The following is a 56,463-nucleotide window of genomic DNA, read 5'->3' as shown; positions in this document are numbered from 1 at the left end:
TGTTCGACATGTCGGTGAATTACCAGTTCTGAGCAGGGCCGGGCAGCAGGTCGCCGACGAGGCGTGCGGCAGTTGCCGTCACATTTGATATGATTCCGACCTGTACAAATGTACAGTGATCAATCCCCGTGACGCCTGCATCGCCGACGCCTCCGGCGTTTTACTACCTGACCAATTTCGAACGCGCGCTGGCCTGGCTCGGCGCGCGTTACGACGACCTGTTCGACGAACACGAGCACGCGTTCGTGCGTCAGTTCGCGACGCTGCCGCAGGCGTCGCGCGCGCTGCTCGTGCGGATGCTGATGCGCAACGGGTCCGACTTCCGCGCCAGCAAGCTCGTCTACGACGAAATCGGCTGCGCGCTCGATGCGGTCGCGCCGCTCGTCGCACTCGGCTGGGTCGATCCGGCACCTGCGCTGACGCTCGACGAACTATTCGCGCTGTCGACCAAGGCCGATCTGCTGCGCATCTTCCCGGCACTCGCCGCGCATGCGGGCGAGCGCAAGCCCGACTGGCTCGAACGGCTGCGGCCCGCGCACGACGTCGCGCAACCGCTCGACGCGTGGTGCGCGCAGGCCGGCGACCGCGTGTTGCGCGTGACCGTCGGCGCACTGTGCGACCGGCTGCGCCTGATGTTCTTCGGCAATCTGCATCAGGACTGGAGCGAGTTCGTGCTTGCCGATCTCGGCGTATTCCAGTACGAAAGCGTGCCGATCGCGCCGTCGTCGCGTGCGTTCCAGCAGCGCGGCGACGTCGATGCGTATCTCGCGCTGCAGATGTTTCGCGAGGCGCTCGACGCGTGGCCCGACGATCTGCCGTTCGATGACCTGGTGCGCGCCATCGACGCGGTCGGCTGCGCCCAGCCGTGGCTCGCGACGCGGCGCGCGAAGCTGCTGTTCGCGCTCGGGCAGACGTGCGAGCGCCGGGCCGACTGGGACGGCGCGCTCGACGCGTATGCGCGCAGCGCATGGCCCGGCAGCCGCCATCGCCGTATCCGCGTGCTCGAACGCTGCGGGCGGGACGACGATGCACTCGCGCTGGCGCTCGATGCGCGCGGCGGCTTCGAGAGCGACGAGGAGCGCCAGCGTGTCGAGCGCATGCTGCCGCGCCTGCAGCGCCGGCTCGGCCAGCGCGTCGAACGCGCGGCCGCGGCGGCGGACGTGCCGCGCGAGACGCTCGTAATTGCGCGCCCCGACGCGTTCGTCAGCGTCGAATTCGCGGTACGCGACCATCTTGCGCAGCCGGCTTCGCCGGTCCATTACGTCGAAAACACGCTGATCAATTCGCTGTTCGGGCTGTTGTGCTGGGAACCCGTGTTCGCCGCGGTGCCCGGTGCGTTCTTCCACCCGTTCCAGCGCGGCCCGGCCGATCTGCATGCACCCGATTTCGCCGCGCGCCGTGCGGACGCGTTTGCCGCGTGCTTCGCGCAACTCGATTCGGGCGCCTATCGCGACACGATCCGCCGGCATTTCGCGACGAAGGCGGGGCTGCAATCGCCGTTCGTGTTCTGGGGCGTGCTGACCGACGCGTTGCTCGACGAGGCGCTCGCGTGCCTGCCGCCCGAGCACCTGCGGCTGTGGTTCACGCGCCTGCTCGCGGATATCCGCAGCAACCGCTCGGGGTTGCCCGATCTCGTCCGTTTCTGGCCCGGCGAGCGCCGCTACGAGCTGATCGAGGTGAAAGGCCCCGGCGACCGTCTGCAGGACAACCAGACGCGCTGGCTCGCGTACTGCGTCGCGCACGGCATTCCGGTGCGCGTGATCGATGTCGAGTGGGCCGGTGAGGGCGTCGCGCACGCCGAAGCGGCGGGACTGTCCGCATGAGCTATGTCGTCGCGGTGCGGGCGATGTGCGAGTTCACCGCGCGACGCGGCGATCTCGACCTGCGCTTCACGCCCGCGCCGACCGCGCTCGAAGGCATCGCCGGCCACGGTGCGGTCACGTCGAACCGCGGCGCGCGCTACGAAACCGAAATCGCGCTGACGGGCACCTGGGGTACGCTCACCGTGCGCGGCCGCGCGGACGGCTACGACCCGGTGGCAAACCGTCTCGAGGAAATCAAGACCTATCGCGGCAGCCTCGACGCAATGCCGGCCAATTACCGTGCGCTGCACTGGGCGCAAGCGAAGGTCTACGCGCACCTGATGTGCGACGCGCGCGGCTTCCAGGAAATCGACGTCGCGCTGGTCTATTTCGACATCGTGTCCGAACGCGAGACGGTGCTGACGCAAACGCTGGGGGCGGCCGAACTCGCGACGTTCTTCGCCGAACAGTGCGCGTGTTTCGTCGGCTGGGCCGAGCGCGAGACGGCGCATCGCGCTGCACGCGATGCGGCGCTGCGCGCGCTGGCGTTTCCGCACGGCCAGTTCCGCAGCGGCCAGCGCGAGCTGGCGGTGGCCGTCTATCGCGCGGCACGCGACGAGCGTTGCCTGATGGCGCAGGCGCCGACCGGCATCGGCAAGACACTCGGCACCGTGTTTCCGCTGCTGAAGGCCTGCGGCGAGGGCGAGCTCGATCACGTGTACTTCCTGACCGCGAAAACGCCCGGACGCGCGCTCGCGCTCGAGGCGGCGACGACGCTCGGCGCCGGCACGCCGGCGCTCCCGCTGCGCGTGCTGGAACTCGTCGCGCGCGACAAGGCGTGCGAGCATCCGGACAGCGCATGCCACGGCGAATCGTGTCCGCTCGCGAAAGGTTTTTACGACCGGCTGCCGGCCGCGCGCGATGCGGCAATCGAGGCGGGGCTGCTCGATCGCGAGACCGTGCGCGCGGCCGCGCTCGCGCACGACGTCTGCCCGTACTACCTGTCGCAAGAGCTTGCGCGCTGGTCCGACGTGGTGATCGGCGACTACAACTACTACTACGACGGCAGCGCGATGCTGCATACGCTCGCGCAGCAGAACCAGTGGCGTGTCGGCGTGCTCGTCGACGAAGCGCACAACCTGCTCGATCGCGCGAGGAAGATGTACAGCGCGTCGCTCGATCCGTTCGCATTCGCGGCGGCCCGCGAGGTCGCGCCCGCGGCGCTGCGCAAGGCGTTCGACCGGCTCGCCCGCGCCTGGGGCTCGGTCAGTCGCGCGCAGGCCGAGCGCTATGCCGCGTATCCGGAGATTCCGGGCCCGATCGTGTCGGCCGTGCAGAATCTCGTCGCGGCAATCGGCGAACACCTGGCCGACGCGCCGCGCGCGAACGGCGATGCGCTGCTGCGGTTTCATTTCGAGGCGATCCAGTTCGGCGTGCTGGCCGAAGCGTTCGACAGCGCATCGATCTTCGACGCGACGCTGCACGGCGAACCGATGCCGCGCCAGCCGGCGCTGGACGGCGTGATGTCGGCCGGCCGCCGGCGCCGCGTCCAGTCGACGCTGTGCGTGCGCAACGTGATTCCGGCCGGCTTTCTCGCGCCGCGCTACGAAGCCGCGTGCGCGACCGTGCTGTTCTCGGGCACGCTGAGCCCGTTTCATTTCTATCGCGACACGCTCGGGTTGCCCGGCGACACGGGCTGGCTCGACGTCGACGGGCCGTTCCGCGCCGAACAACTGACGGTGCGTGTCGCGAGCCACGTGTCGACGCGCTGGCGCGACCGCGACCGTTCGCTCGAACCGATCGCCGACCTGATCGCCGCGCAATACGCGACGCGGCCCGGCAACTACCTCGGCTTCCTGAGCAGCTTCGACTACCTGGGGCGCGTGGTCGCGCTGATGCAGACGCGGCATCCGGACGTGCCCGTCTGGGCGCAGGCGCCCGGCATGGCGGAAAGCGAGCGAGACGCCTTTCTCGCACGCTTCGATGCAGGCGGGCGCGGCGTCGGCTTCGCGGTGCTGGGCGGGGCGTTCTCGGAAGGCGTGGACCTCGTTGGCGAGCGGCTGATCGGCGCGTTCATCGCAACGCTCGGGCTGCCGCAGGTCAACGACGTCAACGAGCAGATGCGGCGCGCGATGGACGCGCGCTTCGGCAACGGCTACGACTACATGTACCTGTATCCGGGCTTGCAGAAGGTCGTGCAGGCGGCCGGGCGCGTGATCCGCACCGAGCACGACGAAGGCGTCGTGCACCTGATCGACGACCGTTACCGCCGGCGCGAAGTGCGCGATCTGCTGCCGCGGTGGTGGCGGATCGGGTGACGGTGACGCTGCGCAGCCCGTTCCGGCGCGCGGCTTCGTCGTCTCCGCGCATCGCTACAGCACGTTGAGCATCGCGAGCGCGGCTTCCTGCAGGTGCGGCAGGACGCGCCGCACGGCCGCGTCGGTCGTCTCCGCGCCGATCGGCATGTTCGTGCTCAGCGCGGCGACCACTTCACCGTGACGGTTCTTCAACGGCACCGCGAGCCCGCGCACGCCGACCTGCAGTTGCTGTTCGATCGCCGCGAAACCGGCGTCGCGTGCCTGGTCGATCTGTTCGAGCAGACGCGCCTTGTTGGTGATCGTGTGCGGCGTGAAGGGCGGCAGTTCGGTGTCGTCGAGCCACGCGCGCACGGCTTCGCGATCGGGATGATGGGCGAGCAGCACGACGCCGGGCGACGTCAGCGGCGCCGGCACGCGCGCGCCGAGCACGAAGCCGGTCGTCATCACCCGCGACACGCCGTTGCGCGCGATGAACACGAGTTCCCAGCCGTCGAGCACGCTCACGTACGCCGACTCGTTGAGCGACGCGCTCAGTTGCTGCAGATAGGGCTGGACCGTGCGCGGCAAGCGGGCCGAATCGAAGTACGACCAGCCGACCCGCAGCACGCGCGGCGTGAGGCCGTACAGCTTGCCGTCGGTGTACACGTAGCCGAGTGATTCGAGCGTCAGCAGGTAGCGCCGCGCGGCCGTGCGCGTGAGGCCGGTGCGCGCGGCGGCCTGGGTGGGCGTCATGCGCGCATGCTGGCTGTCGAACGCCTCGAGGATCGCCAGGCCTTTTTCGAGGCCGGCAATCCAGTCGCGTCGGTCGAGTTCGGGCTTTTTCATCGTCGGGAGCGGGTGCCTGGATGCGCGGTAATCGCGCGTGAGTGGGCGATTATCGCGCAGATCGGATCTGCCGCGACGCTCGATCATGGCTCGTGTCATTCGATGGTGGACGCGTGCCCCGAGCCCGGAACATGACCGTCGACGACAATCGGCAATACGCCGAACTACCGGGCCAGTCGGACGCGCGCAACCTATGCGGAAGACATGCCGAAGGCCTTGCTGCTGATCCGCAGCATCGCAGACACGAATACGCTGGCGACCCCGCGCTAGAATCGGCGCCTCGACTGGAACAGAACAATGAAAATTCGCGAATCCGTGTTGGCCGTGCTCGTCGCGGCCGTGCCGCTGCTTGCCGCGGCGAATCCTTCGTCCGGAACACCCGTCCCGAAGCCGACCGTCGACGTCCGTGCGTGGCCGCGCATGACGTCACCGACATTCGGCTGCTACGTCGAAACGACCTTCGGCTACCGTGACAAGCGCTTCAATTGTGCGCTGAAGAAGTACAGGAACACCGGCGACGCGTGCAAGAACACGAAGGCCTACTACGAGGGCCCGGCGTTCCCCGACCGGCTCGCGGCCAGCGTGCATCCGCTCGCGACGAAGGTCGAGCTCGACTGGGAGCAAGGCAGGCTGCAGATGGTCACCGTCACGCTCAAGGGGACGTGGAACGAAGCGGACGTGCGCAAGGCGTTCGGGCTGCCGCGCGCGGAAGGGAGCAAGCTGACCGAAGCGGAGTTGAGGGCGGAGCCGGGCAATCTGATGGACACGAGTGTCCAGTATCCGTCGTCACCGCTCGACGAAAGCCTCGCGAAGCGCTCGAGCAACCCCGCGCGCGGCACGACGGCCGTGATGCTCTACGGGTTCGACCACATGGGCGGCGGCGATGTCGATTGCAGGGGCGGCGAGTAATGCCGGAAGGCGCGGCCGGCGCAGGCGCCGGCCGGGTGTGGACGGTGGTACGGCTGTTCGCAGCGGGTGCGCCGTACCGTCACGGCTTTACTCGCTGCTCGTCCACTCGACGTTCGCACCGACCGAGCGCAGGTTCTCGACGAAGTGCGGGTGCGCGCGGCGGATCGGCAGCGCGTTCATGATTTCCGAGCGGCCTTCGATGCTCGCGGCCACCATCAGCAGCGCGATCGCGACGCGGATGATGTACGGGCTCTCGACGCGCGCCGGCGTCAGTTGCAGCCCGCCGAACGTGATCAGCCGGTGTGGATCGGACAGCAGCACGTGCGCGCCGAACTTCGACAGTTCGCCGGACCAGCCGAGCGCGCCGTCGTACACCTTGTTCCAGAACATCGCGCTGCCTTCCGCGCGCACGCCGAGCGCGATGAAGATCGGCAGCAGGTCGACCGGCAGGTACGGCCACGGCGCGGCTTCGACCTTGGTGAGGATGTTCTGCGTGAACGGCCGGCGCACGCGCAGCGGGCCGTCGCGTTCCGCGCGCGACCAGCCGTCGCGGTGCGTGACGTTGACGCCGAACTTCGCGAACGTGCGGTCGATCAGCGGGAAATGTTCGGGCGACGAATTGCGCACCGTGATGTCGCCGCCGGTGATCGCACCCAGCGCGAGGAACGTCGCGATCTCGTGGAAATCCTCCGCAAAGCGGAACTCGCCGCCGCCGAGCTTGTGGCCGCCCGTCACGCACAGCCGCGACGTGCCGATGCCCTCGATTGCAACGCCGATCATCGCGAGGAACTGGCAGAACTCCTGCACGTGCGGTTCGGACGCGGCGTTCATCAGCGTCGACGTGCCGTTCGCGGTCGTCGCGCACAGTGCGAAGTTCTCGGTGGTCGTCACCGACGCATAGTCGAGCCAGTGGTCGTTGGCCGTCAGCGGGCCGTCGGTGCGGACGATCAGCGAATCGGGCGTGCGTTCGATGTGCGCGCCGAAGCGCTCGAACACCTCGACGTGCGGATCGATTTCGCGCACGCCGAGCGTGCAGCCCTTCACGTCGTTCTCGAGCCGCGCGACGCCGAAGCGCGCGAGCAGCGGCGGGATCAGCATGATCGACGAACGCATCGCTTCCGGCAGCCGGTGGACGGCCGGGTCGAATTTCGTGTTGCGATGGTGGAGTTCGAGCAGGCCGGTCGTGAAATCGACCGACACGTCGCTGCCGAGCGTGCGGAAGATGTCGAGGATCTTGCGCACGTCGGTGATGTCCGGCACGCCGACGAGGCGCAGCGGCTGATCGGTCAATAGGGTGGCGCACAGAATCGGCAGGACGGCATTCTTGTTCGCGGACGGCTTGATGTCCCCGCGCAGCGGAGTGCCGCCGTGGACGATGAGATTCGACATGATATGGGGGCGTATCGGTGACTGACGTAGGCCCATATGATGCCATTGGTCGGCGGGCGGCGTGGAATGTTCAGAGGGGAAAAGGGGGAATCGGCGCGTGTAACTGACAGTGTTTGACGTCGTGCGCTCGAACCCGACGCAGTGGCGCCGTTGCAGGTCATCGTCGAGCAGCGCGGGATGGCCGGCCGCGCATCGGGCCGGCCATCGGGTCAGGGGATTACTGCGCCGCCCGCATCCGCGCGGCGACCGCCAGCGAGATCAGGCAGCCCACCGCGAGATAACCGGCGACGAGGTGCCACGAGCCGCCGGCCACGCTGACGAGGGCGACCGCGATGAACGGCGTGAACCCGCCGCCGACCACGCTCGCGAACTGGTAGCCGACGCCCGCGCCGCTATAGCGGTACTCGGCGCCGAACAGCTCGGTGAACAGCGGCTGCTGGACGCTCACGACCATGTCGTGCGCGGCGTTCGCGAGCAGGATCGAGAAGACCACGATCCACGCGACCGACCGCGCTTCCAGCGCGACGAAGAACGGGACCGCGGACGCCAGGCCGATCAGCGCGCCGATCAGGTAGATGCGGCGCAGGCCGTAGCGGTCGGCCAGCCACGCGAAACACGGGATCGTCACGCAGCTCACCGCGCCCACCAGCAGGCCGATGTTCAGGAACAGGTCGCGCGACATGCCGAGGTTCGTCGTCGAATAGCTGAGCGCGAACGCGGTGACGATATACATCGTGAACAGTTCGGCGAGACGCAGCGCGATGATCAGCAGGAACGCCTTCGGATGGCGCGTGAGCGCTTCCAGCACCGGCAGGCGCAGCTTGCGGTTGCCGTGTTCGACCTTCTCGACGAACTCTTGCGACTCGTCCATGTTCTTGCGCACCCACAGCCCGATCAGCACGAGCACGATGCTGAACACGAACGGCAGGCGCCAGCCCCACGACTTGAATGCGGCCTCGCCGAGCGTGTGGCTCAGGATCGACACGATGCCCGTGGCCAGCACGAGGCCGACGCCGTAGCCGACCTGCACGCCGCTGCTGTAGAACGCCTTCTTCTGCTTCGGCGCGCTTTCGACGGCCATCAGCGCCGCGCCGCCCCATTCGCCGCCGACCGCGAAACCCTGGATCGCGCGCATCAGCACCAGCAGCACGGGCGCCCACCAGCCGATCGTCGAGAACGCCGGCAGCAGGCCGATCGCGACCGTCGACAGCCCCATCAGCATCACGGTCAGCACCAGCATCCGCTTGCGGCCGAGCCGGTCGCCGTAGTGGCCGAACACGATGCCGCCGAGCGGCCGGAACAGGAAGCCGACGCCGAAGGTGGCAAACGCCGCGAGGGTGCCCATCGTCGGGCTGACTTTCGGGAAGAACTCGGAATTGAATACCAGCGCGGCGACGATCCCGTACAGCAGGAAGTCGTACCAGTCGACGACGGCGCCGACGAAGCTGCCGATCGCGGCCTTGCGGGCCTGGCTGCGTATGCGGACACTGGCGGCGTCGAGGGTGTCGAAGGCTGGGGTCATGGCGATGTCTCCTGGCACGGCGCATCGTGGAATCGTGGCGGGGCCGCGTCCGATGCTGCATTGAAGTCGATGAGTGAACGGAGAATAGGGCGCGCGCCGCATGGCGGCAATTGGCCGATCGGGTAAAGTGCGCGATTATCGTTCAAATCCGTGCGATTATCGAACGCTTTCCGGGTTTGCACTAGGCGGCGTGACGATATCCCGTTTGGCCAGGGTGTGCCGCCGTGAACGAACTGGTTAAAATCGGCAGCATTGAAAACTCGCCCGTTCGGGGTGGATGCGCGGTCGCCACCCCGGCTGCGCATGCCGCACGCGACGGGCGCCATCCCCATCGACCGCATGCCCCCGGAGACTGGAATGCCCGGCAATTCCCACCCCCTGTCCAGCGATACGCCGCCCGTTGCCGATCCGGCTGCCAATCCGCTCGGGATGGCCGGCCTCGAATTCGTCGAATTCGCGGCGCCCGTGCCGGAAGCGCTCGCGCAGCGCTTCGAGCAGTTCGGGTTCAAGGCGATCGCGCGGCACGTCAGCAAGAACGTCACGCTGTACCGGCAAGGGCAGATGCACTTCCTGATCAACGCCGAGCCCGATTCGTTCGCCGCGCGCTACGCGGAGGAATACGGGATGGGCGTCTGCGCGATCGGGCTGCGCGTGGCCAGCGCCCGGCGCGCGTTCGAGCGGGCGATCGAGCTCGGCGCATGGGCGTTCGAGGGCGAGAAGGTTGGCGTCGGCGAGCTGAAGATCCCGGCGATCCAGGGCATCGGCGATTCGCACCTCTATTTCGTCGACCGCTGGCGCGGGCGCGACGGCCAGCGCGGCGGCGTCGGCGATATTTCGATCTTCGACATCGATTTCCGGCCGATCGACATCGCAACCGCGCATACCGATCTCGACTGCGTGGGCGTCGGGCTGCAGCAGGTCGATCATTTCACGCAGACCGTCGGCGCGGGGCGCATGCAGGAGTGGCTGGATTTCTACCACGACCTGTTGCATTTTCGCGAGATCCACGAAATCGACGCGCACTGGCATGTGTCCGAGGAATCGCGCGTGATGGTGTCGCCGTGCGGCGCGGTGCGGATTCCGGTCTATGAGGAAGGCACGCGGCGCACCCAGCTGATGCATGCGTATCTGCCCGACCATCCGGGCGAGGGCGTGCAGCACGTCGCGCTGTCCACCGACGACATCCTGTCCTGCGTCGATGCGCTGCGCGCGAACGGCGTCGAATTCATCGAACCGCCGGCCCGCTATTACGACGACATCGACGCACGGCTGCCGGGGCACGGTGTCGATCTGGATGCGCTGCGCCGGCGCGCGGTGCTGGTCGACGGCGAGATCGGCAGCGATGGCGTGCCGCGCCTGTTCTTCCAGACCTTCGTCAAGCGCCGGCCCGGCGAGATCTTCTTCGAAATCGTGCAGCGCAAGGGGCACCACGGATTCGGCGAAGGGAATCTCGCGGCGCTCGCCCGCGCACGCGACGCCGGCTGACCGGCCGAGGCGCCCGCAACGGACATCGGTCGCTACCCGTCACGCGTGACACGTCAAGCGTCACGCGCCGGCGGCCGGCACGCGGTTCGGCGCGGGGTCGTTCGGCTCGCGCAGCACGCATGCGGTGCCGCCCGGCGTGTACATCGACACGACACAGCGGTTGCACGACGTGCAGCCCGACTGCGCGAGCCGGCCGTCGCGCAGCCCGTTGACGAAATCGGGCTCGAACACGAGCGCGCGTGCGAGCGCCACCGCGTCGAACCCTTCGCGCATCGCCAGCTCGACGTTCCCGCGTGAACGTACGCCGCCAAGGTAAGCGAGCGGCATCCTGACGGCCGCGCGCACCTTCTTCGAGTGCTCGAGGAAATACATCTCCCGAAACACGCCCATCTTCGGCTCGGTGAGCTTCTGCAGCGCCATTGCCGTGCGCACGATCGCGTTGTCGGCATTCGCGCGCGCGTCGCCGGGCAACGGACTGCCGAACAGCTGCCACACCGATTCGACGTTCATCCCGCCGCTGAGCACGAGCAGATGCGCGCCTTCGGCTTCGAGCCGCCGCGCGGTTTCGCAAGCGTCGTCGGCGGTTCCGCCGCCGCGCACGCCTTCGGTCACACCGATCTTGCAGACGACGGCGAGGTCGCGGCCCACCGCATCGAGCACACGGCGCAGCACCTCGACCGGGAACGCGGCACGCCGCGCCGCGTCGCCGCCATACGCATCGCGGCGGCGGTTGTACAGCGGCGACAGGAACTGGCTGAGCAGATAGCCGTGCCCCATGTGGATCTCTACCGCATCGAAGCCGGCGTCGCGCGCATGGCGTGCGGCCTGCGCGAATTCGTCGGCAACGGTCGACATCTGGTCGCGCGTCATCGCCTGCTTCAGGAAGCGACCGCTCATCACGCCGACCTTGTTGAAGCCGCCCGACGCGCTCAATGGCCGTCGGGTCGACAGCGACGGCAGGAACGTGAAGCAGCCGCTGTGCGTGATCTGTGCGGATGCGGCGGCGCCGTGGCGATGGACGGCGTCGGTCAGCGCACGGAACTGGCGGACCGTCGGCACGTCGAGCCGTGCCTGGTCGACGAACGTGCGACCGTCGTCGCTGACCGCGCAGTACGCGACGGTCGTCAGCGCGGCGCCGCCTTCGGCGATGCGTTCGTGAAAGCGGACGAGCGCGCGCGACGGCACGCCGTTCGGCGTCATGCCCTCGTTGGTGGCGGACTTGATCAGGCGGTTGCGCAGCGTCAGCGGGCCGATCTGCAGCGGGCTGAACGCGGGGAGAAGGTCGGTCGGTTCCATGTCGGGCGGACGTCGGGAATGGGCTCGACGATCATTGTGCGCACCCCGCACCGGCGCGCATCGTCCAGGTGGATGGCCCGATCCTGCCGAATGAAGCATGAGAAGGCCGGCCGTGGCGTTCGGGCATCGGCAACGCTGCCGGTTTGCACGAATGCATCGATCAATGGCATCGTGACGAAGCGGCACGCCGCACACGACAAGCACAACCGGAGAACCGCATGAGCAGCCAGTCACGGCCGAAGCAGACGCGCATGCCGAAACCCGCCGGGCGTCAGGCGATCCTGACCGAGCAGCGCCGCCGGAAGATGGCGCGTTCACCTCACGCGTACGTGCGCGGCAACACGGCGCGGTTCTACGAATGGCTCGTCGAAACCAACGGCAGCGCGCTGCCGCGCGGGCCGTCGATCTGGATCTGCGGCGACTGCCATACCGGCAACCTCGGCCCGGTCGCGAACAGCGAAGGGAAGGTCGACGTTCAGATCCGCGATCTCGACCAGACGGTCGTCGGCAACCCCGTTCACGACCTGATCCGCCTCGGGCTTTCGCTTGCGACGGCCGCGCGCGGGTCCGCACTGGCTGGCCTGACGATCGTGCACATGATGGAGGCGATGACGGCTGGTTATGCGTCGGCGTTCGGCAGCCGCAACGCGAAGCTGCCCGAACGACCGGAACCGGTGCACCTCGTGATGAAGCAGGCCATGCGCCGCTCGTGGCGGCAACTCGCTGTCGAACGGATCGAAGGGCTCGCGCCGACGATTCCGCTTCGCCGCCGCTTCTGGCCGCTGAGTGCGAAGGAATCCCGCGCGATCGGCAAGCTGTTCGGCGACGAGGCGATTGCGACGCTCGCCACGAGCCTCAAGGGCCGCAACGACGCGGGCAAGGTCGACGTGCTCGACGCGGCGTACTGGGTGAAGGGCTGCAGCTCGCTTGGACGGCTGCGCTACGCGGTGCTGCTCGACATCGACGGCGACGTCAGTGACGGCGACGACCTGTGCCTGATGGACATCAAGGAGGGCGTGACGGCCGCCGCGCCGCGCGACGAAACGGCCACGATGCCGCGCGACAACGCCGAGCGCGTCGTGGAAGGCGCACGGCATCTGTCGCCGGCCCTCGGCGAGCGGATGCGGGCCGCGCGCCTGCTCGATCGCGCGGTCGTGATCCGCGAACTGCTGCCACAGGATCTGAAGCTCGATATCGATCTGCTCGCCGAGGATGATGCGCGTGAAGTCGCGCGCTATCTGGGTGCGGTGGTCGGCGCCGCCCACGCGCGCCAGATGGACAAGCCGACACGCATGGCGTGGCGCACCGAACTCTGCCGCAACCGCGCGAAGACGATCGATGCGCCGATGTGGCTGTGGAACAGCATCGTCCAGCTCGTGAGCAGCCATGAAGCGGGGTATCTGGAGCATTGCCGGCGCTTCGCCGCAGGGGAGTAGCGTGTCGCCGCGAGTGACGGCCGAGGCTACTCGGCCGTGCGCAGCTTGCGGGCCTGCCGTCGCATGCCATCGAAGATCGCATCCGCCACGTCCGCCGGAAACTCCGCCGGGATCTGCGCTGCGGCCTCGGCGATCGCCGGTTCCGTGCGCGCGACGACGGCTGCCATCGCGGCGTGCACGTCATCTTCGGTCAGGCCGACACGCCGGCCCTGCGCGATCCAGTGGCGTGGCTGGATCTCGCCGATCACGTAGTGCCGGTTCTTCCCGCACACGGCCATCGCGAGGCGCGCGCGGCGCGGCGGAAGCTGGTTGCGGCGCGTGCCGATGATCGGATGCGCGGACAGCACGTCGTACAGCGGCGTGCTGCGGTAGGTGTTGCCGGGCAAATGCGCGATGCTGAAGTTCTTCGCGTGGCCGTCGATCGCCGCCAGCACCCAGAACACGAGCTGCGTGACGAAGAAATTCATCCGGTCGCGCGCAGCGTCGGCCGAATTCGCGAGGATGCCCATGATCGTCTCGATGCCGGGGCCGCCGTCGGATTCGTATTTCGCGCCTGCGGGCGTGCCGGTTGCCTGGCACATGTCCTCCTGCGGCAACCGCAGGATCCACGTGCGGTCGCGCGACGGACGCCGGTCGAAGCGCTCGACGATCAGCGCTTTCTGGTCGTCGAACCGGCCGATCTCGCACGGTGCGACCGGCAGGCCGTACGCGGCGACGAGCGTCGAGCACAGCCATTCGTTTTCGACGGACGTCCGCATGTCGGCCTGCATGTTCCCGACGCGCCCGAGCGGCAGCTTGAAGATGTGCGTCGTCGGCGTGCTGCCCGAGGGCCGGAGCCAGCGGTTTCCCTGACGCAGCAACGCGGTCTTTTCCTGCGCGCCGGCAATCGACAGGCGCAGGTCGCCTTCCAGCTCCGGGCGGCCGGGCAGTGGCGTGGCGGTCGCGTGGCGCAGCACGTCGGCGACGGCCGCGTCGTCGAGCGTCATGCCGTCGATCGCCTCGAGATCGACGGGCGTCTCGCCGGGCGGCAGCATCTGGATCGCGCCGACGCAATCGCGGCCGATCGACGCGAGCAGTTCGAACGGCGCCGTCGAGCGGAGCCGGTAACGCTGCGCGATGCGACGGCGGATCGGCTCGCTGTCCGGCAGCAGGTTGTCGAAGTAATCGGCGACGATCGCGCCCTGGTGCGGCTGGTTGCCGGGCGTGAAGGGCAGCGACAGCGACAGCGGCCGCCCCTGTGGATCGTCGAGCCATTCAGGCAGGTAGACGAGGCGCTCGACGCCGCGCCGGACTTCCCAGTAGCCGACCGGAATGCCGTTCATCCACAGGTCGAGCCGGTCGTGGCGGGCACGCGTGGCCATCGTCACCAGTCCTCCCGCTTGGAAACCCGGGGCTTGCCGGGTGCTGCGTCAGTGGGCCGCTTGCGCTTGGCGCCGGTTGCGGGTTTGGCTGGATTCGTGGCGGGCGTGGTGCCGGGGGCCGTTTCCTGCTTGCGTTTGCTCGAGGCCGGTTTCCGAACCGCCGGCGTAGCATCGGGCACAGGCACGGGATCGGCCGATGCCGCCGCCACGTCCTGCTTGCCCAGTGCGAGCGTCATGTGAACGCCGAGCGCGTTCAGCACTTTGAAGAGCCGCTCGATGCTGACCGCCGACGGGTTGGCCTCGATCTGCGCGTAGGATTGTTGCGTGACGCCCAGACGGGCAGCCAATTGCGCCTGCGTGAGGCCCGCGGCTTTCCGGAAGCCGACGAGTATCGGACGCAGTTGGGTCAGGGTCTGGACAGGAAAGGCCATCGGGCGCTCCGCAGGATGACAAGCGATCGTTTGTCATCGGAAAATACAGCCTATGGCATGTATTGTCAAAATACAAATCATAGGCTGTATTCAATAAAAACAAACGATAGCCTGTCAAATGAAGGCCCCGCCGATCCCGCGTCAACCCCTCACGCCGCCCGCAGCGGATTCGCGTGCACACTCCGCGCGCTTTCCGGATCGTCGTCGCCGAGCGGGATGAACGCCATGATCTCGAGGTCGTGCCCCGACAGCGCCGGCAGACGGAACGGGCTCGACAGCACGTTCAGCCGCCGCACGCCGAGCTCGCGCAGGATCTGCGAGCCGATCCCCGTCACGCGTCCGTCGCGGCGCGCATGGCCGGCCGGCACCCGCATCGCGTCGCCGCGCACGTCGCAGTCGAGCAGCACGGCTACCCCGCAGCCGGCCGCGTCGATGCGTTGCAGCGCGGCGTGCAGCGGCCACGAATGCGCGGACGGCTCCGCATCGAGCAGGTCGAGCAGCGAATGGCATTCGTGCACGCGCGTCAGCACCGGTGTCGACGGATCGGGCTCGCCGCGCACGAGCGCGAGATGCGGCGCGCCGTGCACCGTGTCGCGATATTCGATCGCGCGGAATCGTCCCCAGGGCGTATGCAGCGGCCGCTCGCCGACGCGTTCGACGAGCGATTCGTGTTCGCGTCGGTAATGGATCAGGTCGGCGATCGTGCCGATCTTCAGCCCGTGATGCGCGGCGAACGTCTGCAGCTCGGGCAGCCGCGCCATCGTGCCGTCGTCGTTCATCACCTCGCAGATCACCGAGGCCGGCGTGAGCCCCGCGAGCGCCGCGAGATCGCAGCCGGCCTCGGTGTGTCCCGCACGCACGAGCACGCCGCCGGGGCGTGCGGCGATCGGGAACACGTGGCCGGGCTGCACGAGGTCGTCCGGGCGGGCGCCGGCCCGCACCGCCGCACGGATCGTGTGTGCGCGATCGGCCGCCGAAATGCCGGTCGTCACGCCTTCGGCAGCCTCGATGCTGACGGTGAACGCGGTGCCGAACGGCGTGCCGTTGTGATCGGCCATCGGCGGCAGCTTCAACTGCTCGCAGCGCTCGGCGGTCAGCGTGACGCAGATCAGCCCGCGCCCGAAACGCGCCATGAAATTGATCGCGTCGGGCGTCACGTGATCGGCCGCGATCAAGAGATCGCCTTCGTTCTCGCGATCCTCTTCGTCGACGAGCAGGACCATTCGGCCCGCCCGCAGTTCGTCGACGATCTCCAGCGTGCCGGCCAGCGTCATGAGGCCTCCGTCAAATCGAACGCGCGGCGCAGCGCGCCGGCGCCGAAGGTCAGCACGCGGTCGGCTGCATCGATCGCGCCGAGCATGCTCGCGAAACCGTGAAGCTGGCCCGGCCAGCGCACGAGCGTCACCGGGGTGCCGGCCTGTGCGAGACGCAGCGCATACGCTTCGCCCTCGTCGCGCAGCGGATCGAATTCGGCGCTGATGATCGTCGCCGGCGCCACGCCTGCGACGTCCGGCGCGGCGAGCGGGCTCGCGAGCGGCGACGCGCGATCGGCGCCTTCGTCGAAATAGTGCCGCTTGAACCAGCGCATCCAGTCCGCCGTCAGAAAATAGCCGTTGCCGAGCGTTTCGTACGACGGATGCTCGGTCGCGCAATCGGCGACCGGATACAGCAGCAACTGGTGCGCGATCGCGATACCCGAGCCGCGCAACTGCAGCGAGGCGACCGCCGCGAGATTGCCGCCGGCGCTGTCGCCGGCCACGGCGATCGCACCGGCGCGCGCGCCGAGATCGCGCGCACTGGCGGCGGCCCAGCGCACCGCGTCGCATGCGTCGTGCGCGGCCGCCGGGAAGCGCGCTTCGGGTGCAAGCCGGTAGTCGACCGACAGCACGAGCGTGCGCGCCCGGGCCGCGAGGCTGCGGCACAGGTTCGCATGCGTATCGATCCCGCACGACACGAAGCCGCCGCCGTGGAAGAACACGGTCAGCGGCAACGGCCCGTCGGCGGCGGGCCGATACAGCCGTGCGGACAACTGACGGCCCGACAGGGGAATCTGCCAGTCCTCTTCGGCGGCGACGGCATCGCCCGGGGCGAACGCGCCACCGGCGGCAAGGTTCGCGCGATACGCGGGAACGGTGAGCTGCGCGAAATCGATCGCGGGTGCCTGGGCAAACGCGGCGAGCAGCGCCTGCGCCTGTGGGTCGAGCGGCATGGGGACTCCTGTCTGAATCGGATGCGTTTTGAATCAGGTAAACCCGTGTCGCGGTTTTCCCTGAGTCCGCGCCGGACGCTTGCCGGCAAGGCCTGACGCGCATTCCAGCGCAGCGGGCAGGGCGCCACATCATCCGATCGGACGATGGTTCGTTCGCACGGATGGCCAATTCTCACCATTCAGTGAATCTCCCGATGACGCCGGAATTTAGACGCGTCTTAATCATGGCGGCGCGGTTGGGTCGCGCCGGAAACATGTCGTATGGAGGATGGAGCGTGCTGATGGAGACGAGATGGGCTCCGCAAGAGAGCCAGGCAACCAGTGACGAGGCCGACATCGGCGTCGCGGATTTCAGCGAACTGATGGCGCGCATCTACCAGGGGCCGCTGGAGACGCCGCCGTGGGCCGGCGCGCTCGAACTGGTCCGCCGCTGGCTGCAGGCGAACTACGTGACGCTGATCCTGCGCGCGGCCGCGAGCGACCGCCGCGCGCCGCTGTCCGTGCACGCGTCGGAATTCGGCCCGGTGGTGCCGGGCGACGGCGAGGCGTCGTACAACAACTACTACTATTCGCTCGACCCGTTCGTCGGCCTGCCGGCCGATCGCGTGGTCACGGTCGACGACGTGTTCGGCGACACGGGCTGGCTGTCGAGCGAGTTGTACAAGCAGTTCCTGAAGCCGCAGGACGTGCGTTATATCCTCGGCGCCGACCTGCGCACGGCGTCGGGCGTCGAGTGCCGCTTCCGCGTGTGCCGCAACCATGCGTCGAAGCAGTTCTCCACGCGCGACAAGGCGATCTGCGCGCTGCTGCTGCCGCATCTGAAACGCGCGGTGGAATTGCATTCGCGGCTCGACACCGCCGAGGTCGAACGCTCGATCTATGCGAATGCGATCAACCGGATGCAGATCGGCACGATCACGCTCGACGAGAACGGCACGATCATCGACCTGAACAGCGTGGCCGACGAGATCCTCAAGCAGAACAACGGTCTGACGATTGCGCGCGGCACGATCGAGGCGACCGATGCGCAGGAGAACCGCACGCTGAAACGGCTGATCCGCCATGCGGTGATGGGGCATCACGGCACGGCCGCGGCGACCGTCGAGGCGATGCCGATCACACGCAGCTTCGACAAGCCGCGCCTCGGGCTGCTGGTGCGCACGGTGCTGCTGTCCGACTGGTCGGAGGACAACAAGCGGCGGCCGGCCGTCACGCTGTTCCTGCGCGATCCCGACCGCAAGCCGCAGGGCGCGCAGGAGATCATCCGCAAGCTGTTCGACCTGACACCCGCCGAGACGTCGCTCGCGCTGCTGCTGACGAACGGCCTGACGCTCGAGGAGGCAGCGGAGGAATCGGGGATCAGCAAGAACACGGCGCGCACGCACCTGCGCGCGATCTTCTCGAAGACGGGCGTCACGCGCCAGGCGACGCTCGTGCGGATTCTGCTCGGGAGTGTCGTGCCGCTCGGGTAAGCGACCATCAAGGTCGATCCATCGGAACCGGCCGCATTCGTCTGGGGATACATCGACATCGGTCAACGCGTCGCGTATAGCACGAATTCGTCTGTCGATAGCGTGGGTCGGACCCGAACGCTACCGGTCGACGGTGGCAGATCGGTGACAGCGGTGCAATCGCGGGAACGGCCACGTGCAACGGTGTTGCCGTGAGTCAGGCGTGTCGCCTTCAACGCGCCGATCTGCTCGCCGGCGCTGCCCGACCGGATCGGGCAGGGAACCGGTTGCCGGTACGCGGCTTACTTGTCGTACCAGGTGTGGATTTTCGATGCACCCTGTTGCTGCAGGTATTGCTGAAGCTCCTGCTCGTTGCGGACCGATGTGGTCTGGTTGATTTGACGGTCGGTGATGTCGAGACGGTCGCCGACCCGTTTCGCGGACACCAGGTGACCGATGCCCGAATCGCGTTGCATGCCGAGCGCGAACTGGTGACCTTCGGGGAATTGCGCGAGCCCCTTGACGAGATCGTCGGCGGTGCCCTGGCGATGCTCGACGTTGCCGTTGTTGATGTGCTTGAACGCGGCGGTCACCGTATCGGGCTGCATGCCGTGCGCGCTGATGTCTTTCACGTCCTGCTCCGACAGCCCGAGCTTCTGCACCACGGTGGGTTCGGACCAGCCGGTGAGGGACGCGATGGTGTGCAGGCCGCAATCGTTCTGCGTGCCGGCGTGAAACGGCGTCGTGCCGTTGTCCGCGCCCATCGTGGCACCCGTTGCACCTGCGCCGCGCTTCGGGCGCGCCATCGACGACAAGTCGGATAGCTTTCCCAACGATGCTGCAGGCGCCCGCGGCTTTCCTGCGGAAGGCTCGATCGGGCTGTCCTGCGTGTGTTCGGAAACGGCACCGCTGCGGGCAGACGAAATTTTCATGGTGGAAGTGCTCCAGGGAGAATCGGGAGGACGCTGGCGGCCCCGGTCAGGCAACGGTGTTCCGGGGAAGATGCGACGGTCGCCGGACATGTCGAACCGAGTGTAGTGGATGCGTCATGCCTGAAACCGTGACGCATTCGGATCCCCGAACGTCTTTTCGCATTCACCGCGTAACGCGCAACGCGCAGCGCCGCTGTCGGCATCCGTACGCGGACGAGCCTGAACGGCCTTCGCGAAAGTGGCACTCGCTTCGTATCGCTGCCGGATCCGCGCCCGCACTATGCGAACGTAGCGCGCAATACGATCCTGCCGCGAGATCCCCATGTTCCGAAAGATCAGCAATGCCGTGCTCGAGCGGCGGCAGCCCGACCCCTCGACGACGTCCGGCGAACGCAAGGCGCCGGAAACCGTCAAGCAGAAGGCTTCTCCGGTCGCGACGCCGCCACCGCAGCTTGCCGGGCTGGATACGCGCTCGGCCCGGAAGTCGGTGGAGAAGCCGCGGGAATCGCCGTCCGACTGGGGCGCGGAAACGCTGAGGGCGCTGGATGGCGTCGCGCGGCCCGGTGCGCTGCCGGGCAGCGAGCGCGCGACGGGCTTCACCGTCAGGAAATCGCCGTCGCTACGCTCGAACACGTCGCTCGCTTCGCTGAAATCGAAAAGCCGGCCCGTATCGATCACGGACAAGACGAGCGACGTCGAACCGTCCGAGCCCCGGCATGTGCCGGCCGTCGTCGCGGCCACGCTGCACGAGACGGAGACCGGGACGACGCCGGTCGCGAAGGCCGCCAAGACGGCCGAGACCGCCGATCCGCCCGCAACGGGCGACCATGTGGCGCGTCTCGGTCGCGTATTCGACACGTATTTCGGCGAAGCCGCCGACGTCGACACGCCGGCCGTTACGCCGCCGTCCGTCAAACCGCCTTCCGGCAAGGACAAGCACACGCCGGTGGTCGCCGATGTGCCGCAGGCAGCGCGCAACGCACAACTCGACGCGACTCGCGCGTCCAACGAGCGCTTCGAGCGGTCGCTGGCCGGTCAGGACATGCAGCCGATCCGCAACAGCGGCCGCGACAACAACTGCTCGATTTACGCGCTCGTGCAGTGCGCGAGGCCGGACCTCGACGGTCCGGCGCTGGACCAGGCGGTGAGCGAGATCCGCGCCGGCTTCGACGCGCAGCACCCGGACGAGAGGGGCAGGATGCTGCTGCTGGACACCAACGAGGGCGGACACGGCGCGGCACTCGTCTCGCTCGTGAACGAGAAGTTCGGGGTCGACATGCAGGTCGGTGTCGTGCAGGCGGGGGTCGACGACACGCATCCGGTCACGACGCTCGGCCAGTTTCACGGCAGCCAGCATCGCGCGGGACAGGTGCCGACGCACCGTGTCGTCGTCTGGGACCAGCACGGGCACTTCGAGGCGATTACCAGCACACCGGACAAGGCAGCCGGCAGCAGGATCGACGCGACGAAACCGGAGCCGGCGTCGCTGACCCCGACCGTCACGACCCCGCCGCCGGCCGACCTGGCCACGGGCAAGCGCGCCGACGACCCACCCAAAAAGACGGACGGAACGACGAACACCGGGAAGAAGGAAGCCGCGCCGCGCCCGCATGGCGAAGCACTGGGCCGGCTCGTGCCGAACGCCTCCGTCGGCGCGAAGGCGCTACGCAGATTCGGGCGATGGATCAAGGTCGACAACGAGAACGCGCTTCCCCAACTGCTGAACAAGACGAAACCGGAAGGCGGGATCGTGCAGGGGCTGACGAAGGCGCATCTGACCGCCTCGCCGGCGTCCGCGCTGGCCCTGGCGCACGAAGGCGTGAATACGGTCTACGCGGCGCAGGAGCTGGGCTCGTCCGCGCTGCGCAAGAGCCGCTACCAGAAGCAGCTGGGTAACTGGCCGGCTTCCGGCGACGACCCGAAGGTCGCGACGGGCGGCCATGAGGTGCCGTTGTCGGAAGTCGCGGGAAAGACCGACTTCCAGTCCCGCTACGATCTCAAGGTGGCGATCCTGAATCAGCCCGACGGCCCCCAGCGGGAGAAGATGCTCGACGTGCTGACCGGGCGCTACATCGCCGAGGTCCAGGGCAAGAACCGCGTGGTCCGGTCGGCGATCAAGACGACCATGTCGGCCGTGGGGATCGGGGCCGGCGTCGGCCTCGCGGTCGGCACGCATGGCGCCGCGCCGGCGGCGATCGCAGGCGGCGCGATCCTGTCGGGGCGCGACCTGCTCGACAACCGCAAGGCCGCCCACTCGCTCAAGCAGCACTACCGCGACAAGAAGATGGCGGCCATCGCCGATGGCGCGATGCGCAACCGGCTGGAGAAACAGTTCGACGGCGAGCCGGGCGCGACGGAAAAGGGCGATTGGGACGGCATTCGCAACACCGTCAACCAGCAGCGCATCGGGCGCTTCCTGCCGCTCAAGTTCGACCTGTTCGACGAGAACAAGTCGACCGACAACAAGAAGCAGGAGGTCGACCTCGTGAAGAAGCATGCGGCCGCGCGCGTGGTCGGGATGCTGGAGGAAAGCCACGGCCGCCAGTCGCTGGCGCCCGCCTATCTGCAGGCGAGCGGCGGCGTGCGTCACAAGGAGTTGAAGGCGTTCTATCGCAAGGCGGTCGACGACGACCGGCGAGCCGACGGCGGCAGCGACATCGCATCGGCATTGCAACTGATGCGCGATCTCGGGATGTCGAAGATGGAGGCGATCGCCCACCTGCGGACCGCGGCCGGCGGTGTCGCGCAGAAGCCGCTCGACGAGGATCAGGCCAAGCAGATGAAGGACGATCCCGATCCGATCGTCAGGCTGATGGCGCAGTCGCCAACCGACCGTCTCGAATCGGCACTCGGTTCAGCGATGGGGCGGCGCTAGGGTCGCGGCAATCGCCGGCGATCGGCGAAGAAGCCGGTAATTGCAGAGGGGGCGGTCAATTTTTCATGATTGCGATTTTGAGTCAGGTAATTATGACGCGCCGCAATCGATATTTCGCTTCGTATTTATGCGCGTCGATACGTGCCGGTTCCCGTGTCGTGTCATCCACTCACCTATATTGACCGCACGAAATGCAAGCCGGGTAAATACTTCCAATCAAAGACAGGAGTGTCCGATATGGCCGCGAATATCACGATTACCGTCAGTCCGTCGACGACCACGCCGACCGACTTCGGCAATTCAGGCGCCAATGGTGCATCGTCGGCGAATCAGCCGGTGAACCTCACGCTGGACGCCGGTTCGCTGGCCGCGCTCCTGAAGCCGCCTGCCGGCGGTAACGGTGGCGTGAACGGCCTCGGTGGCGCGGGCCAGGGGCTGCACAACGTCAAGCTGAGCTCGGACAAGGGTACCGTGCAGGTGCAGATGGACAGCCAGGGCAACCTCTACGACAAGAGCGGCAAGAGCATCGGCAAGCAGAACCCGGACGGCTCGTTCACCTTCGACAGCGGCAAGAGCCCCGAGGCCGAAATCCTGAATACCGGCTCGGCGAACGGCAAGCACCAGCCGCAAGGCCGTGAAACGATGGATGCGTCCGACGTCAGCGTGTCGGCGGGCGATCTCCGCGGTCCGAACGGCAACGGAAACGGCAGCCCGGACGCCGGTTCGACGATCCCGGTGAGCTACCCGCAAAACAACGGCGGGTACAACGCGAACGGCGGCAACAGCGTGCCCGATGGCGGCCAGAACGCCAACTTCGGCATGGGCAATGCGCCGACCGGCGGCCAGACCATCACGATCACGCTCGGTGACGGCTCGTCGCCGAATGGCGGCGTGCCGCAATCGGGCAACTCGCCGTATGCGAACGGCGGGCTCCCGGTCGGCCTGGGCGGCTCCGGACAGGCCGGCCAGGGGCTGCACAACGTGAAGCTGAGCACCGACAAGGGCACGGTGCAGGTGCAGATGGACGATCAGGGCAATATCTACGACAAGAGCGGCAAGAGCATCGGCAAGCAGAACGCGGACGGCTCGGTCACGTTCGACAGCGGCAAGAGCACCGCAGCCGAGATCCTGAACACTGGCTCGACGAACGGCAAGCACCAGCCGCAGGGCCGCGAAACGATCGACGCGTCCGATGTCAGCGTGTCGGCGGGCGACCTGCGCGGCAGCCAGGGCGAAGCGCAGGATGCGGCGACCGGCAAGGAAGTCGAAAAACTCAGCCAGTTGGGGCTGGGACCGGTGGATCCGCAGGGGCAGACGGTCACCGTCTGACGCAGCAGGCACGGCCGGACCGGCAGCGGCAATCCGCCGGCCCGGACACGACAGACGACGCGGCAGGCGCGACGCGCCTCGCCGCATGGCACTCGCAATTGGCATGAGACGGCTCATTCTGGATCGAAGCGAGGACGTGATGCAGTTCGTGGCGTCCTTGACGGGGGAAGCGCGTTACCCCAACTACGACGACGCGATCGGCCTCGAGAAAGATGGCCGACTCGTGGCCGGCGTCGTGTATCAGGCCTACAACGGCCCCAACGTGGCGATGCATTTCGCGGTGGCCGGCTCGCCGCACGTCATCACGCCCGGATTCGTCTGCGCGGCGTTCCGCTTCCCGTTCATCCTGTTGCGCTGCAACCGGATCAGCGGCTACGTCCGCGCCGACAACCCGGCCGCGCAGCGGCTCGACGAAAATCTCGGCTTCCGGCGCGAAGGGGTGATTCGCGAGGGGGCGTCCGACCGGACCGACTTCATCCTCTACGGCATGCTGAAACACGAGTGCCGGTTCCTCGACGGCCGCTACCTGGCGGCGATGAACCGCGACCTCGCACAACCGGAAGCGGCCGTGCCTTGAAACGGGTGAACCGATACCATCAATCGACGCGCGATGAATGGAAGGCGCACTTCATGAAAAATCAGCATAAATCGACACAATGGAATCATTGAGGATTTAATCGAATCGACATAAAAAATTGTCACCAGCGCAATCGGTCGATATTAATTTGTTTACACATTAAGCTAAACAAATCAAGGTGAAATTGGCAAGGGAAGTCTCGTTGACAATTCGTTACAGATAAGCGCAATGCGAAAGATTGTCGGATGCAGCATAATCATCGCACTGCGGTTTTCACGGGGTCCGCATAACAATTTGCGCGACACGATCAACTCATTTTTCATTGATTTGTTTATCGGTTAAGCTAAACGAATTCAAGCGAATTCAATGATGGGAATGGCATTGAAAATCAATACCAATGCTCCCCGCGTGGCTATTTTTTTGGTGACGCCATTTGCGTATAGCTGCGGCGTATTCCGCTGATTTCGCCTGACATTCTCCATTTACCGATCCGGCTCCCTTGCCCGGGGTCGTATGTAGCATTCATCGCATCCGCCTTCGACGACGCAGCCCGTCGCCGTCGCCGGAGCATCCAGTTGCCGCAGTCGGAACCATGACATCGCTCCTCGCATGAAGCCGCCCGCCGGCCGGCATGGACGACGCCTTTCCTGCCTGCTCATACAGGGAACGAGCTGATAATGAATCTTGCGGTTTTCTCCAAAGACATGACGCGGCGCGATGCAATCTGCAGCCATCTCGCCGCGAACGGCATCGCCGTCGACCGGTTCGACGACGAAACGACCTTCGCCCGCGCGCTCACGCGTCGCGAATTCGATGCGATCCTGATCAGCATGGAGCGGGGCATCGATCCGCAGCATCCCGTGCTCGTCCATCGCGCGTGCCACGGCGTCCAGCGCGCGCCGCTGATCCTGATCTGCTCGCCGGGCGACAGCATGGACGCCGTGGACCTGCTGGACTACGAGACGGACGAGATCGTGCTCGCGCCGATCAGCCTGCCGGAACTGTTGCTGCGTCTGCGCCTGACCAGTCGCCGGCTCCAGTGCACGCGCAGCAGCGTGGACCGCGAACGCTTGACGTGCGGCCCGTACCGGCTGGATCGCCATGCGTCGGCGGTCAGCGTGGCCGGCGACGTGATCCGGCTCACGTCGCGCGAGTTCGCGATCGCGTGGATGCTGTTCTCGCAGTTCGACAAGTACGTCGCCCGCGGCGAGATCGCACGGACGGTGTGGGGCAGCCCGGAGGACGTCGTCAGCCGCTCGCTCGAACAGCACATCTACAAGCTGCGCAAGAAGCTCAGCCTGAACGGCGAGCACGGCGTCTACCTGCGCACGATGTATGCGGTCGGCTACCGCATCTTCATCCAGACGAGCGAACACCGCGTCGCGCCGGTACGGCAACGTACGACGATGCCGGTGCCGGCGTATGCCGACGACATCGATGCGCCGGTCGCGCGGCACGCGGCCGGCGGGCGCTGACGCATGACACGGGCACGCGCGACGATCGATCGAGCCGGGGCACGTTGCGTGCCGTGGCTTCGCCGGATGGAAGCGCGCGCCATCCGGTTCGCCCCGGTTCGCTCCCATGTCTTCGCACATTCCATCACACCGCACGGCAACTGAGGCCGCCCGGACCGACGACGCGCGCGGGCCCGACGGCGCGACGCCGGATGCCGCGCGCGATGCGGTGCAGCTCGACGGCGATGTCGTGCTGAGCCTGCTCGCGCTGATCGGCGGTAGCGCGGAACTGAAGGACGCTGCCGGTGGCGGGCAGGGCCAGGGGCGGCCCGCGGACACGGCGCCCGCGCCGGCACGTGACGACGTACCGTGGCCGCGTACGGCGCCCGGTGCGCTTGGTGTGCCCGGCATACACGGGGGCGCGACAGGGCCGGTGGCGCCCGGCACGGGCCCGGCACTCAATGGAAGCGCGCAGGCAGGTGGCAACGCGGTATCGGGCATCGTGCCCGACGAAGGCGGCGACACAGCGCAACGGCAGGAGCGTGATTTGGCCGCGCCCGAAGGCGCGCTGCCACTTCCGTCGGCACCGCAGGGCGACCTGTCTCCTCGGTCCGGTGCAGGTAACGCCGAGGCATCCGCGGCCGATACGCAGCCGGCGCTGCACACCGCAGGTCGGGACGACGTCGGGCCGCACGCCGACGGCGCGGCCGGCGAAACGGCGCGGGTGCTGGCCGGAACGCCGGTTTTTGCCGGACCGGCAGGGCCACTCGCAACGCCACCGCGTGCCGGTGCCGGCGCCGTCGCGCAAAACGAGCCGTTCACTCCGGCACGCGGTCATGCACTGCCCGATACCGAACCGCGAGCGTCCACGCTGCCCGTCACCACCACCGCCACGACGCAAATGCCTGCGGCGCGACGCGGCGAAGCGGCACCGACGGCCCGCTCCGCCCACGACGTCATCGCCGATGCAGCCGGCACGGCCGGCCGCTACGCGAGCGCGACCATGCGCCGCGCAGGCACGCTCGCGGCCGCCACGGGGCGTTCGCTGGCCGCGCACGGCGCGGCGCTGCCGGGCGTGCGCGCGCTGGAGGCCAACCTCGTCGAACGCGGGTGGCTCGCCCGACATACGCGGCCGTCCGTGCCATCGGACGAAGCTGGCATCGGTACCGGTGCCGGCGCGGATGCGGGCGATCCGTCGTCCGTCGCGTCGGGCAACGAAGCCGCCGGCGTGGTGAACGTCGTGCGGTTCGTGGTGCAGGCACGCGAATGGCTGGACGAGCGACGCCCGCGCACGCCGGCGGGCGGCTGCCCGCATCGTCGCAGCCTGCGTTGCCGCTGGCAATGCCGCGCGGGATGCACACGGCGCGGCCCATGAGCGTGCACCGCCTCGTTCCTTTTCAACCGACCAACCGACGGGGATGACCCGCTTCGACATGAGAATCGACACGATGCAGGGCGCGGCGATCGCGCTGCTGGGCGGCATGCTGCTCGCGGGTTGCAGCACGCCCGCACCCTCCGAGGCAAACGGCACGCCGGTGTTCCCCGATCCGGGTGCGGCATGGGTGGCCGGCGGCGCCCGGGTCAGTGCGCGCGACCTGCGGCAGGTCGTGCCCGGCATCACCGAGAACCAGGTGTACCTGCTGATTCATGAACCGCATTTCAGCGAAGGCACGTACGGCGTCCGCGCGTGGAACTACGTCTTCAAGCTGCCGACCGGTCGCCCCGGCGAATACGCGACGTGTCAGTACCAGGTGCAATTCGACGCGCACCGGCTGGTCCAGGCGACGTACTGGAAAAACCCGGTGTGCGCGCAATACGTGACGCCGGGCGCGACCGCGGCGTCGATCCCGGTCGACGCGCCGTAGTGCGGCGCAGGCGGCGTGGCGGGTCGCACCGCCTGCGTCACAGTCGCGCGCGGCCGCCGGACGAATCGCGCAGCAAGTCGCGCAGCCAGGTGCCGGCATCGGGCGCCGGCGCGGCTGGACAAGCGTGGCGGGTCAACACGTAAAGCAGGCAGTCCGCTGCGTCCAGGTCGCGATTCGGCTGCAGCTCGTGGCGTTTCAGCACCGCTTCGCAGCGGAAACCCAGGCGCTCGATGCAGTGACCGGCCGGGCTGCCGGCCACGCAATGCGCATGGATCCGTTGCACGCCGCGCTGGCCGAGCAGCCAGCCGAGCAGTTCCTGCAGGGCCATCAGGCACGCGCGCCGGCGCCGTGTGCCGCCGCGCTTCGCGATCATCACCGACAGGCGAACGCCGGGCAGGTCCGGGGTGAGCTCGATCACGCCCGCGAGCTGCCCGGTGGCGCGGCACTCGCACACATAGCGGATCAGCGTCCGGTTACGCCAGCCGCGGCGGGCTTCGGCGATATACGCGTGGGTTTGCGCGAGATCGCCGTGACGCCCGATCGGCAGGTACTTCATCGTTTCGGGGTCGCTCAGCATCTGCTCGAAGAGCGCGGGCGCATCGCCGGGCACCAGCGGGCGAAGTATCAGCCATTCGGTTTCGAGGTGGGTCAATGGGGGCAGTCGCATGATGATCGCTCGTCATCGATCGGTCGGATCAGTGTTGCGCAATGGCGTGCGCCGCGGCGCGAATGCGCGAACCTGCACGCGCGTCACGGAATGTCTTCGCGTGGGTGGCGCCGGGTTCGTCGCGCCGCACGGGTAGCGCGGTGCGCCGTGACATGCTGGCGGATGCGCGGCGCCGCGTGGCAGGCAGCACCGGCCGCCGCCGTTCCCTCGATGGAGATACCGCATGCGCTTCGCACTCGCAGGATTCGATCTGTTTCATGGTGTACTCGAGACATTCGCGAGCGCCGGATGGACACCCGTATCGCTGTTCAGCTTCGTGACCGACGACCGCGTGAATTCGAATGCGGAGATCGTGTCGCATGCGACGCGGCACGGGCTGCCGCTGCAACTGTCGCGAATCGACGAAGCCGCGCTGCGCACGCTGCGCGATCTCGATTGCGACGTGCTGGTGGTGGCCGGGTATGGCTGGCGGATTCCGGACTGGACGCCGTACGTGCGGCGCGCGATCAACTTCCATCCTTCGCTGCTGCCGCAGGCACGCGGCCCGTACCCGCTGATGCGCGCGATCCTGGATGGCCATCGCGAATGGGGCGTGACCTGCCACCGGATCGCACCGGAATTCGACGCCGGCGAAATACTGGCCCAGGAGCGCTTCGCGCTCGCCGCCGACGAGTGCCACGAAAGTCTGCAGCTCAAGGTGCAGATGGCCGGCTGCCGGCTCGCGCAGCAGGTCGCGTACCGCTTCGACGCGCTGTGGGCCGCGCGCGTGCCGCAGGCGGGCGGCAGCCATTGGCCGATGCCGTCGCAAACCGACCGCACCCTCGATTTCACGCAGCCGGTGGATCGCGTGATGACGCAGGTCCGGGCCAATGGGCTGCACGAATGCATCGCGCACGTCGGCGCCAGCGTGCTCTACGTGCGGCGTGCGGTCGGCTGGCACGAACGGCATGCGTGGAAACCGGGCGCGATCGCGCACGTCAGCGGCCGCCGGTATGTGATCGCGGTGCCGGACGGTTTCGTCGCATTGCTCGAATGGAGTGCGCTGAGCCTGGCCCGTCGCGCGGACATCGGGCCGTGATCCGCTGCGCGCGGCGCGTACGGGCGGCGCGATTCGGCCGGTCACGGGGTCACGCCCGCAGCCAGAAGAATTCGCCGGAAGCGATGCCTTCGAACATCTCGTCGCTCGACTCGATGATGTTCTGCCGCCAGTAGCGGCCGTGGTCGGCATAGTGAACCAGCAGGTCCGCGAGATCCGCGCCGCTGAAATCGGGATCGAAGGGCAGCCGCAGGATCAGGACGATCGAGCCCGTGTCCGCGTCGATGCCGAGTTGCGCCTGGTCCTGCGCATAGATCAGCAGGTTGGCCTCGAGCATCAACCGGAAAATGTGCAGCGTGCGGCCCGCCGTGACGGTGCCGAAGTGGAAGTTCGCGTAGATCGCCTCCTGGTCGCGCTCGACGTGCTCGAGGCGCACCTCGAACCCTTCGACCTCGACCGAACCGGTTTCCTGCACGTAGTCGACGTCGTGAAGCCCGACTACCGCGCAAAACTGGGCCACGAGTTCGAGATAGCGGGGATCGTTCATGAGCGGGACGACGCGACGAAAGCGGGAATGAGAAGAGGCCGGCGCGCCGGAGCCCGCCGGACGACCGGTCGGGCTGGCCTGTCGCGCCGGCGGTGGCGCCGCGGTGCGGCGTGCGAAGCGCGTTACTGGTTCTTCGCGATGTCCTTGAGCGAACCCGTTGCCGAATTGGTGGCGTTGGCTGCCGCCGTCGCCGCATTCAGCTGTGCGTTGTTCGATGCCTGGGCGGTGGCTGCCGCCGAGCTCGCCTGCGTGATCGCGGTCTGTGCCGCCGTGGATTGTTCAATGCTCGCGACTGCTGCACCTGCACCTGCCAATGCGCCTGCCATGGTGATTCTCCTTGTGAAGTGACGACGGTTACTGCGGATAAACCGTTCTCGAGCGGCAACGGCCGCAGCGGAACAGAACGGAAGCGGGGCGCGCTACGCCCGCCGGATCTGCTGGATCACGCGCGTGGCGGCCAGCAGGCCGCGGTAAAGCGTCGCGCGATTCCGGTTTTCGATCTCGGCGCCCGGCGTGGCGTTGTTCACGTTCTCCGCGATCTCGGCGAGCGCGCGCTGGATCCCGTCGATCGTCGGCGCCGCGTTCGGATCCCTGACGACCGCGGAAAGATTGTCGAATTGCTTGGCGTAGGGCGTAATCGGTTCGTACATGTCGGTGGTCCCGTCGAGGTCGGTGGAAAGTCAGGAGTCCGGCGCAGCCGGGCGGGGCGCAGCATGCACCTGCTCCGCGCTGCGCACGATCGTGCTGCTGTCGACGGACGGCAGCGCCGGGCCGGAGGCGACCGGCACGCCGGACGCCGGCACCGGATCAGCCGGTGCGTCCGTCATGTAGATGTGTTTGACGCCGTCCGGCGTCTGCGTGTACTGCACCGTGTCCGACGACACGATCTCCGAATACTGTCCGGTCACGGGCGCGGCGTGGCCGGGATTCTCGACCGCCTGCACGACAAGCCGCCGGATGTTCGAATCGAGGTCGGCGCGCACGCGCGTGACGGCCTTGTCGAGCGCGTCCTTGCTGTCGACCGTGCCGGTGATCGCGAACTCGCCGTTGCCGAGGTACTTGACGCGCACGCCCGCGATGCCGAGTGAATCCTCGATGCTGTGCACTGCGTTTTGCGCGACGTCGTAGCTGCGCACGACGTCCTTCGATGCGATCTTCGCGAGCGTCGAGCGGACGAGCTGATCGTCGGCGAGATTGGCGACCATGCCCGTCACGACGCTCGTGTTCCCGACCGTGCGCACCTGCAGCTCGGTCATGTGCGCGGCCGCGAGCGCGTCCTGGATGCGGGTGGTCCGGTAGTCGGCGCCGTGTCGCAGCGCGGCCTCGCTGTCGGGCGCGGTGGTCAGCAGCACGGCGGTGCCCGCGACGATGCCGATCGCGATGCACGCGACGAGTGCGCCGTAGTAGCGTCGCCGTTTGCGCCGCTCGGCATCGACCCGCGCATCGGCAGGCCGGGTCAGCAGCGTCGACAGCAGGTCGAGATCCGACGGCCACGGCACGTCGTCAGGACCCACGCACAGGATCGTCTCGCCGAACCGCATCGGCACGAAATCGACCAGGATCACCGTTTCCGGTTCGGCCGCGGTATCCGCGGGCGTGGTATCCGGCGCGTCGATACGCGTGATCGCACGCACGACGCCGGATGGATCGACGTCGAGCGTCACGTCCGGGCCGCTCCAGTCCGTCAGACGGATATCCGCATCGGCACCGCCATGAACCCGATGCTGACCCGGCGCGAGCTGCAGCGTCGCGCCCGCATGGAATCCCGTCAGTATCCGTAGCTGTTTCATGAGCGAAGCGTTCAATCGATATCAGGTCCGTATGCCGAATCGGCGGTGCCGTGCACGACGGGCGCGCATCGTCCGTCTCGCTGTGAATGTAGAGGCTAAAAACGCGCTGCCGGCCCCGGATGCGAAGACTTCGCGTGTCGAACGAAGCATCGGGCGCCGCCGCGCTACGGCATGCGCCGCAGCGCGCGCAACGTGTCGAGCGCGTCCGCGGACTGTCGCGGTGTGCGCGGGCGGTCGAACTGGCGCAGCAGCAGGCCGGCCAGCACGTTGAAGTCGCGCGCCGCTTCCGGCAGCGGCACAGCCCCCCGCTGCTGCGGCGGCTGCGTGCGCAGCATCTCGAGATCGGCCTCGGGCAGCGCGACGCCGGACTGCTGCACGCGCAGCCAGCGCGCCGACCACGCGTGCACGTGCGCGGCGACGCCGGCACCCGGCTGCGCGGCGAACTCGCGTGGCAGCGCGAGCAGTTCGCGGGCGCACGCGTCGCGCAGCGCGCGCGGATCGAGGCCGGGCGCAGGGGCAGGTGGCGATTCCGCGGCACGCGTCGACGCGGCCGGCCCGGCCGTGGGCCTGCGGCCGGTCTTGAACGTGGCCGTGGCGACGCGTTCCGTTTCGTTCGCATCGTCCTGCTCGTCGCCCTGGCTGTCGCGCCCGCCGCCGTTTCCGCCCCGGCGTTCGTGCTCGTCGCCGGATACCTCGAGTTCCGGCGGTTCGCCGGCGGTGTCGGCGCCGTCCGCCCCGTCGAGCGAACCGGCGCCACGTTTGCCGCGTGCGGTGCGGCGGCGCCGGGCGAGCCGCGCCGCCATTTTCTTCGCGCGCTGCATCTGCGCGGCATTCTGCTGTGCCTGCATGCCGCCGTGCGCGAAGCGAGTGCCGCGATACAGCGTCGCGAATTGCCCGGCCGGCTTCGTGCGCGACGGTTTCGCCGACTTCCGGTGCGCGGCCGCCGCCTGCTGGGCGAGTGCGGCGGAGTGGGGTCCGATACGTGTCATCGCGGCCTCGCGTCAGTTGGGAAACGCCGTTCGCATCATCTCGTTCGCGAAATGCAGGATCGCGGCACAGGACAGCGGGGCGGCGATCACCAGCACGATCGTCACGGCGATCAGCTTGACCGCGAACGGCAGCGCCTGGTCCTGCAGCGACGTGATCGCCTGGACGAACGACACCGCGAGCCCGACCGCGGCGGCCGCGATCACGAACGGCAACGACACCGTCAGGCACAGCAGCATGCCCTGGGTGGCGGCGTGAACCAGCGAATCGACGTCCATGGCGGCTCCGGTCATTTGTAGGTCAGCACGAGCCCATGAATCAGCGCCGACCATCCGTCCATCACGACGAACAGCAGCAGCTTGAACGGGATCGCGACGTTGGTCGGCGACACCTGGTTGAGCCCCATCGACAGCAGCACGTTCGCGATGATCAGGTCGAGCACGATGAAGGTCACGTACAGCAGGAAGCCGATCTTGAACGCGTCGGTGAGCTCGGTCAGCGTGAAGGCCGGCGCGAGCACGATCAGGTCGGTTTCCTTCAGCGACTGCGCCTCCTCCTTCGGCCACACGATCGATGCCGATCGCATGAAGAAGCGCCTCTCGCGCTCCTGCGTGTGCTTGATGAGGAACTGCCGGAACGGCTCGCGTGCCGCGTCGGCTGCCTGGATCACGGCCTGCGACGATTGCGGCGAGATCGTCTGGCTGCTCAGCGTCTTCGCCGCCATCATGCCGATGGGCGCCATCACGTACACCGACACGAGGATCGCGATGCCGTTGAGCACCATGTTCGGCGGCACCTGCTGCACGCCGAGCGCGTTGCGCAGCAGGCCCAGAACGACGACCACCTTCGCGTACGACGTCACGACCATCGCGACGAACGGCAACAGGCCGATCGCAACGACGATCAGCAGCAGGCCGGACAGGTCACCGTACTGAACCATGCTCGTGCGCCATGCGGAGAATGCGGATGCCGACGTGTTCGCCGATTCCGACCAGTTCGCCGTAGCCGATCACCTGGCCGTGCGCGACGAGCTTGAGCGTCAGGTCGGCGATCGCGGTCGGCAGCTCGATCACGTAGCCGGGCGCGAGCGACGACACCTCGTCGATCGTCAGCGCAACGGTATCGGCGACGAACTGCACCGGCAGCTCGAGTTCGCCCACTTCGACGGCTTGCTCGGCATCCGGCGCATCGAGCCCGGCGTCCGGCGTGTTCAGGACGGTGGTTTCCGTCATCACGGGTTCCTTCAACAAAGTGATCGTTCGGGTTTGCACGGCCACCGCGGCCCGGCCATGCGCGAGGCCCGCGCTGCCCCAGGTCGCGAAGGCGACGGGGTGCGGCGCGGTGTCCGCACGGGCGCCGGCGCCATGCAGCCACGCGGCGTCGAGCGACGGATCGAACACGCGCAGCAGGATGTCGCCGCCGCGCAGGCTCTGCAGCGTGTCGACCGACAGCGCCTTCACGCCGAGCACGAGGCTGCCCGGAACGCGCAGCGACGCATCAAGCCAGCCGGCGCGCGCGGTGCGCGCCAGGCACGCATCCAGCCACTCGATGCAACGGCCCGGCAACTGCACGAGCGCGTCGTGCCGCCGGTCGCGCAGCGTCAGCGACAGCGCGACGGTCACGCTGTGCGGGCGCGGCGCCGGCCACGCGCCGCGCCGGACCGCGACGACCTGCGCGCCGGTCAGGCCGAGCGTATCGAGACAGCCCAACAGCGGCCCGCACAGCACGTTCGCGACAGCGTTGCGCAGTGTCAGTTCGGGGCTCGTGCGCCGGTCGGCAGCCTGGGCCTCGGACCACGCGCAGACCGACAGTGCGGGGTAGCGTTCGAGATCGAGCAGCAGATGCGCGCTCACGGGGCCGGCCGGCGTGTCGATCCGCAGCTCCGCGACGGCCGGGTCCGCATGGTCCGGCGCGTCGGCCACGAAGCCGCAACGAAAATCGCGCACGCCGAGCGTGTCGTGCAGGAACACCGGCAGGCGCGCATCGAACAGCCGGCGCGACGCATGCGCGCTCGCCGGATCGAGCGGCGGCAGGACGAGCGGCGCGCACGGCGCGTCGCCAGGGGTGATCGAATGCCGAGTCAGTTTCATCCGTGGCCGGAAAATGCCGCCGTTGGCCCGCGCAGGCCGCCCGCCGGGCGTCGTGCTCGAGGCAATTCACGCGGGGCCGGCTACCACACCGTGAGACGGACGGTCCGCGGCTGCCCCCATGCCCGCAGCATCGTGTCGAGTTCCTGTTCGAGCGCGACGCTGTGGGCCAAGAGTAACTGTCGTGCTTCGCGATCCTGTGTTTCGAACCGAAGCTGCAGGTCGAAATGCGAAAGCGATACGTGCAGTTCGGTGGCCGCGAGGATCCGGTCGCTCAGTACGACGTGCGCTTCCCACTGCCCGCCGGCCGCGACCGCGGGATCGCCGCAGAACGCCGCGATCTCGCGCGACAGCACGCCGAGCAGCCCGAGGTGGTCGCGCTGCTCCTGCAGCGTGACCGTCGCGATCGGTGCGGCGGCGCTTGCGATGCGCGCGGCGATGGCGCGACATTCGGCCAGTTCGGCGGGCGTCGGCGCCGGGTCGGAAGCGGGCGCGTCGCGCTCGTTCGAGATCAGCGGGAACGGCTCCGCACGGCCGGAGGACGGATCGGCTTCATCGGACGGATCGTTCTGCTGGCGCGACGCGGGCGGCGCATCGGATACCGGGCGCGCCACGGTGCGGCGCGTGGCCAGCAGCGCCGCGTAGTCGAACCGGCGCGCGCCGCGCGCGGTCCGCGGGGTCGCGTCGTCCGGGGGCGGCAGCGCTCGCGCGTCGCGGCTGTCGATGCGGGGCACGGCGCGGCGTCAGACGGTGATGCGGCCGATCGGGCGCAGATCGACGTGCTCGCCCAGTTCCTGGTACGAGTACACCGCCAGCCAGTCGAGCTTCGCCTCGATCATCCGGCGCACGTAGCGGCGGATGTCCATCGACGTGACGAGTGCGACGCCGTCGGTCGGCTGCGGCCCGACGACCGCCTGGATCTTGTCGATCAGCAGGCCGATCTCGTCCGGTGCGAGCGCGAGGAAATTGCCGGTCGGCGTCTGCTTGATCGCCTGCCGGATGTGCTGCTCGATCGGCAGGTCGAGCAGCACGGCCGACAGCGTGCGCTGGCCGCGCGTCGCGCGATGCGCGATGAAGCGCGACAGGTCGCCCCGCACGTACTCGGTCAGCATCAGCATGTCCTTTTCCTTCGGCCCCCACGCGATCAGGCTTTCCATGATGGTCCGCACGTTGCGGATCGAAATCTGTTCCTCGAGCAGGCGCCGCAGCACGTCGGCGATCCGCTGCGGCGGCAGCACCTTCTGGACTTCCGCGACGAGCCCCGGGTGATCCTCGCCGAGTTGCTCCAGGATCCACTGCACCTCCTGGATGCCGAGGAACTGCGTCGCATGGTGGCGCATCAGCGCGACCGACGCGTGCGCGACGACCTGCTCGGGGCCCCACGCCGGGATCCGCGCCTGGGCCTCGCGTGCGTCGACCCAGTGGGTCGGCCGCCCGCCGGGATCGATCGGCGGCCGCGGTTCGCCCTTCGCCACCAGCGCGTCGCGCTGCTGCACGTCCTCGGCTGACAGCGGGGTGCCCGTCGCGACGCGCTCCGGCTCCGGCAGCATGACCATGCCGGCCGGCAGCTCGACCAGCAGATGCGGCACGTCGTGAATCAGGATCTCGGCGTGCATCGCGGGCAGGCCCGCATGGGTCCACATCGTGATGCCGGGAAACGGCAGCCCCAGTTCTTCCTGCAGCCGTGCACGCTCGGCGCCGAACGACTTGTCGAGCACCGGCAGCACCAGTCGCTGCATCAGGTCGGGGGCGACGCGCACGCCGATCGGGCAGGCGAACTGCGGCGCCCGCGTCATGATCGCGGGCGTATCGGCCTTCGCGCCCGAACGCTGCATCGCCTGCAATCCGTCCTGGGCCGGCCCTTGCTGCGGCTGCCGGTCGTTCAGCTTGTATGCGATGAACGCGAGGATCGCGGACAGCAGCAGGAACAGCACGACCGGAAAGCCCGGCACCAGCGCGAAGCCGAGCAGCAGCAGCGCGGCGAAATACAGCGCGCGCGAACTCGAGCCGAGCTGGCGGCCGATTTCCTCGCCGAGCGAGCGCGGCTTGTGGCTGCGCTCGTCCGCGACCCGCGTGATCATCACGCCGGCCGCGACCGACAGCAGCAGCGACGGAATCTGCGACACCATCGCATCGCCGACCGACAGCACCGAGAAGCGGTTCGCCGCTTCGCCCGCGCTCATGCCGTGATAGGCGACCCCGACCGCGATGCCCGCGACGATGTTGATGGTCGTGATCAGCAGGCCGGCGATCGCATCGCCTTTCACGAACTTCATCGCGCCGTCCATCCCGCCGTGCAACTGGCTCTCGATGGCCAGCGTCGCGCGGCGGTGGCGCGCTTCCTCGGGGCTCAGCAGGTTCGCGCGCAGGTCGGCGTCGATGCTCATCTGCTTGCCCGGCATCGCGTCGAGCGTGAAGCGCGCGCCGACCTCGGCCACGCGCTCCGAGCCTTTCGCGATCACGATGAACTGCACGGTCGTGATGATGATGAACACGACCAGCCCGACGACGAGGTTGCCGCCCACCACCAGCTTGCCGAAGCTGTCGATGATGTGGCCGGCCTCGGCGTGCAGCAGGATCGACTTGGTGGACGCAATGTTCAGCGACAGCCGGTAGAGCGTCGTGAACAGCAGCAGCGATGGAAACGCGGACAGCGACACGATGTCCGGCACGTACATCGTGACCATCAGCAGCGTGACGCTGATCGTGATGTTGATCGCGAGCAGGATGTCGATCAGCTCGGGCGGCAGCGGCAGGATCATCAGCGAGATGATCGCGGTCACCAGCAGCGCGATGCCGATTTCGCCGCCTGCCGGGAACTTGAGGGCCTTGAACATCGGAACGCTCAATGAAGGGGTGGGGTGGAGGGCGAGCCGATCGCGTCGACCCAGCGCAGGATCGCGGCGACCGTCTCGAACAGCTCTTCCGGGATCGGCTGGTTCAGCGTGACCTTGTACAGCGCGCGCGCGACGGGCGGGTTGCCGATGATCGGCACGCCCGCGTCGCGCGCCGCGCGCCGCAGCGATGCCGCGTCCGCATCCATGCCCTTCGCGATCACGACCGGCAGCGGATGTTCGTCGGGCGCATAGCGCACTGCGACCGCGAAGTGGGTCGGATTGACGACCAGCACGTTGGCCAGGCCGACGCGCGGCTTCGGCGGCGTGCTCGCCAGCTCGCGCGCGAGGCGGCGGCGCTCGCCCTTGAGTTCGGGACTGCCTTCCTGCTCCTTGTGCTCGCGCTTCACCTCGTCCTTGCTCATCTTCATCTTCTTGATGAACAGGAAGCGCTGCAGCTTGATGTCGACGGCGCCGACCAGCAGGAAGATGCCGACGGAGATCGCGCCGAGCTTCGCCAGCATGTCCCAGAACATCAGCGACAGTCCGCCGAGCGGCTGGTAGATCGAGCCGACCACAAGCGGGAACAGCCACTTGATCGACTGCCACATCACCCAGCCGAGGATGATCGCCTTGACGACCATCTTCGCGCAGTCGATCAGGCTCTTCGCGGAAAAGATCCGCTTGATGCCGCTCGCCGGATTCACCGTCTGCAGGTTCGGCGTGACCGGCTTGGCCGCGATTCGGAAGCCCGCTTGCGCGACGGAGCCGGCCGTCGACGCCAGCGCGGCGGCGAACACGCATGGCACGATCAGCTTCAGCGCGGTGGCGCCGAGCCGGAACAGGTCGGCGTGCATGCGCTCCAGCGTGCGGTCCTGCGCGACGAACGACAGCGGGATCGACACGAGCTCGTGCAGCCCGTCGCGAAAGAGCGGCACCGTCGCGACCAGCGCGATCAGCGCGCCGGCCATCGACAACGCGTCGGCGAAGTCGGTGCTGCGCGCGACTTCGCCGTCCTTGCGCGCATCCTCGAGTTTCTTGTCGGTGGGCTGTTCGGTCTTTTCGTCGCTCATGAATGGGCCCGCGGCACATCTCGGCCGGATCGGATCAAAAGTGGCGCGCATTCGCGCCGCTGCGATGACCTTAGCGCCCGCCGCACGCGGCCGGCGGGCGCGATGCGAAGCGGCGCGGCGCGTGCCGAAGCGAGCGGCCGGCCGGCGCGGCCCACCGGGCCCGCTTCGCCTCGCGCGTGCTGGCTTCGCATGCGCGCCGGCCGGCCGGGGCGGAATTGCTATGTTGGCAGACGTCGGCATGCATCCGGCGGCGAGCCGCCCGCCGCACGACCGGCCGGACCGTTTTCCTCTCATCGCAGGAGTGCATTGCCATGACCGTAGACACGCCGGAGTACCTGAACTGCAGCCCGGAATTCATTGGCGGGCTGATCGAGACCGTCTCCGTGGCGCTGCTGGACAATTTCCCGAATACGCCCGTCGACCTGTTCGACATCGAGCAGGTGATCGACGCGCTGCGGCTGCTGCGCCCGCGCGTGGTCGAGATCGATGCGCTGGACGGTCTCCTTCGCATGGCGAAGGGACAGTGGCAGGAAGCGAACCAGGTCCTGCTGCGGGTCATCGAGATGCGTCCGCAGTTCGGCTATGCAAAGGCGCTGCTGGCGTTCTCGCTGTCGTCGATGGGCGACCCGTCGTGGCGGCAGATCGCGACCGAGGCGCTCGCGGACGATCCGCACAACAAGGACACGCGCGCGCTGGTGCGGGCGCTCGAAGTGAAGGACGAGGTCGATCGCGCGATCCGCGAGCATCGTCCGGGCCAGCCGTTCGTCGCACCGGCGTCGCTCGAGGAAGCCGGCGCAAGCACCGACGCACCGCAGGACACCGTGCAGCACGCCCCCGCGCCGGCGGCCGAGATGTTCCACGGCGGCGCCTTCCTGCGCGCGTGATTCAGAGGAGGCACCGACATGTCCATCGATCCCGTCAGCCAGCTCGCACCGGCCGCCCTCGACGCAACGGCGGCGACGCCCGCGGCCGCATCCCCCGTGACGACCGAGCTGGGCGACAAGTTCACGGCGCTGATGGCCCGCGCGCCGATGGCGCCGCCCGAGCACGCGGGCAGCCATCTGTCGTCGTCGGTCTCGAAAGCGATCGAGGCGCAGGACGTGCAGTTCCGGCACACGATCGAGGATGTCGGCAAGCTGACGGCCGACCTGCCGGGCATGTCGATGACGGAGATGACCCAGCGCACGATCCAGATGATGTACGAGATGACCAGCATGCAGATGAACATGCAGGTCAAGATGAGCCTCGCGGAATCGTCGAAGTCGTCGGTGCAGACGCTGATGAAGAACCAATGAGCCCCGCGGTCCGCCGGCGTGCGGAGCGGAACGTCGCGAACGGCAGTGCCCGAAGGGCGGGTGGCAATCTCATGAAGTCGAATCGTCGCGTGGCGCGCATTGCGGTCGTCGCGCTGTGCATCGCGCTGCTCGGCGGATGCAAGAAGGAGCTGTACGGCAATCTCACCGAGCAGGACGCGAACGAGATGCTCGTCGCGCTGCTGGAGCAGGGCGTGTCCGCGAGCAAGGACAGCCCGGACGGCGGCAAGAACTGGACGCTGGACGTCGACGACGCGCAGGTCGTGCGCGCGATGGAGGTCCTGCGCTCGCGCGGGCTGCCGCACAGCAAGTTCAACGACCTCGGCGAACTGTTCAAGAAGGACGGCCTCGTGTCGACGCCGACCGAGGAGCGCGTGCGCTTCGTGTACGGCATCTCGCAGGAGCTGTCGTCGACGCTGTCGAAGATCGACGGCGTGCTCGTCGCGCGCGTGCAGATCGTGCTGCCGAACAACGACCCGCTCGCGCAGGACATCAAGCCGTCGTCCGCCGCCGTGTTCATCAAATACCGGCCGGACGCCGACATCAACACGCTGATCCCGCAGATCAAGACGCTCGTGATGCACAGCGTCGAAGGGCTGACCTACGACCACGTGAGCGTCACGACGGTCGCGGCCGATCCGGTCGAGCTGTCGAAAGCGCCGCCCCCCGTGTCGAGCCCGTGGTGGATGATCGCGCTCGGCGCCGCCGTCGCGGCCCTGCTGGCGGGCGCGGGCTTCGCCGCGTACCGGTTCGGCTTGACACGCGGCGCACCGCCGCTGCAGGGCTGGCTCGACGCTTTTGCCGGGCGCTTCCGGCCGGCCCGCAAGGAGCCGTAGGCGATGGCGGGTTTCGCAGCGCCAGCCGGGCTCGAGGCCGGCGTGCCGGCCGTGCGCGTCGCAACGGCGCTCGACCGTCATCGCGACAACGTCGATTGCGTCGCCGACTGGGTGCACCCGTCGTGGATCGCCGCATCGCTCGGCGTGCCCGAAGCGCACCTGCGCGACTGGCGGGCACTGCTCGCGGGTGCACCGACGAGCGCCGCCGTACGGTGCTCGCGCGCGCTGGTTCGCGCGCTCGGCGTGACGCCGCCGGGTTTCGTCGAATTGTCGCAGGGCGGTTTCGCCAGCATCGGTGCGGCCGTCGCGCCGCAGCCGAACGCGTGCCTGCTGGATGTCGCGCCCGCGCCGCTGACGCTGCGGATCTGGCGGATGCGTGCGCTGCTGCTGCGCCGCGGCGAGGTGCGGCGGCTGATCGACCGGCATGCGCAACGGCGGCTCGCCGACTGGACGGGGCTCGACGTGGACGTGCTGATGCACGGCCCGAACACCGACAGCGCGAACGACGCGGCACGTCTTGCCGCCGTCGCGATGCCGCCGCTCGCGTCGCTGGATGCGCAGGCGCTCGCGATCGAAGGGATGCTGCTGATGCTGCGCGACCTGAAGGGCGCGGCCGGGCTGCCGTTTCCGCTGTCGCGGCTTGCGTTGCCGCGCATGATCGACGTGCCCGCCTGGCTCAACGCGTTGCCGACGCAGCACGACGAAGCGGGTACGGCCCGGCTGTTTCGTCGTCTGCCTGAATTGCTTCGGGAGTGGGCATGGTTATTTGGCTGAACAGCAGCCGGCTGACGGCCGGCACCGGCGACGCGGGCGAGGACGGCCCGGCGGTGCGGTTCGGCGTGCACGGCGACGTGGTCCGGCGCGAGACGTTCGGCCATCTGCTGTCGATCGCGGACGCTTACGCGCAGCTGGACGCCGACCGGGCGCGGGTGCTCGAGGACGCGCAGGCCGAGGCCGCCGCGATCGTCGCGGCGGGCGAGGAACAGGCCGAGCGGCTGCTCGACGCCGCGCGCGACACGTACGAAACCGCTGAACAGCGCGGCTACCGCGAGGGTTCGAACCGCGCGCTGTCGGAATGGATGGAGCGGCTAGCCGATGCGACCGACGCGCAGAGCCGCCTGCAGGTCCGCATGCGCGAGCGGCTGGCGGACATCATCGCGTCGGCGGTCGAGAGCATCGTGCACAGCATGGATCGCGAAGCGCTGTTCGAGCGCGCGCTGTCGACCGTCGACCGGATCATCGACAATTCCACCTACCTGCGTGTCGCGGTGAATCCGCAGGATTACGAAGCGGCACGAGCCGCGTTCGACCAGCTCGCGGCGAAGTGGCGCGACCTCGGCCGGCCGATTCCGGTGTCGATCGTGGCAGACCGGCAGCTCGAGCCCGGCGCGTGCGTCTGCGAGACCGATTTCGGCTCGGTCGACGCGAGTCTCAACACGCAGTTGCGGGCGATGCGCAGCGCCGTCGCCCGCGCACTGAAGCGCTCGATCTACCTCGACGCGGCCGACGCGAACGGCGCGGCGGACGATCCCGATGATGCGGCGGCCGCCGGCACCGGCGACGAAGCGGAAAACGGCGATGCGGCGGCGGCCGAGGTGTCGCGATGAAGGACGGCTGGTTCGACCGGACGCTCGGCTTCGAGCGCCTGACCGACGAGATCGAGCGCGAGATCCTCGCGCGGCCGGGGGTGCTGCGTACCGGCAAGGTGATCGAGGTGATCGGCACGCTCGTCAAGGTTGGCGGCCTCGACGTATCGCTGGGCGAGCTGTGCGAGCTGCGCACGCCGGCCGGCGCGCTGCTGCAGCACGCGGAAGTGATCGGTTTCACGCGCGACTGCGCACTGTTGTCGCCGTTCTCGCGGCTGACGGACATCTCACGCTCGACCCAGGTGGTCGGGCTGGGCCGCTCGCTCGCCGTCAAGGTCGGCGACATGCTGCTCGGGCGCGTGATCGACAGCCTCGGCAATCCCGTCGACGGCGGCCCCGAGATCGAATCCGACACGCTGCAGCCGGTGTTCGCGTCGCCGCCCGAGCCGATGAGCCGGCGCATGATCGATACGCCGATGGCAACCGGCGTGCGCGTCGTGGACGGGATGATGACGCTCGCGGAAGGGCAGCGGATGGGCATCTTCGCACCGGCAGGCGTCGGCAAGAGCACGCTGCTCGGCATGTTTGCGCGCGGCACCGACTGCGACATCAACGTGATCGCGCTGATCGGCGAACGCGGCCGCGAGGTGCGCGAATTCGTCGAGCTGATTCTCGGGCCGGCCGGCATGGCGAGATCGGTCGTCGTCTGCGCGACGTCCGACCGTTCGTCGATGGAGCGCGCGAAAGCGGCCTACGTGGCGACGGCGATCGCCGAATACTTCCGCGATCGCGGGCTGCGCGTGCTGCTGATGATGGATTCGCTCACGCGCTTCGCGCGCGCCGGGCGGGAAATCGGGCTAGCGGCCGGCGAGCCGCCGGCCCGGCGCGGTTTCCCGCCGTCCATCTTCGCGGAACTACCGCGCCTGCTGGAGCGGGCCGGGATGGGCGCGACCGGCTCGATCACCGCGCTCTATACGGTCCTCGCCGAAGACGAGAGCGGCAGCGATCCGATCGCGGAGGAAGTCCGCGGGATTCTCGACGGGCACATGATCCTGTCGCGCGAGATCGCCGCGCGCAACCAGTATCCGGCCATCGACGTGCTGGGCAGCCTGTCGCGCGTGATGTCGCAGGTGATGCCCGCGCCGTACGTCGACGCGGCCGCGCGGGTGCGCGCATTGATGGCGAAGTACCGCGAGATCGAGATGCTGCTGCAGATCGGCGAATACAAGCCGGGCGCGAATGCGCTCGCCGACGAGGCGATCGCACGGCACGACGCGATCAAGGCGTTCCTGTCGCAGCCTACCGACGAAATCGTCGCGCTGGCCGACACCGAGGCGCGACTGCATGCACTGACGGCTGCCTGATGGCGGACGCGAACCGTCACCGCATCGCCGCGCTCGCACACGCGAATGCGCGGCGCACGCGCGAGATCGATGCCTGGCGCGGCGCGCTCGCCGCGCGACACGACGAACGTGCGGGATTGCTCGCGCGCCGCGCGGCGAAGGTCGCGCAGATCGACGGCGAGACGCGGGTAATCGACGGCTACCAGGCCCGCGTCGCGCAGATGACGGGCGGCAGCGACGGCTTTTCGATCGACGCGTTCAACCAGTGCGTGCGGTACATCGGCGTCGTGACCGACCGCCGGCGTGCGATGGTCGCGGAACTGACCCAGCTCGACGGCCTGATCCAGGGCGTGGACGGCGAGATCGCGCGGATTCAGCGCGACATCGCGCGCAACACGCAGCGGATCGACCAGTGCAGCGAACGGATCGCGACGATCCGGCAGGCGATCGATCTCGCTCGCGAGGACGCGCAGGACGAAGAGAACGAGGAGATCGCCACGTCCCGGTTCATCCGGGCGCGTGCCGCCCAGGGATGACACCGGATGACCCAGACACTCGAACCGCTCGTCGGCCTGCATGGCCTCTTCATCGGCTACCTGACGGTGACCGGCGTCTGTTCGCTGAGGCTGTTCGTGCTGATGTTCGTGTTCCCGCCGACCGCGGACGGCGTGATCCAGGGCACCGTGCGCAACGCGATCGCGATCGTGTTCAGCGCGTATGTCGCCATGGGCCAGCCGATTGCGTTCATCGAAGCGCTGCACGGCCTGTTCCTCGCCGAAGTGATGCTGCGCGAGGCGGCGATCGGGCTGGTGCTCGGCTATGCGGCGTCGACCGTGTTCTGGGTCGCGGAAAGCGTGGGCGTCTATATCGACGACCTGACCGGACACAACAACATCCAGATCACCAATCCCGCCAGCCAGGAACAGAGCACGCCGGTCGGTACGCTGCTGCAGCAGGTGGCGATCATGGCGTTCTGGGCGCTCGGCGGGATGACGTTCCTGCTCGGCACGCTGTACGAATCGTATGGCTGGTGGCCGGTATCGACCGGCGCGCCGATCGCCGGCGACATCGTGGCGTCGTTCGTGCTGCGGCAGACGGACACGCTGATGCAGTCGATCGCCAAGCTCGCCGCGCCGCTGCTGTTCATCCTGGTGCTGGTCGACGTCGCGTTCGGCTTCGTATCGAAATCGGCGTCGAAGCTGGATATTTCCAGCCTGAGCCAGCCGGTGAAGGCTGCGGTTGCGATCGCGATGCTCGCGATCTTCATCGGCTTGTTCGTCGACCAGGTGCACGGACAACTGGCCCTGAATTCCCTCGAGGCGCAATGGAATGGAATTTTCTCGAATCGTGGGAAATCAGATAATCATTAGTTTACTAATTCATTTCAAACTCAATCTTTCTCAAAAAATAGCCAAAGATTAGATTAATTGAGTTTCTTCATACTTCATTCCATTACGCTGTTCTCCAAGGCGGCCTGACAAGCCGGCACGCACTGGAGTCAGTTATGTTTTCGACACTTTATTTCCCGCTTGCTGCCTATCTGGGAACCCCGGATTTCGCCGCAGGGCGGGAACGTTTCGGCGCCATGCTGTTCAACGGCGACGTCGGCGTCGCTCGCCAGCTGGCGAGCCGCTGGGCGGACGAGGCCGATGCGTCGCGCAATCCGCCGTACGCGCTGCAACTGCACGCCGACATGCAGCTGCTCACCGGCGGCGACGTGGAAGCGGAAGAAACCTATCGGGCCGCCCAGCGCCTGAGCCACGCATCGCGCCAGGCGATGCGCGCGGAATCCTGCCGCAACACCGCATGGCAGGCGCTCTTCCGCTACCGGCTCAATACGGCGCTGGCCTGCTTCGGCCGCGCAGCGGACGAGGACGACATTCCGATCGACCGTGTGCTCGAAGTCCGCGTCGGCATCGTCTGCGTGCTCTACGAACTGGGCCGCGTGAGCGAGGCGATCGGCGAACTGGATGAACTGCGCGAACTGGCTCGCGAGGCACCGGAACCGACCATGCCGGCCTGGCATGAGCTGCTCGCGGCGCTGAAGCTCGACATCGCGATGCAGTGCACGCTGCGTTCGTCGGCCTCGCTGCAGGATCACGTGTACTGGCAGTCCGGCTTGATGCACGGCCGCTCCGCGCGGGCGTCGCTGCACGCGTACCTCGACAGCGCGCAAAGCAGGATCGATCTCGCGAGCGTGCATATTCCCGTGCTGCGCTCACGCGTCGATTACCTGTGCCAGTTGCGCGACGCGACCGGCGCCGACCGGAATGCGGTCGATGGGCTGCTCAGGCACGTGAACTGGGCACGTGATCACAACCTGCGCGACTACCAGCGCACGCTGCGGCTCGAGATTGCGCTCGCGATGCTGGCGTGCGATGCCGCCCAGGTCGCCGACATGATCCTCGAGCCGCTGTACGGCGCCGCGCAGTCGGGCGTCGGCGGACACCGGCAGATCGAATACCTGTACTGCGTGGCCAAGACGCGCCAGGCGCAGGGGCGGCTGAAGGACGCGCAGCAGTTCTACAGCCGCTATGCGCTGACCTCGATGGAGTGCCTGCGTGAAGCGCTGTCGGCACGTGTGCCGTTCCTCGAGCGCAAGATCCGCGAGACGTCGCAGCTCGACGACATCGGTGCGCGCTTGCCGGCCCGTTACCGGCGCGCCTACACCTTCTTGCTCGAGAACCTCGAGCACGCCGACCTGTCCGTGCGCGACATCGCCGCGGAAGTCGGCGTGACCGAGCGGGCGCTGCAAAGCGCATTCAGGAAATTCCTGAACATGTCGCCGACCGAACTGATCCGCCGCCAGCGGATGGAGCGCATCCGCTCCGAGCTCGTGGACGGCTCGGCGTCCGACGGGGGCGTGCTCGCCACCGCGAGCCGCTGGGGCGTGCAGAACCGCTCGACGCTGATCAACGGCTATCGAAAGCAGTTCGACGAAGCGCCGTCGCACACGCTCGAACGATAACGAACCGAATTTTCCCTCCGTAACGGGTGTGCGACAGCGATGAGATCGAAGGCGATATTTTGCGCGGCGTGGGCCGTGTGGGTGATCGGCATGGGTGCGACGGCGGCAGCGCATGCGGACGCGGTGCGCTGGCGCAGCGGCGTCGCGCACGTGACGGCCGAAGGCAAGGATCTGAAGGATGTGCTGCGCGACCTGCTCGCGAGTCAGGGCGTGACGGCGTCGATTGCGGACAACGTCACCGGAACCGTGACCGGGCGCTTCGACATGCCGCCGCAACGGATCCTCGACACGCTCGCCGCGACGTTCGGCTTCGTGTGGTTCTACGACGGCAGCGTCATGTCGATCAGCAACGCGAACGACGTCACGCGCCAGATCGTCCGGCTCGACAATGCGTCGATCGCCGATCTCAACGCCACGCTGCGCGGCATGCGGCTCGACGACAAGCGTTATCCGCTGACCTACGACAGCAGCGCACGCACCGTGATCATCAGCGGGCCCCCGCAGTACGTGCAGATGGTGGCCGGCGTCGCGAAGCATCTCGACGAGAACATGCAGCGCTCGAACGGCACGGTGGTGCGCGCGTTCAAGCTCAGCAGCGCGTGGGCGGCCGACCACAAGGTGCAGCTCGACGGCAAGAACGTGGTCGTGCCGGGCGTTGCGACAGTCGTGTCGAAGCTCTATCACCCCCAGCAGGGCGGCTCGACGGGCAACCCGTCGGCGCAGACGATCGGCGGCATGCAGCGCCTGTCGCCGATGGCCGACGCGAGCGGCGGCACCACCGGCGGCTCGCCGGTACCGCCGCTGCCGCCGGGCATGGCGGGCACGGCGGGCGGCGACGCGTCGCGCAGCCTGGTCAGCGGGCTGTTCGGCGGCGGCCAGTCGGGCAGCGGCAAGAACGGCGCCGTGTCGGACGGCACGCAGGGCGGTGCTGCGGATCCCGGGCCGGGCGATCCAAGCCTGCCCGTCGTGGAAGCCGACCCGACCACCAACACGGTGCTGGTCCGGGACACGCCGCAACGCATCGGGCTCTATGCGCCGCTGATCGAGAAGCTCGATGCGCGCCCCAACCTGATCGAGATCGAGGCGCACATCATCGAGATCGACGACGACCTGCTGCGGCAGATCGGCGTGGACTGGCGCGCGCACAACAGCCACGTCGACCTGCAGACCGGCTCGGGCACGCTGCAGCAGAACGGCTACAACGGCAACATCAACCCGAACTTCGGCGTGACGACGCTGGCCGACGGCACCACGTCCGTCGCGGCCACGCCGGTCGGCGGCGCGATCACGGCGGTGCTCGGCAATGCCGGGCGCTATCTGCTCGCGCGGATCACCGCGCTCGAATCGACGTCGCAAGCGCGGATCGACTCGAGCCCGAAGGTCGCGACGCTCGACAACGTCGAGGCGGTGATGGACAACAAGACGCGCTTCTTCGTGCGCGTGCAGGGTTATACGTCCGGCGATCTCTATTCGGTGTCGACCGGCGTGTCGCTGCGCGTGCTGCCGATGGTCGTGCAGGACAAGAACGACGGCACGACGCGGATCAAGCTCGACGTGCACATCGAGGACGGCCAGCTCACCGGCGACAAGGTCGATACGCTGCCGGTCATCACCAGCAGCGAGATCAACACGCAGGCGTTCGTCGGCGAGGGGGAGAGCCTGCTGATCGCCGGCTACAGCACCGACAACGATTCGAACGGCGTCGCACAGGTGCCGTGGGTGTCGAAGATCCCGCTGCTCGGCGCGCTGTTCCGGAATACCGACCGGTCGCACAAGCACATGGAACGCGTGTTCCTGCTGACGCCGCGGATCATTCACTTCTGACCCGGCGGATACGCGCGGCGCCGTCGATGCCGGCGCCGCCGCATGGGCGAGGGCTCGTCAGGCCTGGTTCCGGTCGGACATCACGATATTGACCGTCTTGCTCGGATCGCCCGCGAGGCCCATCGCGGCCGCGTCGTCGGTCGAATACAGGTACGGGCGGATCGCGTCGCCGTCGCCGGCGGTGCGCCCGTCGGACAGCGTCACGGTCATGTTCTCGTCGTGACCGGCGAAATCCTTGTCGCCGTCGACCTTGCTCACGTCCGGATTGCCCGCGCCGGACGCCTGCCCGTTGTCGGCCCCGCCGTCTTCGTACAGCACCTCGTCCGGATGCGTATTGCCGTTCGCATCGGATGGCGAGATCCGCACGCCGATGTCGTGCGAACCGCCGACGAAGGTGCCGGTCTGGCCCGGTGCGAGCGTGAGGGTCGCCTTGTTCTGGCCTTGCACCGCGTACGTGAACGACTCGGGCCGGTTCGTGTCGTTGGTGACGTTGAAGGTCTTGTCGTTGCCCGTCCCGGTGTGGACGGTTTGCGTCGACGTCGGGGCGATACCGTCGATCGCGCCGGCCTGCGCCACACCGCCCGCGTTGGTCGACAGCTTCGCCGGGCTTCCGGAGGGCGCTCCGCCAACCGGCGGATTCTGGTCGTTCCGGGTGCGCGGCGTGTTCGGATCGACCGGCGCATTCGGGCCGTTCGACGGCAATGTCTGCGGCTGGACCTCATGGTTGGCCAACGGCGGGGCAGACCGGCCCGTGCTTCCCACCGGTGGCGAGGAGGGCGAGTCGTTGCCGTTTTGCCCCGACAACAGGCTTTTGAGCTCCGCCATCAATTCCTGGATGATCTGCGCGATCTGTTGCGAACCCGGGCTGTCCGCCGATCCGGCGTCGCGCGCGGGGTCGATCCGGGAAATCGGGGCGTTGCCCTGGACGGTGATGGTGATCATGAGCGCCGTTCTCCGCGAGGAGTGATCGGGGGACGCGCGCTCGTCGACCGGCGCGCTTCGCCGTTTGCGCCGGCCGGACTGCGTCAGGCCGGCGTCGTTTGCCGTTTGCCGTTGGTCGCTTGCCAGTGGCAGCATCGCAGGCCCTTCGACTGTATGCCTCGGCGCAGCGCCCGGGCGGCCCGACACGAAACACCGGCGCGCGACGCGAAGTGCCGAAGCGCAGCGTGGCGAAGCTGACCGGTGGCGGCGCCGTTCCGATTCGCAAACCCGTCGCCCGCTTCGCGCCGGCCGCACGCGTCATCCGCCATGCGGCCTATAGTCGGTCGAGGTGGCCCGTCCAGCGATTCCCGGAAGGAGGCAGTCATGTCCTTGACAGTGAGTTTGAATTCCACCGGGTCGACGAACTTCGACCCTTCGCAGGATTCCGGTTCGAACCAGGCGCAGATCACGCAGGTGCTGGCCCAACTCGAGCAGATCCTGCAAGCGGTGTTCGCCGCGCTCAAGCAGGCTTCGGCCGCTGACGGAACGCGGCCTGCCGGCGATGGAAACGGAGGCGGGATGCCGTCGATACGGCTGGCGAGCGGCGACGGCGGCGGCAACGGCGGCACACCGCTTTCGTTCTCGCTGAACGGGCCGTCGTCGAACAACGCGCCGCCGGCCGGCAGCGCACCGCCGGCGAATGCCGGTATCCCGCCAGGCGGGCAGAGCGACGGGCAGACGCACGGCCAGGGCGGGTCGACACTCCCCGCGAACACCGGCGGCAGTGCGGCGAATGCGATCGCGGACGATCTGCGCAGCCGCTACGGGCTGAACGATACGCAGATCGCGGGCGTGCTCGGCAACCTGCAGCAGGAAAGCGGCCTGAAGCCGAACGTCAATCAGGGCGGCGCCGAAGGCGCGCCGTCGGGCAACTTCGCGGACGACAACGCGAACGGCTGGGGGCTCGCGCAGTGGGGCGGCACGCGCAAGCAGGGCGAGATCGCGTATGCGCAGCAGCACAACCTCGATCCGGGCAGCCTCGACGCGAACATCGGCTACATGAACCAGGAACTCGACGGCCCGTACAGCAAGACGATTTCCGACCTGAAGAACACGACGAACGTGTCGCAGGCCGCCCAGGTCTGGGACACTGACTACGAGCAGGCGACCGATCCGCAGATGGATAACCGGCTCCAGTACGCACAGAACTTCCTGAACGAAGGGCTCTGAGCCGTATCCGCCGTCCGGCGCGTCAACGCGGGGCGGCGGCCCGCATTCCCGCTGGCCCCGTACCGCGGCCAGCGACGGCACGCCTGCAGCTATCGCGACCGGCAGCGTGCCGGCGGCATGATGCCGGGGCGCGCATCGGCGCCGCACGACACATCATCCGAATCGTCCGGTAGATCGGCGGCACGCGTCCGGACGGCGGGCGCACGCGACACGGTCCCGCTCGACAGCGACGGGAGGAATACGCGCCCGGGCGTCACCCCCGGCGATTCGACAGCACCCCGGCGCCCACACCGCCTGATCTTTCCCCTCGCTCGCCATACCTGTCGCCACGGCAAACGTATTCCCGCACACGCCCTCGGTCCTGCCCGGGCCAGCGTCGTGTGCGAGCGCACCGTACGCGACATGGAGATCCATCACTCTCGACATTATAGAAATAATGTCAAATCATGAGGATCGAATAATTGGATATTTAACGTTTTACGTAATATTATTTACGAAATCCTCAGCCAAACCCCGCCATGTCCGATCTCGCTGCCGACGAATCCCGCCTGACCGCCGAAATCGAGCGCCTCAAGGCCGACTTCCCGAAAACCCGCGAGCTGTATCGCGAAGCCTGCGCGCTGCTGTTCTTCCGCTTCGGCATCACGCCCACCGCGAACCGTCTGTACCAGCTCGTCCGCAAGGGCAGCATGAGCACGCCGACGGCCGTCCTCGGCGAGTTCTGGGCCGAGTTGCGGGAAAAGAGTCGCGTGCGCATCGAGCATCCCGATCTGCCGGCCGATCTGCAGGCGGCCGCCGGTGAACTGGTCGCGGCGCTATGGAATCGGTCGAGCGCGGACGCGGCCGGTGCGCTCGACGCATTGCGCGCGGAGGTCGAGGCCGAGCGGGTGGCAGCGAAGGCGGAAGTCGCGGCGCTGCAGGCCGAACTGGCCCGCACCGAAACCGCGCTGGAGCAACGCACGGCCGCGCTGCTGGCCGCGCAGGTACGCATTCAGGAACTGGAACAGGCGAGGGCGGCCGACGACGCATCGCGGCAAGCGCTGGAAGCGGACATCGAGCGCCTCACGGCCGACAACGCGGAAGGCGACCGCGCACTTGCGCAGGCGCGTGCGGATTTCACCACCCAGCTCGACCGGTTGCGCGAGGATGCCGGCCGGGCCGAGGAGCGCTTGCGCGCGTCGGAGAAGCGGGCGCTTCAGGAGATCGATCGCGAGCGGCTTGCGGCCGCACGGCTGCAGAAGGAACTCGACGCAGCGGCATTGCGCGCGGAGCAGCGCGATGCGCAGCAGCGGAAGGAGGTCGCCGCGCTGCAGGCGCAGCTGGGCGACGCGATGCATCGATGCGGCGTGCTTCAAGGGCAGCTTGACGGCGCGCAGGCGACCGATGCGGCACGGGGCAAGGAGCTCGATGCGCTGCGGCGTGAAATGACGGCGCTCTCGCGCCGGTCGGCACTCCGCGGCGCCAAGGCAGCGCCAGCCGCACAACGGGACGAGCGGAGGGCGCGCACACGAAAGCGCGCAGACGAAGCGCCGCCTCGTTGACGGCGAAACCATGAGCGTGCGTCAGCCGAAGGCGACGCACGCCGGACGCCTGAAGCGGGCAGGCAAGCAACCGAGCCCCTTACACCCGCGATCGCCGATCCACTCGCAAATACCAATCAACTCGACACATACCGCGACGGCAACGCCGGCGCATCCGCCAGAATCGTGACGAGCGACGTGTTGAGCCACCCCTGCGGCGAGCCGTTCGACTGCGCATAGGCGCCGACGTACGGCATCATCCGCGTCGTCTGATAGACCTGCGGCGTCCACCCGGCCGGCGCGAGGAAGATCGACGTCGCACGCTTCTCGCTGTACGCGGACGCACCGTACGTCGAGATGTTCCACAGCGTCTGCTGATACGTCGCATAGTCGGCGTTGTGCCGCGATCCACCCGCCTGCCAGCCTTCGAGCTGGATGAACGTGTTGTACGTACCGGCGCCCGCGAGCAGGTTGTTTACCGTGCGCCCATACAGGAACGACAGGATCAGCCCGCAGTTCGCCGGCGCGAAATCGCTGCCGACGCTCAGGTAATAGCGGCCCGTCGTGTTCAGGACCGACGCGTAGTGCGAGTTGCCGATGTCCGTCGACGTCGTCAGCCCGCTCGCACCCATGAAGCTGTCGAACGCCTGCATCGTGACGCCCGTCGGCAAGTCGCCGGTCGCGCTGATCGCGACGATATGCGACCCGGCCGCCAGCAGCGTCAGGAACGCGGACAGCGTGCCCGTATCCCAGTTGCCCCGCGCATCGACGAACGGAAACGCGCGATAACCCGTCAGCGCGAAGACCGCCGGATCGGAACCGGCCTGCCACGCAATCTGCGGCACCCACATCGTCAGCGGGCCGGCGTTCGACGCGCCGGACACGTACTGCTTCAGCGCGTCGACGAGTTGCGCATCGGCAGCGGGCAGCACGCCGTAGGCCGCGCCGCTCTGCCAGCGCCGCACCCATTGCGCGACGAAGCCGGCAAGCTGGCCGCCGGTGAAGTCGGCGGGTGGTACGTAGCCGAGCGGCCCGGTGCTTTGGTAGGCCGACTGGATCGCCGCGGCCGTGCGCACGTTGCTGCCGAACATGCTGTTCGCGAAATCCTGGCAGTTGTTGGCCGGTGGCGTCGCGAGCTGCGCGAGCGGGACGACCCATGCGCCGTTCGCAGTCGCGACGCCGCGATACAGCGTGAGATTCGCGACCGAATCGTGACCGGGAAACGTGGCGGCGTCGGCGCCCGACACGTAGCCGGCCGACGGCATGACGCTGACGGTGGTCGGCTGCGACCCGAACGGATGGGTGTACGAAATGGCAAACGATGCGTCGCCGCCGGCAAGGCCGAACGATCCTGTGCAGTCGCCCCAGCTGTTCGACGCGCTGACGGCGGTCGATTGTCCGGTTGCAACCTGCGCTTGCGACGCCTGCGGCAGCGAGCCGCTCTGGCTCGCCGCGTTGCCGTACGCGAGCGTCGTCGACGGAATCGCGTTGACGACGTTGATCGTGATCGAGCGGTCGGCGATGCCGTAGCTGCGCGCGGATGCGTCCGCGGCGCCGGCGGCAGCGAACGACGACGCGGACGTCGGGTTGCCGTCGCCGCCGCAGGCAGCCAGCGTGCCGACGAGCGGCGACAGGGTCAGCGCGGCGCCGCGCTGGATGAAGCGCCGGCGGTTCGGCGCGGACGGGCGTTCGGGTTTCGAAGCGGTCATGGGCGTTCCTGGTCACGGGTTGGAAGGGCGGCGGAGGACGATCCGGCGCATTGCACACGTGTGCAACGCCGGTCGAAACCAGTCGATCGCCGGCACATGCGCCGTGCGTATTTATGCAGGGGATCGATGAAACGCCCGCGACGAAACCGAGTCGTGCGTGTGACGCCGCGCGTGCCGGAGCGGGAAAGCAGGGAGGCATGCCGGCGCGACGTTTGGGCGCCCGGCGGGGATCGGGTAAAGTGCCGCTCATCATGCCGGCTCGACGTTACTAGACGACCGGTCTAATCGTTGCTAACATACGCCATCATGAATGCATCTTCAGGCGCGGAAGTCCGCCAGCACATCCTGAATATCGCCAAGCCGATCATGCTCCACAAGGGGTTTTCGGCGGTCGGCCTGAACGAGATTCTCGCAGCGGCGGGCATCCCGAAGGGCTCGTTCTACCATTACTTCGGCTCGAAAGAGGCATTCGGCGAAGCGCTGCTCGAATCGTATTTCGATGGCTATCTCGCGCATCTCGACAACCTGTTCAAGCATCAGGCCGGCACGGGCGCCGAGCGCCTGATGACGTACTGGCGCAACTGGCTGCACACGCAATGCGCGGACGATCCGGAAGGCAAGTGCCTCGCGGTGAAGCTCGGCGCGGAAGTGTCGGACCTGTCGGAAGCGATGCGCACGGTGCTGCGGCACGGCACGAGCCAGATCATCGAGCGGCTCGCGGGCGGCATCGAGGCCGGGCTGGCCGACGGTTCGCTGAGCGGAGTCGCCGATCCGTCGCATACGGCCGCGATCCTGTACGAGCTGTGGCTGGGCGCGACGCTGCTGGAAAAGATTCACCGCAACCGCCAGCCGCTCGAACGGGCGATGGTCGAAACGCGGCGCATGCTCAACCTGCCGCCGCTCGAGCCGAGCGGCGTGCAGTCGTAACCCGGGCGCGCATCGGCGCGCCTTGTTTTTACCCTGACTCTAGACGACTGGTCTACTCAAACCTGCTCAAATCCGCATGACGAATGTGCCACGCCTCGTTACGCTGCCCCGACTGGCTCAACCGAATGCACGCAGCCGCAGCGGCCTGAGCGCCGATGCAGCCGCGCGCGCGTGTCTCCCGTTGGTCCATCGCTGATCCGATCGTGCCCACGAAGCACGTCCATCCCTGTTGAAGGAGGCTCACATGCCGCAAAGCAAGACCGCAAATCGCCAGATCATCCTGAACTCGCGCCCGGTCGGCGCGCCGACGCCGGACAACTTCCGCACCGAATCCGCTGACGTGCCGACGCCCGGCGCCGGCCAGGTGCTGCTGCGCACGGTCTGGTTGTCGCTCGACCCGTACATGCGCGGCCGGATGAGTGACGCACCGTCCTATGCGCCGCCGGCCGAACTCGGCCAGCCGATGGTCGGCGGCACGGTCAGCCAGGTCGTGTCGTCGAACCTGCCGGCGTTCCGCGAAGGCGACCTGGTGGTCGCAGGCGCCGGCTGGCAGGACTATGCGTTGTCCGACGGCAGCGGCCTGATTCCGCTCGGCCGCGACTTCGCGCATCCGTCGTACGCGCTCGGCGTGCTCGGCATGCCGGGCTTCACCGCCTATACCGGCCTGCTGAAGATCGGCGAGCCGAAGGCCGGCGAAACCGTGGTGGTCGCGGCGGCGAGCGGTGCGGTCGGCGCGGTGGTCGGCCAGATCGCCAAGCTGAAGGGCTGCCGCGTGGTCGGCGTCGCGGGTGGCGCCGACAAGTGTGCGTACGTGACCGATACGCTCGGCTTCGACGTGTGCGTCGACCACCGCGATCCGGCATTTGCCGCGAAGCTGAAGGACGCGTGCCCCAACGGCATCGACATCTATTTCGAGAACGTCGGCGGGGCCGTGTTCGACGCGGTGTGGCCGCTGCTCAACGATCATGCGCGCGTGCCCGTGTGCGGGATCATCGCGCACTACAACGACGCGGCCTACGACGACAAGGCCGTGTCGACCGGCCGCGACCGCGTGCCGGCACTGATGGGCACGATCCTGCGCAAGCGCATCCGGATGCAGGGTTTCATCATCATGGATCACTATGCAACCGGCTATGCGACGTTCATGAAGGAAATGAGCGAATGGGTCGCACAGGGCAAGGTGAAGACGCGCGAGGACGTCGTCCCCGATCTCGCCGATGCGCCGGAAGCGCTGATCGGCCTGCTGGCCGGCAAGAACTTCGGCAAGGTCGTCGTGCGCGTGGGCCCCGACGAACTGGCCTGATGCGTCGGCACGACGACACACGACGATTGCACGCCGGCGTCATGCGATGCCGGCTTGTGGCATGCTCGACCCCACCATCGACGACAAGGAGAGTGACAAGATGGCGCTCCACGTAATTGCTTCCCTGTTCCTGAAACCCGAACACGCGGCGGCCGCCGAGGCCGAGCTGCGCAGCATGGTCGCGAAGACGCGCGCCGAGCCGGGCAACCGGCGCTACGACCTGTTCCGTGAGCAGGACGGCTCGCCGAACCTCCACCTGTACGAGATCTACGACGACCAGGCCGCGTTCGACGCGCACCTCGCGAGCCCGTATTTCGGCGAATTCCGCGCGAAGTCGGCCGACTGGTTCACCGCGCCGCCGGTCATCAAGGTGCTGGCGGGCATCGACGTCGCCGAATAATCACGCAGCACCCTCGTCGCGGCCCCCGCCCCCCCGGCCCCCCGCCCCCCCCCCCCCCGCCGGCGGGGGGGGGGGCGGCGCCCCCCCCGGGCCGCG

The 56,463-nt window shown here is 68.0% G+C and carries 52 protein-coding genes (1 of these 52 only partly in view); 29 read left to right on the top strand and 23 right to left on the bottom strand.

The annotated features are described in order from the left end of the window. The 3 genes from C5O79_RS18440 to C5O79_RS18430 all read left to right on the top strand — a co-directional run. Positions 1-32, top strand: partial view of a MipA/OmpV family protein gene (locus tag C5O79_RS18440; protein WP_122475770.1) — the 3' end only. 847 nt of this gene lie to the left of the window's left edge; 32 of the gene's 879 nt are visible here — the last part of the coding sequence; its start codon lies off the left edge, out of view; it ends in the stop codon at positions 30-32. Between the two features lie 96 nt (positions 33-128). After that, on the top strand, positions 129-1,823 hold the full coding sequence (locus tag C5O79_RS18435) for a VRR-NUC domain-containing protein (protein WP_122475772.1): 1,695 nt from the start codon (positions 129-131) through the stop codon (positions 1,821-1,823). After that, a complete protein-coding gene (locus C5O79_RS18430; RefSeq protein WP_131931558.1) occupies positions 1,820-4,120 on the top strand; it encodes an ATP-dependent DNA helicase in 2,301 nt (766 codons plus the stop codon). The genes C5O79_RS18435 and C5O79_RS18430 overlap by 4 nt, the downstream gene beginning before the upstream one ends. 54 nt (positions 4,121-4,174) lie before the next feature. On the opposite strand, the gene C5O79_RS18425 is transcribed toward C5O79_RS18430, so the two are convergent. Beyond that, positions 4,175-4,945 (bottom strand): IclR family transcriptional regulator C-terminal domain-containing protein, encoded by a 771-nt coding sequence (locus tag C5O79_RS18425; protein ID WP_047850003.1) that lies wholly within the window; start codon positions 4,943-4,945, stop codon positions 4,175-4,177. A 297-nt stretch (positions 4,946-5,242) separates the two neighbouring features. Here C5O79_RS18425 and C5O79_RS18420 point away from each other — a divergent pair, with 297 nt between their 5' ends. Next, positions 5,243-5,854 (top strand): hypothetical protein, encoded by a 612-nt coding sequence (locus tag C5O79_RS18420; RefSeq protein ID WP_131931556.1) that lies wholly within the window; start codon positions 5,243-5,245, stop codon positions 5,852-5,854. 87 nt (positions 5,855-5,941) lie between these two features. On the opposite strand, the gene C5O79_RS18415 is transcribed toward C5O79_RS18420, so the two are convergent. Next, positions 5,942-7,243 (bottom strand): UDP-N-acetylglucosamine 1-carboxyvinyltransferase, encoded by a 1,302-nt coding sequence (locus tag C5O79_RS18415; RefSeq protein ID WP_046547791.1) that lies wholly within the window; start codon positions 7,241-7,243, stop codon positions 5,942-5,944. A 217-nt stretch (positions 7,244-7,460) separates the two neighbouring features. Next, the gene (shiA, locus tag C5O79_RS18410) at positions 7,461-8,765 is read right to left on the bottom strand and encodes a shikimate transporter (protein ID WP_122475776.1); all 1,305 of its coding nucleotides are present in this window, start codon (positions 8,763-8,765) and stop codon (positions 7,461-7,463) included. Positions 8,766-9,122: 357 nt separating this feature from the next. Between shiA and C5O79_RS18400 the strand changes: the two genes are divergently transcribed. Next, positions 9,123-10,250, top strand: a complete 1,128-nt coding sequence (locus C5O79_RS18400; protein WP_122475778.1) for a VOC family protein — start codon at positions 9,123-9,125, stop codon at positions 10,248-10,250. 60 nt (positions 10,251-10,310) lie between these two features. On the opposite strand, the gene C5O79_RS18395 is transcribed toward C5O79_RS18400, so the two are convergent. Further along, complete coding sequence (locus tag C5O79_RS18395) at positions 10,311-11,546, bottom strand: NADH:flavin oxidoreductase (RefSeq protein ID WP_122475780.1); 1,236 nt, start codon at positions 11,544-11,546, stop codon at positions 10,311-10,313. A 218-nt stretch (positions 11,547-11,764) separates the two neighbouring features. Between C5O79_RS18395 and C5O79_RS18390 the strand changes: the two genes are divergently transcribed. Then, entirely contained in the window at positions 11,765-12,982 is a 1,218-nt protein-coding gene (locus C5O79_RS18390; RefSeq protein WP_131931554.1) for a DUF2252 family protein, read from the top strand. Positions 12,983-13,008: 26 nt separating this feature from the next. Here C5O79_RS18390 and C5O79_RS18385 read toward each other — a convergent pair whose 3' ends face one another. From C5O79_RS18385 to C5O79_RS18370, 4 genes are all read right to left on the bottom strand, one after another. After that, positions 13,009-14,343, bottom strand: coding sequence for a type II toxin-antitoxin system HipA family toxin (locus C5O79_RS18385; RefSeq protein WP_131931552.1), 1,335 nt, complete (start codon positions 14,341-14,343; stop codon positions 13,009-13,011). Positions 14,344-14,345: 2 nt separating this feature from the next. Next, entirely contained in the window at positions 14,346-14,774 is a 429-nt protein-coding gene (locus C5O79_RS18380) for a helix-turn-helix transcriptional regulator (RefSeq protein ID WP_122475784.1), read from the bottom strand. A gap of 149 nt (positions 14,775-14,923) precedes the next feature. Next, a complete protein-coding gene (gene ribBA / locus C5O79_RS18375) occupies positions 14,924-16,048 on the bottom strand; it encodes a bifunctional 3,4-dihydroxy-2-butanone-4-phosphate synthase/GTP cyclohydrolase II (RefSeq protein WP_122475786.1) in 1,125 nt (374 codons plus the stop codon). Then, entirely contained in the window at positions 16,045-16,983 is a 939-nt protein-coding gene (locus C5O79_RS18370; RefSeq protein ID WP_122475788.1) for an alpha/beta hydrolase, read from the bottom strand. Before C5O79_RS18370 ends, ribBA begins: the two co-directional genes overlap by 4 nt. 281 nt (positions 16,984-17,264) lie before the next feature. Between C5O79_RS18370 and C5O79_RS18365 the strand changes: the two genes are divergently transcribed. Next, complete coding sequence (locus tag C5O79_RS18365; RefSeq protein WP_122475790.1) at positions 17,265-18,455, top strand: LuxR family transcriptional regulator; 1,191 nt, start codon at positions 17,265-17,267, stop codon at positions 18,453-18,455. 281 nt (positions 18,456-18,736) lie between these two features. On the opposite strand, the gene C5O79_RS18360 is transcribed toward C5O79_RS18365, so the two are convergent. Beyond that, entirely contained in the window at positions 18,737-19,456 is a 720-nt protein-coding gene (locus tag C5O79_RS18360; protein ID WP_124493231.1) for a hypothetical protein, read from the bottom strand. 232 nt (positions 19,457-19,688) lie between these two features. Here C5O79_RS18360 and C5O79_RS18355 point away from each other — a divergent pair, with 232 nt between their 5' ends. The 6 genes from C5O79_RS18355 (at position 19,689) to C5O79_RS18330 (ending at position 27,466) form a co-directional block, all read left to right on the top strand. Continuing rightward, positions 19,689-22,241: a hypothetical protein gene (locus tag C5O79_RS18355; protein WP_122475793.1), complete on the top strand. Its 2,553-nt coding sequence runs from the start codon at positions 19,689-19,691 to the stop codon at positions 22,239-22,241. Between the two features lie 237 nt (positions 22,242-22,478). After that, the gene (locus C5O79_RS18350; RefSeq protein WP_052759311.1) at positions 22,479-23,570 is read left to right on the top strand and encodes a hypothetical protein; all 1,092 of its coding nucleotides are present in this window, start codon (positions 22,479-22,481) and stop codon (positions 23,568-23,570) included. 103 nt (positions 23,571-23,673) lie between these two features. Beyond that, the gene (locus tag C5O79_RS18345) at positions 23,674-24,147 is read left to right on the top strand and encodes a GNAT family protein (protein ID WP_122475795.1); all 474 of its coding nucleotides are present in this window, start codon (positions 23,674-23,676) and stop codon (positions 24,145-24,147) included. 677 nt (positions 24,148-24,824) lie between these two features. Continuing rightward, a complete protein-coding gene (locus C5O79_RS18340; protein ID WP_122475797.1) occupies positions 24,825-25,622 on the top strand; it encodes a response regulator transcription factor in 798 nt (265 codons plus the stop codon). A gap of 412 nt (positions 25,623-26,034) precedes the next feature. Further along, positions 26,035-26,976, top strand: coding sequence for a hypothetical protein (locus C5O79_RS18335; RefSeq protein ID WP_131931550.1), 942 nt, complete (start codon positions 26,035-26,037; stop codon positions 26,974-26,976). Positions 26,977-27,034: 58 nt separating this feature from the next. Beyond that, a complete protein-coding gene (locus C5O79_RS18330) occupies positions 27,035-27,466 on the top strand; it encodes an outer membrane protein assembly factor BamE (RefSeq protein ID WP_160310326.1) in 432 nt (143 codons plus the stop codon). Positions 27,467-27,503: 37 nt separating this feature from the next. Here the strand turns inward: C5O79_RS18330 and C5O79_RS18325 are convergent, their stop codons facing one another. After that, positions 27,504-28,133 (bottom strand): GNAT family N-acetyltransferase, encoded by a 630-nt coding sequence (locus tag C5O79_RS18325; protein WP_046547804.1) that lies wholly within the window; start codon positions 28,131-28,133, stop codon positions 27,504-27,506. 223 nt (positions 28,134-28,356) lie between these two features. Between C5O79_RS18325 and C5O79_RS18320 the strand changes: the two genes are divergently transcribed. Beyond that, a complete protein-coding gene (locus C5O79_RS18320) occupies positions 28,357-29,211 on the top strand; it encodes a formyltransferase family protein (RefSeq protein ID WP_122475802.1) in 855 nt (284 codons plus the stop codon). A 49-nt stretch (positions 29,212-29,260) separates the two neighbouring features. On the opposite strand, the gene C5O79_RS18315 is transcribed toward C5O79_RS18320, so the two are convergent. The 11 genes from C5O79_RS18315 to sctU all read right to left on the bottom strand — a co-directional run bounded on the left by C5O79_RS18315 (position 29,261) and on the right by sctU (position 38,487). Next, the gene (locus C5O79_RS18315) at positions 29,261-29,716 is read right to left on the bottom strand and encodes a CesT family type III secretion system chaperone (protein ID WP_046547806.1); all 456 of its coding nucleotides are present in this window, start codon (positions 29,714-29,716) and stop codon (positions 29,261-29,263) included. Positions 29,717-29,838: 122 nt separating this feature from the next. Then, positions 29,839-30,042 carry a hypothetical protein gene (locus C5O79_RS18310; protein ID WP_046547807.1) on the bottom strand — a complete coding sequence of 68 codons (204 nt, stop codon included), beginning with the start codon at positions 30,040-30,042 and terminating at the stop codon, positions 29,839-29,841. 93 nt (positions 30,043-30,135) lie between these two features. After that, positions 30,136-30,366, bottom strand: a complete 231-nt coding sequence (locus C5O79_RS18305) for a type III secretion protein (protein ID WP_131931548.1) — start codon at positions 30,364-30,366, stop codon at positions 30,136-30,138. A gap of 30 nt (positions 30,367-30,396) precedes the next feature. Then, the gene (locus C5O79_RS18300; protein WP_052759315.1) at positions 30,397-31,506 is read right to left on the bottom strand and encodes a hypothetical protein; all 1,110 of its coding nucleotides are present in this window, start codon (positions 31,504-31,506) and stop codon (positions 30,397-30,399) included. A gap of 164 nt (positions 31,507-31,670) precedes the next feature. Further along, positions 31,671-32,495, bottom strand: a complete 825-nt coding sequence (locus C5O79_RS18295) for a hypothetical protein (RefSeq protein ID WP_122475804.1) — start codon at positions 32,493-32,495, stop codon at positions 31,671-31,673. 12 nt (positions 32,496-32,507) lie between these two features. Continuing rightward, positions 32,508-32,771, bottom strand: a complete 264-nt coding sequence (gene sctS / locus C5O79_RS18290; RefSeq protein WP_046547810.1) for a type III secretion system export apparatus subunit SctS — start codon at positions 32,769-32,771, stop codon at positions 32,508-32,510. An 11-nt stretch (positions 32,772-32,782) separates the two neighbouring features. Further along, positions 32,783-33,433: a type III secretion system export apparatus subunit SctR gene (sctR, locus tag C5O79_RS18285; protein WP_122475806.1), complete on the bottom strand. Its 651-nt coding sequence runs from the start codon at positions 33,431-33,433 to the stop codon at positions 32,783-32,785. Further along, on the bottom strand, positions 33,417-34,583 hold the full coding sequence (gene sctQ, locus C5O79_RS18280; RefSeq protein ID WP_131931546.1) for a type III secretion system cytoplasmic ring protein SctQ: 1,167 nt from the start codon (positions 34,581-34,583) through the stop codon (positions 33,417-33,419). Before sctQ ends, sctR begins: the two co-directional genes overlap by 17 nt. 80 nt (positions 34,584-34,663) lie before the next feature. Then, the gene (gene sctP / locus C5O79_RS18275) at positions 34,664-35,314 is read right to left on the bottom strand and encodes a type III secretion system protein SctP (protein WP_122475811.1); all 651 of its coding nucleotides are present in this window, start codon (positions 35,312-35,314) and stop codon (positions 34,664-34,666) included. 9 nt (positions 35,315-35,323) lie between these two features. Next, the gene (gene sctV, locus C5O79_RS18270) at positions 35,324-37,417 is read right to left on the bottom strand and encodes a type III secretion system export apparatus subunit SctV (protein ID WP_047849993.1); all 2,094 of its coding nucleotides are present in this window, start codon (positions 37,415-37,417) and stop codon (positions 35,324-35,326) included. An 8-nt stretch (positions 37,418-37,425) separates the two neighbouring features. Further along, on the bottom strand, positions 37,426-38,487 hold the full coding sequence (gene sctU / locus C5O79_RS18265) for a type III secretion system export apparatus subunit SctU (protein ID WP_046547813.1): 1,062 nt from the start codon (positions 38,485-38,487) through the stop codon (positions 37,426-37,428). A 311-nt stretch (positions 38,488-38,798) separates the two neighbouring features. Here sctU and C5O79_RS18260 point away from each other — a divergent pair, with 311 nt between their 5' ends. The 10 genes from C5O79_RS18260 (at position 38,799) to sctC (ending at position 48,357) form a co-directional block, all read left to right on the top strand. After that, positions 38,799-39,371 (top strand): HrpB1 family type III secretion system apparatus protein, encoded by a 573-nt coding sequence (locus tag C5O79_RS18260; RefSeq protein ID WP_046547814.1) that lies wholly within the window; start codon positions 38,799-38,801, stop codon positions 39,369-39,371. Positions 39,372-39,389: 18 nt separating this feature from the next. After that, positions 39,390-39,782 carry a type III secretion protein HrpB2 gene (locus C5O79_RS18255; protein WP_047849992.1) on the top strand — a complete coding sequence of 131 codons (393 nt, stop codon included), beginning with the start codon at positions 39,390-39,392 and terminating at the stop codon, positions 39,780-39,782. Between the two features lie 71 nt (positions 39,783-39,853). Continuing rightward, positions 39,854-40,636 (top strand): type III secretion inner membrane ring lipoprotein SctJ, encoded by a 783-nt coding sequence (gene sctJ / locus C5O79_RS18250; protein ID WP_046547816.1) that lies wholly within the window; start codon positions 39,854-39,856, stop codon positions 40,634-40,636. 3 nt (positions 40,637-40,639) lie between these two features. Beyond that, positions 40,640-41,410, top strand: a complete 771-nt coding sequence (locus C5O79_RS18245) for a type III secretion protein HrpB4 (protein WP_047849991.1) — start codon at positions 40,640-40,642, stop codon at positions 41,408-41,410. Beyond that, a complete protein-coding gene (sctL, locus tag C5O79_RS18240) occupies positions 41,395-42,243 on the top strand; it encodes a type III secretion system stator protein SctL (RefSeq protein WP_122475815.1) in 849 nt (282 codons plus the stop codon). Before C5O79_RS18245 ends, sctL begins: the two co-directional genes overlap by 16 nt. Then, on the top strand, positions 42,240-43,586 hold the full coding sequence (gene sctN, locus C5O79_RS18235) for a type III secretion system ATPase SctN (RefSeq protein ID WP_046547818.1): 1,347 nt from the start codon (positions 42,240-42,242) through the stop codon (positions 43,584-43,586). The genes sctL and sctN overlap by 4 nt, the downstream gene beginning before the upstream one ends. Continuing rightward, positions 43,586-44,101: a hypothetical protein gene (locus C5O79_RS18230; RefSeq protein WP_046547819.1), complete on the top strand. Its 516-nt coding sequence runs from the start codon at positions 43,586-43,588 to the stop codon at positions 44,099-44,101. Before sctN ends, C5O79_RS18230 begins: the two co-directional genes overlap by 1 nt. A gap of 6 nt (positions 44,102-44,107) precedes the next feature. Continuing rightward, a complete protein-coding gene (gene sctT, locus C5O79_RS18225) occupies positions 44,108-44,935 on the top strand; it encodes a type III secretion system export apparatus subunit SctT (protein ID WP_047849989.1) in 828 nt (275 codons plus the stop codon). A gap of 134 nt (positions 44,936-45,069) precedes the next feature. Continuing rightward, on the top strand, positions 45,070-46,533 hold the full coding sequence (locus C5O79_RS18220; RefSeq protein WP_046547821.1) for a helix-turn-helix transcriptional regulator: 1,464 nt from the start codon (positions 45,070-45,072) through the stop codon (positions 46,531-46,533). Positions 46,534-46,572: 39 nt separating this feature from the next. Beyond that, on the top strand, positions 46,573-48,357 hold the full coding sequence (gene sctC / locus C5O79_RS18215; RefSeq protein WP_046547822.1) for a type III secretion system outer membrane ring subunit SctC: 1,785 nt from the start codon (positions 46,573-46,575) through the stop codon (positions 48,355-48,357). Between the two features lie 57 nt (positions 48,358-48,414). Here sctC and C5O79_RS18210 read toward each other — a convergent pair whose 3' ends face one another. Continuing rightward, entirely contained in the window at positions 48,415-49,299 is an 885-nt protein-coding gene (locus tag C5O79_RS18210) for a hypothetical protein (protein ID WP_122475819.1), read from the bottom strand. 363 nt (positions 49,300-49,662) lie between these two features. Between C5O79_RS18210 and C5O79_RS18205 the strand changes: the two genes are divergently transcribed. Together C5O79_RS18205 and C5O79_RS18200 are read left to right on the top strand one after the other, a co-directional pair. After that, complete coding sequence (locus C5O79_RS18205) at positions 49,663-50,508, top strand: phage tail tip lysozyme (protein WP_236862326.1); 846 nt, start codon at positions 49,663-49,665, stop codon at positions 50,506-50,508. A 518-nt stretch (positions 50,509-51,026) separates the two neighbouring features. Continuing rightward, complete coding sequence (locus tag C5O79_RS18200; protein ID WP_122475821.1) at positions 51,027-52,049, top strand: DNA-binding protein; 1,023 nt, start codon at positions 51,027-51,029, stop codon at positions 52,047-52,049. A 116-nt stretch (positions 52,050-52,165) separates the two neighbouring features. Here the strand turns inward: C5O79_RS18200 and C5O79_RS18195 are convergent, their stop codons facing one another. Then, positions 52,166-53,737 (bottom strand): hypothetical protein, encoded by a 1,572-nt coding sequence (locus C5O79_RS18195; RefSeq protein ID WP_122475823.1) that lies wholly within the window; start codon positions 53,735-53,737, stop codon positions 52,166-52,168. A gap of 306 nt (positions 53,738-54,043) precedes the next feature. On the opposite strand from C5O79_RS18195, the gene C5O79_RS18190 reads away from it, so the two are divergent. The 3 genes from C5O79_RS18190 to C5O79_RS18180 all read left to right on the top strand — a co-directional run bounded on the left by C5O79_RS18190 (position 54,044) and on the right by C5O79_RS18180 (position 56,367). Beyond that, positions 54,044-54,664, top strand: a complete 621-nt coding sequence (locus C5O79_RS18190; RefSeq protein WP_046547826.1) for a TetR/AcrR family transcriptional regulator — start codon at positions 54,044-54,046, stop codon at positions 54,662-54,664. Between the two features lie 244 nt (positions 54,665-54,908). Continuing rightward, positions 54,909-55,967 carry an NADP-dependent oxidoreductase gene (locus C5O79_RS18185; protein ID WP_046547828.1) on the top strand — a complete coding sequence of 353 codons (1,059 nt, stop codon included), beginning with the start codon at positions 54,909-54,911 and terminating at the stop codon, positions 55,965-55,967. Positions 55,968-56,067: 100 nt separating this feature from the next. After that, on the top strand, positions 56,068-56,367 hold the full coding sequence (locus C5O79_RS18180) for a putative quinol monooxygenase (protein ID WP_047851052.1): 300 nt from the start codon (positions 56,068-56,070) through the stop codon (positions 56,365-56,367). The last annotated feature ends 96 nt before the right edge of the window (positions 56,368-56,463 follow it).

It is taken from the genome of Burkholderia sp. SRS-25 (assembly GCF_004343765.1).
Lineage (GTDB): Bacteria > Pseudomonadota > Gammaproteobacteria > Burkholderiales > Burkholderiaceae > Burkholderia > Burkholderia contaminans.
This window is presented reverse-complemented; position numbering and strand designations above follow the sequence as displayed.

Excerpts from the sequence above, each read along its gene's own strand:
- C5O79_RS18430 (WP_131931558.1), top strand. The coding sequence starts at position 1,820 with ATGAGCTATGTCGTCGCGGTGCGGGCGATGTGCGAGTTCACCGCGCGA.
- C5O79_RS18425 (WP_047850003.1), bottom strand. The coding sequence starts at position 4,945 with ATGAAAAAGCCCGAACTCGACCGACGCGACTGGATTGCCGGCCTCGAA.
- C5O79_RS18420 (WP_131931556.1), top strand. The coding sequence starts at position 5,243 with ATGAAAATTCGCGAATCCGTGTTGGCCGTGCTCGTCGCGGCCGTGCCG.
- C5O79_RS18415 (WP_046547791.1), bottom strand. The coding sequence starts at position 7,243 with ATGTCGAATCTCATCGTCCACGGCGGCACTCCGCTGCGCGGGGACATC.
- shiA (WP_122475776.1), bottom strand. The coding sequence starts at position 8,765 with ATGACCCCAGCCTTCGACACCCTCGACGCCGCCAGTGTCCGCATACGC.
- C5O79_RS18400 (WP_122475778.1), top strand. The coding sequence starts at position 9,123 with ATGCCCGGCAATTCCCACCCCCTGTCCAGCGATACGCCGCCCGTTGCC.
- C5O79_RS18395 (WP_122475780.1), bottom strand. The coding sequence starts at position 11,546 with ATGGAACCGACCGACCTTCTCCCCGCGTTCAGCCCGCTGCAGATCGGC.
- C5O79_RS18390 (WP_131931554.1), top strand. The coding sequence starts at position 11,765 with ATGAGCAGCCAGTCACGGCCGAAGCAGACGCGCATGCCGAAACCCGCC.
- C5O79_RS18385 (WP_131931552.1), bottom strand. The coding sequence starts at position 14,343 with ATGGCCACGCGTGCCCGCCACGACCGGCTCGACCTGTGGATGAACGGC.
- C5O79_RS18380 (WP_122475784.1), bottom strand. The coding sequence starts at position 14,774 with ATGGCCTTTCCTGTCCAGACCCTGACCCAACTGCGTCCGATACTCGTC.
- ribBA (WP_122475786.1), bottom strand. The coding sequence starts at position 16,048 with ATGACGCTGGCCGGCACGCTGGAGATCGTCGACGAACTGCGGGCGGGC.
- C5O79_RS18370 (WP_122475788.1), bottom strand. The coding sequence starts at position 16,983 with ATGCCGCTCGACCCACAGGCGCAGGCGCTGCTCGCCGCGTTTGCCCAG.
- C5O79_RS18365 (WP_122475790.1), top strand. The coding sequence starts at position 17,265 with ATGGAGACGAGATGGGCTCCGCAAGAGAGCCAGGCAACCAGTGACGAG.
- C5O79_RS18360 (WP_124493231.1), bottom strand. The coding sequence starts at position 19,456 with ATGTCCGGCGACCGTCGCATCTTCCCCGGAACACCGTTGCCTGACCGG.
- C5O79_RS18355 (WP_122475793.1), top strand. The coding sequence starts at position 19,689 with ATGTTCCGAAAGATCAGCAATGCCGTGCTCGAGCGGCGGCAGCCCGAC.
- C5O79_RS18350 (WP_052759311.1), top strand. The coding sequence starts at position 22,479 with ATGGCCGCGAATATCACGATTACCGTCAGTCCGTCGACGACCACGCCG.
- C5O79_RS18345 (WP_122475795.1), top strand. The coding sequence starts at position 23,674 with ATGAGACGGCTCATTCTGGATCGAAGCGAGGACGTGATGCAGTTCGTG.
- C5O79_RS18340 (WP_122475797.1), top strand. The coding sequence starts at position 24,825 with ATGAATCTTGCGGTTTTCTCCAAAGACATGACGCGGCGCGATGCAATC.
- C5O79_RS18330 (WP_160310326.1), top strand. The coding sequence starts at position 27,035 with ATGAGAATCGACACGATGCAGGGCGCGGCGATCGCGCTGCTGGGCGGC.
- C5O79_RS18325 (WP_046547804.1), bottom strand. The coding sequence starts at position 28,133 with ATGCGACTGCCCCCATTGACCCACCTCGAAACCGAATGGCTGATACTT.
- C5O79_RS18320 (WP_122475802.1), top strand. The coding sequence starts at position 28,357 with ATGCGCTTCGCACTCGCAGGATTCGATCTGTTTCATGGTGTACTCGAG.
- C5O79_RS18315 (WP_046547806.1), bottom strand. The coding sequence starts at position 29,716 with ATGAACGATCCCCGCTATCTCGAACTCGTGGCCCAGTTTTGCGCGGTA.
- C5O79_RS18310 (WP_046547807.1), bottom strand. The coding sequence starts at position 30,042 with ATGGCAGGCGCATTGGCAGGTGCAGGTGCAGCAGTCGCGAGCATTGAA.
- C5O79_RS18305 (WP_131931548.1), bottom strand. The coding sequence starts at position 30,366 with ATGTACGAACCGATTACGCCCTACGCCAAGCAATTCGACAATCTTTCC.
- C5O79_RS18300 (WP_052759315.1), bottom strand. The coding sequence starts at position 31,506 with ATGAAACAGCTACGGATACTGACGGGATTCCATGCGGGCGCGACGCTG.
- C5O79_RS18295 (WP_122475804.1), bottom strand. The coding sequence starts at position 32,495 with ATGACACGTATCGGACCCCACTCCGCCGCACTCGCCCAGCAGGCGGCG.
- sctS (WP_046547810.1), bottom strand. The coding sequence starts at position 32,771 with ATGGACGTCGATTCGCTGGTTCACGCCGCCACCCAGGGCATGCTGCTG.
- sctR (WP_122475806.1), bottom strand. The coding sequence starts at position 33,433 with ATGGTTCAGTACGGTGACCTGTCCGGCCTGCTGCTGATCGTCGTTGCG.
- sctQ (WP_131931546.1), bottom strand. The coding sequence starts at position 34,583 with ATGAAACTGACTCGGCATTCGATCACCCCTGGCGACGCGCCGTGCGCG.
- sctV (WP_047849993.1), bottom strand. The coding sequence starts at position 37,417 with ATGTTCAAGGCCCTCAAGTTCCCGGCAGGCGGCGAAATCGGCATCGCG.
- sctU (WP_046547813.1), bottom strand. The coding sequence starts at position 38,487 with ATGAGCGACGAAAAGACCGAACAGCCCACCGACAAGAAACTCGAGGAT.
- C5O79_RS18260 (WP_046547814.1), top strand. The coding sequence starts at position 38,799 with ATGACCGTAGACACGCCGGAGTACCTGAACTGCAGCCCGGAATTCATT.
- C5O79_RS18255 (WP_047849992.1), top strand. The coding sequence starts at position 39,390 with ATGTCCATCGATCCCGTCAGCCAGCTCGCACCGGCCGCCCTCGACGCA.
- sctJ (WP_046547816.1), top strand. The coding sequence starts at position 39,854 with ATGAAGTCGAATCGTCGCGTGGCGCGCATTGCGGTCGTCGCGCTGTGC.
- C5O79_RS18245 (WP_047849991.1), top strand. The coding sequence starts at position 40,640 with ATGGCGGGTTTCGCAGCGCCAGCCGGGCTCGAGGCCGGCGTGCCGGCC.
- sctL (WP_122475815.1), top strand. The coding sequence starts at position 41,395 with ATGGTTATTTGGCTGAACAGCAGCCGGCTGACGGCCGGCACCGGCGAC.
- sctN (WP_046547818.1), top strand. The coding sequence starts at position 42,240 with ATGAAGGACGGCTGGTTCGACCGGACGCTCGGCTTCGAGCGCCTGACC.
- C5O79_RS18230 (WP_046547819.1), top strand. The coding sequence starts at position 43,586 with ATGGCGGACGCGAACCGTCACCGCATCGCCGCGCTCGCACACGCGAAT.
- sctT (WP_047849989.1), top strand. The coding sequence starts at position 44,108 with ATGACCCAGACACTCGAACCGCTCGTCGGCCTGCATGGCCTCTTCATC.
- C5O79_RS18220 (WP_046547821.1), top strand. The coding sequence starts at position 45,070 with ATGTTTTCGACACTTTATTTCCCGCTTGCTGCCTATCTGGGAACCCCG.
- sctC (WP_046547822.1), top strand. The coding sequence starts at position 46,573 with ATGAGATCGAAGGCGATATTTTGCGCGGCGTGGGCCGTGTGGGTGATC.
- C5O79_RS18210 (WP_122475819.1), bottom strand. The coding sequence starts at position 49,299 with ATGATCACCATCACCGTCCAGGGCAACGCCCCGATTTCCCGGATCGAC.
- C5O79_RS18205 (WP_236862326.1), top strand. The coding sequence starts at position 49,663 with ATGTCCTTGACAGTGAGTTTGAATTCCACCGGGTCGACGAACTTCGAC.
- C5O79_RS18200 (WP_122475821.1), top strand. The coding sequence starts at position 51,027 with ATGTCCGATCTCGCTGCCGACGAATCCCGCCTGACCGCCGAAATCGAG.
- C5O79_RS18195 (WP_122475823.1), bottom strand. The coding sequence starts at position 53,737 with ATGACCGCTTCGAAACCCGAACGCCCGTCCGCGCCGAACCGCCGGCGC.
- C5O79_RS18190 (WP_046547826.1), top strand. The coding sequence starts at position 54,044 with ATGAATGCATCTTCAGGCGCGGAAGTCCGCCAGCACATCCTGAATATC.
- C5O79_RS18185 (WP_046547828.1), top strand. The coding sequence starts at position 54,909 with ATGCCGCAAAGCAAGACCGCAAATCGCCAGATCATCCTGAACTCGCGC.
- C5O79_RS18180 (WP_047851052.1), top strand. The coding sequence starts at position 56,068 with ATGGCGCTCCACGTAATTGCTTCCCTGTTCCTGAAACCCGAACACGCG.